The sequence below is a fragment of the Streptomyces sp. NPDC002092 genome (genome assembly GCF_053593775.1).
Window position 1 is genome coordinate 57672 of sequence record NZ_JBSFDG010000025.1, and the last position, 50424, is coordinate 108095.

The following is a 50424-nucleotide window of genomic DNA, read 5'->3' on the forward strand; positions in this document are numbered from 1 at the left end:
AGCAGCACACCGGCGAGGGCGGCGGAGGTCGCCGCTACCGTGGTCCGGCGGAGGGAACGGAGCTGGGGCTTTCTGCTGGACGACATGAGCGATCTCCTGGGTGTGGTGCCCGAGGGCAGGACGGAGTACGGGAGGTGCGGGGGGTGCAGGGAGGTGCGCCGGCACACGGGGGACCGGCGTGAAGAGGGTGAAGTCGGTGAACGGAGCGAGGGCGGGCGGGTACGCCGGCCCGGGTGAAGGGCGGGCGCTTCGTGCGCGAAGCGCTCAGAGGGTTGCCCGCCTACGGATGCCGGCGGGCGGACGTCGGTCGACGCGGGAGGGTGAGCGTGCGTGACGTCGGTGAGCAGGGAGAGAGGGCTCGGTGATCAGCGCGGCGGGCGCGCCGGGCAAGGCTCAGACCGCGGTGAGTAAAGAGTGATGCCCTGTCAGGACGGGTGCGGCTCCCGGCCCGTGAGAGGTTGCTGGTCCCACTGCGGCTCCTACTGTTCATCCCCGTGATCGCTCTCGGGGATCCGGTCCGTGGCGCGGCTCCGTCACGGTCCCTGGGTACTTGATCCGACCGGATCAAGCCCTTCTGCTACGCTCTGCAGCGCTGCAAAAGTGTTAACCGAGAAGTTGCCGCGCTGCAAGAGGCACAGGGGGCCTCTTCGAGAAAATTTCAGCGCTGAAACCGACATCCGGGATGAAGGTGGCATATGGCAAAGGGCGTCACACTCCGCGACGTCGCGGACCTCGCCGGCGTCTCCAGCCGGACCGTGTCCAACGTGGTCAACGGCTACGCGCCCGTCGCCGAGGCCACCCGCCTCCGGGTTCAGCAGGCCGTGGACAAGCTCGGCTACCGGCCCAACGTCCTGGCCCGCAACCTCGCCGCAGGCCGCTCGGGCCAGATCGCGGTGGTGGTGCCGTACCTGGACACCCCGTACTTCGCCGAACTGCTGCAGGGCATCATCCGTGCGGCCCGCGTCCAGGGCTACAACGTCCTGATCGACCAGACGGACGGCGACGCCGAGCACGAGAAGCTGTTCCTCAGCCGCGGCTCCCAGCACCTGCTCTTCGACGGCGTCATCTTCAGCCCCCTCGGCCTCGCCCAGTCCGACCTGACCGAACGCGACCCGAGCCTGCCGCTCGTCGTGCTCGGCGAGCGGGTGAGCGACGGCGGTTTCGACCACGTCGGGATCGACGACGTGGCTGCCTCCCTGGAGGCGACCGAGCATCTGCTCGGCCTCGGCCGGCGCCACGTCGCCGCGATCGGCGACCAGCCCTATCGCACCGGCGAGGCGGCCCAACTGCGCACCCGGGGCTACCGGTTGGCCCATGAGCGCGCCGGTCTTCCCGTCCGCGAGGAACTCGTCGTCTCCACCCCACGGTTCAACCGCGCCGACGGCGCGACGGCCATGGCCCACCTGCTCGACCTGGAGGAGCCGCCCGACGCGGTCTTCTGCTACAGCGACCTGGTCGCCCTGGGCGCCCTGCACACCCTGGCCTCCCGCGGACTGCGCGTCCCCGAGGACGTCGCCGTCGTCGGTTACGACGACATCGAGGACGGCCGCTACTCCAATCCGTCCGTCACCACGGTCTCCCCGGACAAGAAGGTGATCGCGGAGACGGCCGTGGAACGACTGCTCAAGCGGATCGGCAGCTCGACCCCCGTCCCGGGCATGGAGATCCGGGCGCCGCACCGGCTGATTCCCAGAGCCAGCACCATCGGGCGAAAGGCGGCGGCCACTGACGGGTCATGAGCATGGGGGCGGGTCCGGAGGCCGGTGCTTCGCGCGCCGGCCCCTCGTCGGAACGGGCCGTGACACCCCGCGCGTCAACCCGCTCGCTGGTGTGATCGTTCCTCCACGCCGCCGTTGTTGACCAGTGGTGGCCGGCCTGGCGGGGTGTCGTCGCGCATGCCCACCGCGGTGGCGGGTACGCCCGCTCCGTACGGAGCACCGCGGAAGCGGCCGGCGAGCGAGAGGTGTCGTAAGTGATTCGAAAGCTGCAGGCGGTCGCGCTGGACTGTGCCGATCCGGTACGGCTCGCGGAGTTCTACGCGGAGCTGCTCGGTGGCCGGGTGGTCACGGATCCGGGGGATCCCGGCTGGGTCGAGGTGCACGGGTTCGAGGGGACGCCGCTGGCCTGCCAGCGGGTGGACGGCTACCGGCCGCCCGAATGGCCCGGCCAGGAGCGTCCCCAGCAGCTCCACCTGGACTTCGACGTGGACGACCTCGACGGAGAGGAGAAGCGGGCGCTCGCCCTCGGCGCGACCGTCCTGGAGCGGACGGACCAGCTCCACCCGGCGGCCAACTGGCGGGTCTACGCGGACCCGGCCGGCCACCCGTTCTGCCTCTGTCTGCACTGAGCGGCATGACGGTCCTGCCAGACGTCCGGGTCCGCCCCGCAGGCCTGTGCGTACGCGCGCACCACGCGGCCACCGACGGCAGCCGTTCGCCGGCGGCCGCCCGCGACAGCGCGCCCACCCGACACCCGGGCCTGTCCGGACATCGTCCGGTACGACGGGGAGCCGGCCCGGGCCCGTAAGGACCGCAGGTCGTGAGCGAAGCGCTGCACCGGCCCGGCGTCGGGATCGAGCGGCCGCTCGGGACGTCCCCGATCACACACCGGATCGTGAGTAGGTCAGGACAGCTTGAGAGTTAAATGGGCTGAGCGGAATGGCCTGTTCCAGCCCCCGGGCAGAAGGGGCGGGCTCACCCCCCGGCGCCCGTCCCGCTCCCCGGCACGCCGCCGACGGTGAACCCGATCACCGCCCCGCCTCCCGCCCGCTGTGCCGCGAACGGCGCCCCGCCGTGCGCCAGGGCGACCTCCCGCACGATCGACAGGCCGAGCCCGGAACCGGGCAGGGACCGTGCGTCGGCCGCGCGGTAGAAGCGGTCGAAGATACGGATCAGGTCGCCGTCGGCGATCCCGGGGCCGCGGTCGAGGATCTCCACACGGACCGTGCCCGTGCGGGCGGGCCCGGAGACGGCGATCTCGATGGGCCCGGTGCCGTCGCGGTCGAACTTGGCCGCGTTCTCGACGAGATTGGAGATCGCCCGCTGCAGCATCCCCGGCCGGCCGTCGGTCGTCGTGTCACCGCTCACCCGGACCGTGATCTGCCGCCCGCTGCGCCGCCGCGCGAGCCCGGCCACGTCCTCCGCGATGTCCGCGAGGTCGACCCGCTGCGGCGGCTCGGTGTCGGACTGCCCGGCCGCCAGATCCACCAGCTCGTTGACCAGGTCGGTCAGTTCACGCGCCTCCTGGCCCAGGTCCGCGACCAGCTCGTCCCGGGTGGCCGGAGGCAGTTCGTCGATCCGGCGCAGCAGGGAGATGTTCGTACGGAGCGAGGTGAGCGGCGTACGCAGTTCGTGGCCCGCGTCCTGGACCAGGCGCCGCTGGTCCTCCTCCGACTGGGCGAGACGGCCCAGCATGCGGTCGAAGGCGCGGCCGAGGCGGCCCACCTCGTCGTAGCCGGTGACGGGCACCTCGATGCCGAGCCGCCGGGTGCGGGCGACGTCCTCCGCGGCCGAGGTCAGCAGGATCAGACGGTGGGTGATGCGCCGCGCCAGCCACCAGCCGAACAGGCCCGCGGCGATCACCACCGCGCACATCAGGATCAGCGTGCGCTGCTGCAGTGCCCGCAGCAGATCCTCGGTGTCGCTGAACTCCTGCGCGACCTGCACCGCGCCCCGCCCGGTGCCGAGCGAGACGGTCGCGATGCGGTAGACGTCCGTGTCGACGTCGACGTCCTTGTGCTCGACCAGCTTCCCGGCCTTCCGGGCAGCCGCGACCGACCGGTCGGCGGAAATCACCGGCAGCCCGGGGCTGCCCGGGTCGACGACCTTGCCGTCCGGCCCCAGCACCTGCACATCCGTACGGGCCGGCCGCACGATGTCGTGGCCCGGCGCCGAGGAGGAGAAGTCGTCCGTCGTCATCCGGTGCTGCCGCACCTCGTCCCGCAGGTCCTGCACGACCTGGGCGAACACCGACTCCTGGTCGACGCGGACCAGCCGGGCCGCGGCGCTGTACGACAGCACGCCCACCAGCACCGTGACGGCGGCGGTGACCGCCGCGAAGGACACCGCGAACGTCGTGCGCAGGGAGACCAGCCCCGGCCGCCTTCTCGCCAGCAGCCGCCTGATCCTGCCCACTAGTCTTCCCGCAGCACGTAACCCACACCGCGCACCGTGTGGATCAGCGCCGGCGCGCCCGGCTCGTCGAGCTTGCGGCGCAGATAGCCGACGTACACGGCGAGGTTCTTGGAACCGGGTCCGAAGTCGTAGCCCCAGATGCGGTCGTAGATGGTGGAGTGGTCGAGGACGATTCCGGCGTTGCGCACGAGCAGCTCCAGCAGCTCGAACTCGGTCCGCGTCAGCTCCAGCTCCCGCTCGCCGCGCCAGGCCCGCCGTGCCTGTACGTCCATGCGCAGCCCGGCGGCCTCGATCTGCCGGTCGGAGGCCGCGGGCAGCTCCTTCGGCACGTCGGCCAACGCCGCGGGGTCCGGGCTGGTCCGGCGCAGCAGCGCGCGCAGCCGCGCGAAGACCTCCTCGACGTCGAACGGCTTGACGACGTAGTCGTCGGCGCCCGCGTCCAGGCCCGCGATGCGGTCGGCGGTCTCGACGAGCGCGGTGAGCATGAGGATCGGCGTGCGGTCGCCCTCGGCCCGCAGCACCCGGCAGACCTGCAGCCCGTCGATGCCGGGCATCATGACGTCGAGCAGGAGCACGTCCGGCGGGGTCTTGTGGGCCTGCGCCAGCGCCTCGACGCCGTCGGCGACCGCGGTGACCTGATAGCCCTCCAGGCTCAGGGCGCGTTCCAGGGCATGACGGATGGCGCGGTCGTCTTCGGCGAGCAGCACAGTTTGGGGCACGTACCCATACTGCCAATTCATCTGGCGGTTCAGCGGAGGACGGCGGCCGTACGATCTGCCTTTTTACCGGCCTCTCACCGTCACACGAGCAACCCGACGGTCCCTCCTACCGTCCTCTCACTGAAGGGGCGGACAGTGCGGCCAGCTGCTCCGCGAACGGCACCACCGCGAAACCGCCCGCCCCGGCCGGGGCCTTCGCCGACAGGCCGCTCATCAGAACGGCCAGCTCCCCCGCCGCCCGTTCGATGCGCCCGTCCAGGCCCTCCGCGCCCCAGTCCTCCGACGCGGCGTACACCCCGGTGGGGACGACCACCGCGCGCAGGTAGGCGAAGAGCGGACGCAGCGCATGCTCCAGCACCAGGGAGTGCCGGGCCGTGCCGCCGGTCGCCGCGATCAGCACCGGCTTGCCCGCCAGGGCGTCCTTGTCGCTCACGCTCAGCACGTCGAAGAAGGACTTGAACAGTCCGCTGTACGAAGCCGAGAACACCGGGGTGACGACGATCAGCCCGTCCGCCTGCGTCACGGCGTCCAGCGCGGTTGCGAGTTTCCGCCCCGGGAAGCCGTTGGTGAAGTTGTGCGCGATCTCCACGGCGAGGTCGCGCAGCTCCACGACCTCGGTGTCGACCGGGGTCTGCCGGCCCACGGCGGCGGCCAGCCGGTCGCCCAGCAGCCGGGTGGACGAGGGGACGCTCAGCCCCGCCGAGACGACGACCAGCTTCATACGGCGGCCTCCTCCTTCTCCGCGGCGGCCAGCAGCGAGGCGTGCGTCGGCGCCTGAGGCACGCTCGCCGGGCGCCTGGCCGCGAACTCCTTGCGCAGCACCGGCACGACCTCCTCGCCCAGCAGGTCGATCTGCTCCAGCACGCTCTTCAGCGGCAGCCCGGCGTGGTCCACCAGGAACAGCTGGCGCTGGTAGTCACCGGCGTACTCCCGGAAGGCGAGGGTCTTCTCGATCACCTGCTGCGGGGAGCCGACGGTGAGCGGGGTCTGGTCGGTGAAGTCCTCCAGGGAGGGCCCGTGGCCGTAGACCGGCGCGTTGTCGAAGTACGGCCGGAACTCCCGCACCGCGTCCTGCGAGTTGTGCCGCATGAACACCTGCCCGCCCAGGCCCACGATCGCCTGCTCGGGCGTGCCGTGCCCGTAGTGCGCGTAGCGGGACCGGTACAGCTCGACCATCCGCTTGGTGTGGTCGGCCGGCCAGAAGATGTTGTTGTGGAAGAAGCCGTCGCCGTAGTACGCGGCCTGCTCGGCGATCTCCGGCGAGCGGATCGAGCCGTGCCAGACGAACGGCGGGACACCGTCCAGCGGGCGGGGCGTGGAGGTGAAGCCCTGCAGCGGGGTGCGGAACTTGCCCTCCCAGTTCACGACGTCCTCGCGCCACAGCCGGCGCAGCAGGGCGTAGTTCTCGATGGCGAGATTGATGCCCTCGCGGATGTCCTGGCCGAACCACGGATAGACCGGCCCGGTGTTGCCGCGGCCCATCATCAGGTCCACCCGGCCGTCGGCCAGGTGCTGGAGCATCGCGAAGTCCTCGGCGATCTTCACCGGGTCGTTGGTGGTGATGAGGGTCGTGGAGGTGGACAGGATCAGCTTCTCGGTCCGCGCGGCGACATAGCCGAGCATCGTGGTCGGCGACGAGGGGACGAACGGCGGGTTGTGGTGCTCACCGGTCGCGAAGACGTCGAGGCCGACCTCCTCGGCCTTCAGCGCGATGGCGACCATGGCCTTGATGCGCTCGCGCTCGGTCGGCGTACGCCCGGTGGTCGGGTCCGGCGTGACGTCGCCGACGCTGAAGATCCCGAACTGCATGGTCGCTCAACCTCCAAGTTGTTGACCGTTCAACTATAGCCACACAACGGTCTCCCCCACCCCCTTATTCCGCCGATTGTCAGTGCCCCGTCCTACGATCCCGACATGGCCGCCCCACGCCGTGACACCCGAGGCATCGTCGGCGCCGCGGACTTCCTCGCACGCGTGGACTTCCGCCGCCCGGACCCCGCCGAGCCGCTGCGCCGCCATGTCGAGCACTACTGGCTGATCGACTGGGACCTGGACGAGCCGTACGTCTCGCACGTGGTCCCGCACCCCGCGGTCCACATCGTGTTCCAGCAGTTCGCGGACCAGGAGCCGTTCGTCGAGGTCGCCGGCGTCCAGCAGGGGCTCTTCGCGCAGAAGCTGGAGGGGCGCGGCCGGGTGTGCGGCATCAAGTTCCGGCCCGGCGGCTTCCGCCCCTTCGCACCCGGGCAGGCCGTGAGCGAGTGGACGGGCCGGCGGGTCCGCTCCCCCGAGGCCTTCCCCACGGCGGATCTCGCGGCCGTCCTCACCCCGCCCGACGAGACCGCCCGGATCGCCGCCCTCGACACCTTCCTGCTCTCCCTCTCCCCCCGCCCCGACCCCCAGGCCGACCTCGCGATGACGCTGGTCGAGCGCATCCGCACCGACCGCACCATCCGCCGCGTCGCCCACTTCGCCCGCGCCGAGGGAATGTCCGTACGGCTGCTGCAGCGGCTGTTCGCCGGGTACGTCGGCGTGGGCCCGAAGTGGGTCATCCTGCGCTACCGCATCCACGAGGCCCTGGAGCACGCGGAAACGGACCGCGAGATCGACTGGGCGACTCTGGCGGCCGACCTCGGCTACGCCGACCAGGCCCATCTGGTACGGGACTTCACGACGACGGTCGGGGTCCCGCCGACCGCCTACGCGGCCAGAACCTCCGGCTAGCGCAATCCCCGTGCGTGCCAGACGCCGCCCGGCAGGCGGGAATGTGACGACAGGGCCTAGACCTCGCCCGCCCGCAGCCGTGCGACCTGCTGGGCGCTGAACTCCACCGTGCGCCGCATGTGCCCGATGACCACGGCGAGTTCGGCGTCGTCCAGTTCCCCGAAGAGGGCGGACCAGCCGCCGCCCAGCCGGTCCCACATCCGCCCGAACTCGGCGATCCGCTCCGGCACGGTCGCCACCAGCACCCGCCGCCGGTCCTGCGCGTCCCGCTCCCGTACGACGTAGCCCGCCTTCTCCAGCCGGTCCACCAGCCGCGTCGCGGAGCCGGTCGTCAGCCCCGTCATCTCGGCGATCCGGCCGCTGGTCACCGGCCCGCCCTCCAGCGTCAGCAGGTTAAGACACTGCAGATCCGTGGGGTGCAGCCCCAGCCGGTCGGCCACGGCCTGGTTGAAGAGGGCGTACGAGGCCATGTAGCGGCGCGAGACACCGGCCAGCTCGTCGAGCAGCCGCTCCCGCACGTCCTGGGCCATGCCCCGCTCCTCCCTGGAAGACGCAGCCTCCCTAGAAGGAGTACTCGTCCCCGGTGGCCAGCACCAGCACCCGCTGCCGGTCGTTGTGCCGGTGGCGGTCGACGGCGCCCCCGTTCCACGCCGTGTCGATCTCCACCCGCACCTCGGACGGCGCACCCCGCAGCCGTACCCGCAACCGGATCTGCCGGGCCACCGCTTTCGCGGCCAGCGCCCCCACCCGGCACAGCATCACCCGCGCCCCCGACCGCACACACCCGCCCGGCAGCGCCTGCTTGTTCACGGGCGCCACCGACCAGCGCAGCCGCACCGTCGCGTCCGGCACGGCCGACGGCCCGTAATTGCGCGGCGTGAGCCGTAGATCCACCCGGCCGCCGGCCATGGAGACGACACCGTGATACGCCAGATCGGCCTCCGGAGCACCGACGGCGCTGCCCGGCAGAGCAGCCGCCATCACCAGGGCGGCAGCCCCGATCACAGGAACCCGCATCCTCCGCATCCCACCACTCCTCACTCCACGCAGTCGTACGGATGTATCCCACGCGGAGCACGCGGCAGGCGCCGTCCAACAGGTGACAGCACACCTGCCGGTGGCGGCAGACATGCCAAGCTGCAGACATGCTCGTCGCCCGCTCCGCCGCCCTCTTCGTCGTCGCCGCCCTCTTCGAGATCGGCGGCGCCTGGCTGGTCTGGCAGGGCGTGCGGGAACACCGCGGCTGGCTGTGGATCACCGGCGGCATCCTCGCCCTCGGCGCCTACGGCTTCGTCGCCACCTTCCAGCCCGACGCCCACTTCGGCCGCATCCTCGCCGCGTACGGCGGCATCTTCGTGGCCGGCTCGATCCTGTGGGGCATGGTCGCCGACGGCTACCGCCCCGACCGCTGGGACATCACGGGCGCCCTGGTGTGCCTGGCCGGCATGGCTCTCATCATGTGGGCGCCGCGGAACGGCGGCTGAGCCTCACCTACGCTGGACGGAACCGACCTCGACCCCACACCAGGAGCACCGCATGGCACCCGCACCGTCCGCCGCCTCCCGCATCGCCGTCGTGACGGGTGCGAGCAGCGGAATCGGCGCCGCCACCGCCCGGCAGCTCGCCGCAGCCGGCTACCGGGTCGTCCTCACCGCCCGCCGCAAGGACCGCATCGAAGCGCTGGCGGAGGAGATCAACGCGGCGGGCCACCAGGCCACGGCGTACCAGCTCGACGTCACCGACCGTACGGCCGTGGACGAGTTCGCCACCGCCTTCAGGACGATCGGCGTCCTGGTCAACAACGCGGGCGGCGCACTCGGCGCCGACCCGGTCGCCACCGGCGACCCGGCCGACTGGCGCGCGATGTACGAGACGAACGTCATCGGCACCCTGAACGTCACCCAGGCCCTCCTGCCCAAGCTGGTGGCGAGCGGCGACGGCACGGTCGTGATCCTCTCCTCCACCGCGGGCCTCGGCACCTACGAGGGCGGCGCGGGCTATGTCGCCGCCAAGCACGGCGAGCACGTCCTCGCCGAGACCCTCCGCCTGGAGATCGTCGGGCAGCCCGTCCGCGTCATCGAGATCGCCCCCGGCATGGTCAAGACCGACGAGTTCGCCCTCACCCGCTTCGGCGGCGACCAGGACAAGGCCTCGAAGGTCTACGAGGGCGTGGCCGAACCCCTCACGGCCGACGACGTCGCGGACACCATCACCTGGGCCGTCACCCGCCCCCACCACGTCAACGTCGACCTCCTGGTCCTGCGGCCGCGTGCGCAGGCGTCGAACACGAAGGTCCACAGGGAACTGTGATGACGGAGGACGCCGAGCGGGAGGCGGAGCAGCAGCGCCTGCGGCTGGAGAAGAAACGCGAACGCTACGTCTGGTACTACCTCGCCTACTTCCTCTTCGGCATCCACATCGTGGCCTTCGTGATGATCTACGCGGTACTGCACGCGAAGTAGGCATAGGGTCACGGTCTGTGGACCGACACATAGCTTTCGACGCGCTGCACAACTTCCGCGACCTGGGCGGCTACACGACGCCGGACGGCCACCGCATCCGCCCCGGCCGCCTCTACCGCGCGGACTCCCCGGGCAAGCTGACCGAGGGCACCGAGGACTGGGACCGCTTCCTCTCCCTCGGCATCCGCACGGTCATCGACCTGCGCCACCCCTGGGAGGCCGAGGCGCGCGGACGCATCCCGTCCCACCCGTCCTTCGCGTACCACAACCTCAGCATCGAGCACCGCGCCTACGAGCAGGCGGTCCAGGCCCCCGACGTCGACCCCGGCCCGTATCTGGCGGAGCGCTACATGGAGGTGGCGCAGGACGGGGTGAAGGAGATCCGCCGGGCCCTGGAACTGGTGGCGGAGGCAGCGGAGTCCGCGGAACCCCTCGTCTTCCACTGCGCCTCGGGCAAGGACCGCACGGGGCAACTGGCCGCGCTCGTCCTGACGTTGCTGGGCATCCCGGAAACCACCGTCATCGAGGACTACAGCCTCACCGAACTGGCCACACCCGGCATCCTGGCCTCCTGGAAGTCGAGAAACAACGGCCGCGAACCGACCTGGCCGGGCTTCGGCCGGGCCCCGCAGCAGGTGATGCGCACCTTCCTGGCCGCCATGAAGCAGCGCTACGGCTCGCTCGAGGACTACATCACACGGGAACTGTCCCTGGACGCAGGCGCCTTGGCGACAACCCTCCGCACAGCCCTCCTGGAACCCCAGCCCACGGACTGGCCGCCCCTCACCCACCGCAAAGCGACCCCGCCCGACGCCCGCACCCTCGTACGCCTCCGCGACTCGGCCGCGCTCTGGCAACTGGCCCGGGGAATCGACCAGTGGAAGCCGGGCGAAAAGGACGAGACCCACTTCCGCACCCGCATGGAACAGGGCGAGGTCTGGCTCGCCCACGCGGGCCCCCACCTGGCCGGCGCCTGGGAACTCTGGTGGGAGGACCCGGCGGCCTGGGGCCCGCGCCCCGCGGACGCGGGCTACATCCACCGCCTGATGACGACCCCGCACACGGCCCCACCGGGAACGGGCCGCAAGCTGCTGGCAGAGGCAGAGTCCCGCATCGCAGCAACGGGCCGACCGTACGCCCGCCTGGACTGCCTGGCCTCCAACCCCCGGCTGCGCGCGTACTACGAGTCGGCGGGTTACAGGGTCGTAGGCGAACAGCTGGCAAAGGACGGCGGGTCGGGCAGCCCGTATGCGGTGACGCTGCTGGAGAAGCGGCTCCCTTGACGGAATGGGGGCCCGAGCCGGATGGCTCGGGCCCCCAGGACGCGTACGGCAGTCAGCCCTTCACGCAAACAACCTGCTTCAGCTTCGCCACGACCTCGACCAGGTCCCGCTGCTGGTCGATGACCTGCTCGATCGGCTTGTACGCCCCCGGAATTTCGTCCACGACACCGGAGTCCTTACGGCACTCCACGCCCCGCGTCTGCTCCTCCAGGTCCTTCGTCGAGAACCGCCGCTTGGCCGCGTTGCGGCTCATACGCCGCCCCGCGCCGTGCGAGGCCGAGTTGAAGGACTTCTCGTTGCCGAGGCCTTTCACGATGTACGAGCCCGTGCCCATGGAGCCGGGAATGATCCCGTAGTCACCGGAACCCGCACGGATCGCTCCCTTACGCGTCACGAGCAGGTCCATACCCTCGTACCGCTCCTCGCTCACATAGTTATGGTGGCAGGAGATCTCGGGCTCGAAGGTCGGTTTCGCCTTCTTGAACTCCTTGCGGATTACGTCTTTGAAGAGCGCCATCATGATGGTGCGGTTGTTCTTCGCGTATTCCTGCGCCCAGTACAGGTCGTTGCGGTAAGCCCCCATCTGCGGAGTGTCCGCCACGAACACCGCAAGGTCACGGTCCACGAGCCCCTGGTTATGCGGCAGCTTCTGGGCCACGCCGATGTGATGCTCAGCCAGTTCCTTGCCGATGTTCCGAGATCCGGAGTGGAGCATCAGCCACACAGCGCCATGCATATCTATGCAGAGCTCTGCAAAATGATTCCCCGAGCCGAGGGTCCCCATCTGCAAAGCCGCCCGCTCCCGCCGGAACTTCACCGCCTCCGCAACCCCGTCGAACCGCCCCCAAAAGTCATCCCACCCCGCAGTGGCGAGCCCATGGAACCGCCCCGGCTCCACAGGACTGTCATGCATCCCCCGCCCCACCGGAATGGCCTGCTCGATCTTCGACCGCAGCCGCGACAGATCCCCCGGCAGGTCATTTGCGGTGAGCGACGTCTTGACGGCAGACATCCCACACCCGATGTCCACCCCCACCGCCGCAGGACAAACAGCCCCCTGCATGGCGATGACGGACCCGACCGTCGCCCCCTTCCCGTAATGCACGTCCGGCATCACGGCCAGGCCCTTGATCCACGGCAGTGTCGCGACATTGCGGAGCTGCTGCAGGGCCACGTCCTCGACCGTCGCCGGGTCGGTCCACATGCGGATCGGGACCTTCGCGCCCGGCATCTCTACGTACGACATATCGTCCTCATTCCCCCGAAAACATGACAGAAGTCTTAGATCGCAAAACCGGCGCCAAGGTCAGTGAAATAGGACAGCGGACCGGCGTCCACGGCAGTACGTGCGATAGACATTGTCTCCAGGGGACGCCCCCGCGCGGCAAGCGATTAACCAGCGGGGACACTGGAGCAACGGCACAGAGCCACCGTCGAGAGGAGCCCGACCGTGCAGCGGAAGGCGTACGTATCCGGCGTCGCCGCGCTCCTCGTGGCGCTGCTGGCAGGCTGCACAGGCGGTTCGGGCGGTGGCGGCGCGACGGATGACGCGAATCCCGGTGGTGTCGGTACGGCGAGTGCCGTGGCGCAGCCGGGCAAGTACCGCACGCTGCCGGGGCCGTGCACTGCGGTGAGTCATGACACGCTGGACTCGCTGCTGCCGGGCATCAAGCAGATCGCGGACGCGGACCAGCAGGAGAAGGCGTACGAGGGTGAGGCCACGCTCGCGTACGACAACGACCGCAAGGCGGGTTGCCGCTGGAAGGTCGACTCGGCGACCGCGACCGACCGGCTGCTGGTCGATTTCGAGCGGGTGGTCTCCTATGACAACTCGGTGAGCGACGACACCCAGGCGCAGGACTTGTTCGCGGGGAAGGAGACGGCGGCGGACCTGCCCGAGCCGACGAGTTCGGGCAGTGGTTCCGGCTCCGCCTCCGCTCCGAGTGCCAGTTCCAGCCCCAGTGCCGATGCCAGTTCCTCGGCCTCGGCTTCGGTCTCCCCTTCCGACTCCGGCTCCGGGTCCGCCTCTTCGTCCGCCACGCCGTCGAGTCTTCAGCCCCGTACTCTCGACGATCTCGGTGACGAGGCGTTCCTGGACGACGCGCTGAGCGGCTCGGGTTCGACGGCCCGGCAGCGCACGGTGACTGTGGTGTTCCGCACGTCCAATGTCATCGTGACCATCGAGTACGAGGAGCAGCCGGCGGCTGTCGGTGCCGTGCCCGACAGCAAGGAAATGCAGGACAGGGCGCGGAATCTGGCTGCGCAGCTGGCGGACACGCTGGGTGGTTAGGGGTCGTTCGGGTGCCTCGGGCGCCCCTTCGTAAAGCTGAAGAAGCGGAAGCACACAGTTTCCTCACCGCGTACGGTGGCTCCTCGGACCCGATCCGCCGACCTCAGGAACCACAGCGTCATGAGTGAAGGAACCATGCAGCGACCAGCAGAGCGAGACCAGCGCAACCGGCGAGAGAAGCCAGCCAGGCGGTCAGGCCGTCTGCTTGCGGGCGCGGTCGCAGTCCCCGTGATGGTCTTCGCCGTGGGCTGCTCCTCGGACTCCGGCTCCGGTGACGGGGGGAGCAAGGGCGCGAGCGCCGGTGACACGGCGGCGGCGACGGCGAGTACGGCGCCGACGGTGCAGGCGGCGGCGTACAAGAAGTTGCCGGATTCGTGTGGGGTGCTGTCGGACAAGACGCTGGGCTCGCTCGTACCGAAGGGTGTCAAGTCCGGCAAGGCGGGCAAGTCCGGTGATACGGCGACGCGGGCGAGCTGCTCGTGGAGCAGTCTGGACAACAAGGGTGTGAAGGGCTCGCAGTTCCGCTGGCTCAATGTGTCGCTGCTGCGCTTCGAGTCGGATGCGGCGCGTGGTGAGGGCGACCAGTTGGCGCATGCGTACTTCGAGAAGCAGGTGAAGGACGCCCAGGGCTCTCAGGGTGCGCAGAACCTGAAGTCGGAGCCGGTTGCAGGGACGGGCGCCGAGGCGATGCTGGTGCGCTACGACCTGAAGAAGAAGGAAGGCGCCTTCAGGCAGCAGACGGTGGTGACGCGCGTCGAGAATGTCGTGATCACGCTGGACTACAACGGCGCGGGCCTGGCCGGTGAGAAGACCCCGGACGGGGATGCGCTGGTGAAGCTGGCGGAGGCGGCGGCCAAGGAGGCGGTGGCCTCGGTGGCGGCGGCGAACGGCGGCGGCACTGGTAGCGGTGGTGCGGGCACGGCGAAGCCCTCGCCGTCCGGGTCGGCGTCGAAGTCGGCGTCCCCGTCTCCTTCGAAGTCCGCTTCGGCCTCTCCGTCCTCCTCAGCGTCGAAGAAGAGCTGACTGTCACATCTGGGCCGCGTGTGGACGCCAACTCGCAGCTCAGCACCGTTTTTTGAGGGAGCCCGGTCCCCTGCGGGGATCGGGCTCCACCCGTTCCGTTACCTCGTTCGGCGTACACATGTGCCACTCTGTTGCGCGCAACAGCACGCAATGGGAGGGGAGTACGGGTGGCCGCGCCACTGCAGCTGACTCGGATGCACCGCGTTCTCATCGGCGTGGTCGTTTCCGGCGCCGTGATCATCGCCGGCATCGGCTTCGCCGGTTCGTATGCGGCGGTCCGTGAGTTGGCCATCAAGAAGGGTTTCGGGAACTTCTCGTATGTCTTCCCGATCGGCATCGACGCGGGTATCTGTGTCCTGCTGGCCCTGGATCTTCTGCTGACGTGGATCCGCATCCCCTTCCCGCTGCTGCGTCAGACGGCGTGGCTGCTGACGGCGGCGACGATCGCGTTCAACGGTGCGGCGGCCTGGCCGGACCCGCTCGGTGTGGGGATGCACGCCGTCATCCCGGTGTTGTTCGTGGTGGCGGTCGAGGCCGCCCGCCATGCCATCGGCCGTATCGCGGACATCACGGCGGACAAGCACATGGAGGGTGTCCGTCTGACGCGATGGATGCTCTCGCCGGTTCCGACGTTCCTGCTGTGGCGTCGGATGAAGCTGTGGGAGCTGCGCTCCTACGAGCAGGTGATCAAGCTGGAGCAGGAGCGGCTCGTCTATCAGGCCCGGTTGCGTTCGCGCTTCGGCCGGGCGTGGCGGCGGAAGGCTCCGGTGGAGTCCCTGATGCCGCTCAGGCTGGCGCGGTACGGCGTTCCGCTGGCGCAGACGGCCCCGGAGGGGCTGGCGGCGGCGGGCATCGAGCCGGCCCTGCTGCCGCCGGCGCCGGAGATCGCCCGGCCGGTGGAGAGCCGCCCCGCGGTGGCGGCGCCCGCTCCGCAGCCGGTGGAGCAGCTGCGGCAGGTTCCGGAGCCGCAGCTGCCGGAGGTGAGCCAGTGGCTGCATGCCCGGCACCCCCAGCAGGTCGAGTACCACGGCGACTACGACCCGACGTACGACCCGGAGCAGTACGCCCAGTGGTTCGCGGAGCAGCAGCAGGCCGAGCAGTATCAGCAGGAGCAGTTCCGGCAGGAGGAGTTCCGGCAGGAGCAGTTCCCGGAGCAGCCGGTGTACGAGGAGCCGTCCCCGGAGGAGACGGGCAGCTTCCCGATCCCGGCCGGCCCGGGTCGCACGCGTGAGCTGGGCGAGGGCGGTGGCCCGCCGGAGCCGGACGAGGACGCGTACTACCAGGTCTTCCGTGAGTCGATAAAGAGCGGGAACGGGGCGCCGACCCCCCGCGGGTTCATCGCCGACGTGGAGGCGACGTACAACGTCACGCTCCCGCAGCGTGAGGCCGAGCAGATGGTGAATCGCTTCTCCAACCGGCTCAACGCGGAGCTGGCGGAAGAGCACATCGCATAGGCGTGTCGCATGAGAAAGCGCCCGGTGCCGTGCGGCACCGGGCGCTTTCTCATGGCGTCACTCCCCGAGCAGGGCCCGCACCCGCTCCTGCCCCACCGCCAGCAGCAGCGTGGGCAGTCGCGGACCCGTGTCGCGGCCGACCAGCAGGTGGTACAGCAGGGCGAAGAAGGTCCGCTGGGCGGTCTTGATCTCCGGCGGGAGTTCCTTGGGCGTGGCGTCCGCGGGGAATCCGGCCTGCACCTTCGGTACGCCGTAGACGAGGTGGGTGAGCCCGTCGAGCGACCAGTGGTCGGCGAGGCCGTCGGTCAGCAGCCGCAGGGACTGCTGGGAGGCCTCGTCGAGGGACTTGAGCAGTTCGGCGTCGGGTTCGTCGCGCACGATGGTCCGCTGATCGGCGGGTACGTGCGTGTTGATCCAGGCCTCGGCCTTGTCGTAGCGCGGGCGGGCCTCGTCGAGGGAGCCGAGCGGGTTGGCGGGGTCCAGTTCGCTCAGGATCCGCAGGGCCTGGTCCTCGTGTCCGGCGGTGATGTCGGCGACGGAGGCCAGGGTGCGGTACGGCAGCGGGCGCGGGGTCCTGGGCAGTTCGCCGCCCGCGGTGCGCACGGCGCGCGAGTGGGCCGCGACGTCCGCCGGGAGGGCGGAGCCGTCGGCGACCTTCGCGTCGAGCTTGTCCCACTCGTCGTAGAGGCGCTGGATCTCCTGGTCGAAGGCGATCTTGAAGGACTGGTTGGGCCGGCGGCGGGCGTACAGCCAGCGCAGCAGCTGCGGTTCCATGATCTTCAGGGCGTCGCCGGGGGTGGGCACGCCGCCGCGCGAGGAGGACATCTTGGCCATGCCGCTGATGCCGACGAAGGCGTACATCGGCCCGATGGGCTGCTTGCCGCCGAAGATCCCGACGATCTGCCCGCCGACCTGGAAGCTCGATCCCGGGGAGGAGTGGTCGACGCCGCTCGGCTCGAAGATCACGCCCTCGTATGCCCAGCGCATGGGCCAGTCGACCTTCCAGACGAGCTTGCCGCGGTTGAACTCGTTCAGCCGGACGGTCTCGGAGAAGCCGCAGGCGGTGCAGGCGTAGGTCAGCTCGGTCGTCTCGTCGTCGTACGAGGTGACCGTCGTCAGGTCCTTCTCGCAGTTGCCGCAGTAGGGCTTGTACGGGAAGTAGCCGGCGGAGCCGGACGAGCCGTCGTCCTCGCTCGCGGCTCCGGAGCCCTCCTCGGCCTCCAGTTCGGCCTCGTCGACGGGCTTCTGCTGCTGCTTGGGCTTGGCCGGGGCCTTCTTGGTGCGGTACTGGTCGAGGATCGCGTCGATCTCCGCGCGGTGTGCGACGGCGTGCAGGATCTGCTCGCGGTACACGCCGGAGGTGTACTGCGCGGTCTGGCTGATCCCGTCGAACTCGACGCCCAGCTCGGTGAGCGACTCGATCATGGCGGCCTTGAAGTGCTCGGCCCAGTTGGGGTGCGTGGACCCCTTGGGCGCGGGCACGGACGTCAGCGGCTTGCCGATGTGCTCGGCCCAGGTCTCGTCGACGCCGGCAACACCGGCCGGCACCTTGCGGTAGCGGTCGTAGTCGTCCCAGGAGATGAGGTGGCGGACCTGGTGTCCGCGGCGCCGGATCTCGTCGGCGACGAGGTGCGGGGTCATGACCTCGCGGAGGTTGCCGAGGTGGATCGGGCCGGAGGGGGACAGCCCGGACGCGACGACGACAGGTTTGCCGGGGGCCCGGCGCTCCGACTCCTCGATGACGTCATCCGCGAAACGGGAGACCCAGTCGGCGGTCTCGGTGCTCTGAGCCACGATCGGCACGTCCTTCTTTCTGTTTGTTCTGCTACGCCGTTCAGACACGTCCTCGGGGCCGTGCCGGTGCGCCTGCGCCGACGGGACCCGCCCCCATTGTCACCCGCGCCTGTCCCTGCCGGAAACGGATTGGGTCGCCGCACAACCCCAGAGGCCCCACGGTGGTCCTCTTTTCGTGATCACAGACAGATTCCGGGCCGGGCTGCGCGTGGGGGCGGCCGGACTCGCGATGACCTTGCCGACGGCCTGCGTCCTCCTCGCGGCGCCCGCCGCCGAGGCGGCCACGACCTGCGGCGACACCACGTTCAAGCGCACCTTCTACACGAACACCTCGTTCTCCGGCACGCCGAAGAAGACGGACTGCGACACCACGATCGACCAGTCCTGGTCGGGCGCTCCGTTCTCCGGGATGCCCACGAACCGTTTCGGTGTCCGCTGGTCGCTGACCCGCGACTTCGGTTCGGGCGGTTGTTTCACCTACCGTCTGTCCGGCACGGACGGCCTGCGGCTGTACGTGGACGGGGTGCGGAAGGTGAACAAGTGGACCGACACCGGTGACTCCGGCAACAGCGTCCCGGGCACGTTCTGCATCGGCTCGGGCAGCCACACCGTGCGCGTCGACCACGTGAACTGGACGGGCCTGTCCCGGGTGAGGTTCACCTGGCCCGCCTCCTCCGACAGCAAGCCGCCGCTGGCCCCGACGGGCATCACCACCACGTACGACGCGGCGACCGGCAAGGCGAGCGCCGGCTGGAAGAAGAACCGGGAGCTGGACATATCCCAGTACCGGGTGCGGGTGGAGACCCCCGCGTCCGGCGTGGCCTCCTGGACGACCACCGGCACCACCGCCGCGTACACCCCGCCGAAGGACGGCCAGAAGTACCGGTTCTGCGTCCAGGCCGTCGACAAGTGGACGAACTACGGCGCCACCGCGTGCGGCCCGTACGTCAGCACTCCGGACCGGACGGCACCGGCGGTCCCGGACGTGCGCGCCTCCGACGTCTCGGTGTCGGTGACCGGCAGCCACGAAGGCGGCGAGGGCACGCCGATCCCGCGCGTGAACGTCTGGCTGGGCCAGGTACAGCCGTCCGACGGCCCCGTCTTCACGCTGTGGCGCGCCACGGCGGCGGCGGGCCCTTTCACCAAGGTCGCCGCCATGGACCTGCGGCAGACGCCGGATGAGCAGTACCTGTTCGACGAGACAGCCGCCGAGAAGCGGACGTACTACTACGCGGCCACGGCCACCGACGCCGCGGGGAACACCTCGGCGCGCTCCACGCCGGTCGCGGTGACCACGCCGGACGTGTCGGCGCCGGGCGCGGTGCGGGGGCTCGCGGCGAAGGCGGACACCGACAAGGTCGCGCTGACCTGGACCGCGCCGGCGGACGACGCCGTGCGCTGGCAGGTCTACGGCGCGGACGGCGGCGCGGAGCCGGTCCTCCTGGGCACCGCCGCGGCCGCCGCGTACGACGACACGACGGCGCGGCCGGGCGTCACCCGCACCTACACGGTGTACGCCGTCGACGCGGCCGGTCACCGCTCCGCACCGGTGACGATCGCCTCCCGGCGCCAGGTGGCGCCCGCCCTGCCCGTCCATCTGGGGCCGGACGCGAACGGCCGGCCGGAGCTGCGCTTCCGGGTCGCGGCGGACAACGACCACAGCGGCGGCTTCCGGGTCTACTCCGGCAGCAGCGCCTCCACGGTCCGCACCACCCTGCGCGCCTGCGCACCGGAGGAGATCTTCCGTACCGATCTGTACGTCGAGTACCGCTGCGTCCTCACCGACTTCGGCGGCTCGACCGACCGGTACATCACGGCGCTCGCCGTGGCCGCGAACGGCGTGACCTCGACCGACTTCAAGGCCGTGCAGTACGTGGACACCGTGGCGCCGCCCGTGCCGTCCGGTTTCACCGCCACGCCGCAGCCGTGGGGCACGACCCTGCGGTGGGACGCCTCGACCGCCGCCGACGTGCGGGCCTACTGGCTGCGCACGGGCACTCCCGAGACGGTCGACGGGGTGCGCACCTGCGGGGGCGGCACCACGCTGTCCGCGGGCGGGGCCACGTCCTTCGAGGACACCTCGGGGCTGCCGGACGGCGAGGAGCGCTGCTGGGAGCTGCGCGCGGTGGACGGCTCGAACAATTACACGGAGGCCGTCACCGTCTTCGCGACCGAGCAGGACACCCGGCCCGCCGAGCCGACCGCGCCGGGCTCCCCGGTGACCGGCCTGGACGTGGTGGAGAACGCCGGTGACGCCGTCCTGAACTGGGACTCCGTCGACGGTGCCACCGGCTACCGGGTCTACCGCTGGGACCGCGCCACGGGCTCCTACGAGCGGATCGCCGAGGGGACGCTGCCGAACCCGAACTCGGACGCGTACCACACGTACCGCGACGAGAGCCCGCCGTCCGGCACCGCCGCCTACTACCGCGTGACCGCCGTGTACGCGGACGGCACCGAGTCCGCCCCGGCCCTCGCGGCCGTGGCGCTGGCGCCCACGGCCTGACGCGCCGCCCGGGGGCGGGCGGTAAATGCGGGCGACCGCCCGTCCGCCCCCGTGGGACACTGGAGGCGTTTTCGTACTCCTACGAGCGGAACGGCATCCACTCCATGGCCTCGGTCACGTCCCTCACGTCCTCCGTCCACCAGCATCTCGCCGACGCCCTGGTCACCGCCCTCCCCGAGGCCGGTGCGGGCGCGGACCCGCTGCTGCGACGCAGTGACCGGGCCGACTTCCAGGCCAACGGCATCCTGGCGCTGGCGAAGAAGGCGAAGGCGAACCCGCGGGAGCTGGCGACGCAGGTCGTCTCCCACGTCGTCACCGGTGAGGGGCTGATCAAGGACGTCGAGGTCTCCGGGCCCGGCTTCCTCAACATCACGATCTCGGACCGGGCGATCACCGAGACGCTCGCGGCGCGTGCCGCCGACGGCGACCGGCTCGGTGTGCCGCTGAAGGAGCACCCGGGCGTCACGGTCGTCGACTACGCGCAGCCGAACGTGGCGAAGGAGATGCACGTCGGCCATCTGCGCTCGGCGGTCATCGGTGCCGCGCTGCGCGGCATGCTCGACTTCACCGGCGAGCGGACGATCGGCCGGCACCACATCGGCGACTGGGGCACCCAGTTCGGCATGCTCATCCAGTACCTGTTCGAGCACCCTGGCGAGCTGGCCCCGGCCGAGGACGTCGACGGCGAGCAGGCCATGTCGAACCTGAACCGGGTGTACAAGGCCTCGCGCGCGGTCTTCGACGCGGACGAGGAGTTCAAGGAGCGCGCCCGGAAGCGGGTCGTGGCCCTGCAGTCCGGTGACAAGGAGACCCTCGAGCTCTGGCAGCAGTTCGTGGACGAGTCGAAGGTCTACTTCTACTCGGTCTTCGAGAAGCTGGACATGGTGATCCGTGACGAGGAGATCGTCGGTGAGTCCGCGTACAACGAGGGCATGCCCGAGACGGCCCGCCTCCTGGAGGAGATGGGCGTCGCGGTGCGTTCCGAGGGCGCGCTCGTCGTGTTCTTCGACGAGATCCGGGGCAAGGACGACAAGCCGGTCCCGCTGATCGTGCAGAAGGCCGACGGCGGTTTCGGCTACGCGGCCTCCGACCTGACGGCGATCCGCAACCGCGTCCAGGACCTGCACGCGACGACGCTGCTGTACGTCGTGGACGTGCGCCAGTCGCTGCACTTCAAGATGGTCTTCGAGACGGCCCGGCGGGCCGGCTGGCTGAACGACGGCGTCACCGCGCACAACATGGGCTACGGCACGGTGCTGGGCGCGGACGGCAAGCCGTTCAAGACGCGTGAGGGCGAGACCGTACGGCTCGAGGACCTGCTGGACGAGGCGGTGCAGCGGGCCGCCGAGGTGGTCCGGGAGAAGGCGCAGGACCTCACCGAGGACGAGATCCAGGAGCGAGCCGCGCAGGTGGGCATCGGCGCGGTGAAGTACGCCGACCTGTCCACTTCCCCCAACCGGGACTACAAGTTCGACCTGGACCAGATGGTGTCGCTGAACGGCGACACGTCGGTGTATCTGCAGTACGCGTACGCCCGTATCCAGTCGATCCTGCGCAAGGCCGGCGAGACGAAGCCGGCCGCGCACCCGGAACTGGAGCTCGCCGCGGCGGAGCGGGCGCTCGGTCTGCACCTGGACGCGTTCGGGGACACGGTCTTCGAGGCGGCCGCGGAGTACGCGCCGCACAAGCTGGCCGCGTACCTGTACCAGCTGGCCTCGCTGTACACGTCGTTCTACGACAAGTGCCCGGTGCTGAAGGCCGAGACGCCGGAGCAGGTGGAGAACCGTCTGTTCCTGTGCGACCTGACGGCCCGCACCCTGCACCAGGGCATGGCGCTGCTGGGGATCAGGACGCCCGAGCGGCTCTGAGGCACTGCCGGACAGGCGCACGGCCCGTCCTCCCGCGCCGGGAGGACGGGCCGTGGCGCGTTCGGGCGGCCGGTCAGCTGCAGTTGGTCCACTTGTTGGACTTGATGTAGTGGTGGCCGCTGTCGTACGTCTTGTATCCCCTCGGGATGACGCCGCTGGATCCGCCGTAGTTCGTCGCCGAGTACCACACGAAGTCACAGGAGCTGCCGTGGTTGTACCAGGACTGGAAGTCCTGGAAGACCGAGTACTGGGTCAGGGACGCGTTCGTCCCCGCGACCTTCTGCATGTGGCCGGTGTAGTTCTGCCCGGACCAGACGCAGAACCAGCCCGACGGGCAGTCCGACGCCGCCTGCGGCGCGGCCTGGGTCGCACTGGCGGCCCCCGCGCCGCCGACCAGCAGGCCACCGGTCAGCACGATGCCACCGGCCACGGCCGCGAACTTCCTGGTCAAGCGCATGCTGTCATCCCCTCGTAGACGGGCCGACCGCACCGGCCGGCTCGACGACGAGACTGCTGGGCGGGAGCGGGGACAGCCACACGTGCCGCGGAACTGACGCCCTCGCGGGACGTCCCATGCGTTGACCTGCGGGGACGTACGGTGGGGCGACGGCGCGGCGGGACGGCTGTCGGCAGGCTGCCGGCGGCCCGCTAGTGGCCGATTGCGTATGGGTGCAGGGCGCAGGTTCCGGTGCGGTCCCGGGGTTGCTGGTGCACAATGCGGCACGGGGTACAGGGGCCACTGACCACGGCCGCTGTTCATGAACGCGTGGGGGGACCACACCATGTCGCGTTGGAAAGCGCTGCCCGCAGAACTCGATCCGCGTGTACGGCAGTTACTGGTGCGTCTACGCCGGCTGAAGGACCACAGCGGGCTGAGCGTGCGTCAGCTGGCTGCGCGGACGGGGTACAGCCCGAAGTCGTGGGAGCGGTATCTGGGCGGCCGTTCGCTGCCGCCGCGGGAGGCCGTGGAGGCGCTGGCCCGGATCGGCGGCGACGACCCGACCCGGCTGCTCGCCCTGCACGAAGTCGCCGCCGAGGCCTGGGGGAACCCGCCCGGCGGAACTGCCGTACCGGAGACGGCAGTCGGTGAGACCGCCGGACCGGAGCCGGAGATCCTGTCGGCGGGGCCCGGCGGCGGGGGCCCGCGGTCGTTGCGCGTCGCGCTCGTCGCGGGGGTCGTGGCCCTGGTGCTGGCCGTGTCGTCGGCGGTGCTGGTGACCATGCGGCTGACGGGCCACGGCGGCGGCGCGACGGAGCGGACGACGACCACGGTCACCTTGACCGCGGGGGTGTCGGCACCGTCGTACATCTGCCGTGTGAAGCAGGTCGACGGCCGCTGGTACGCGGGCAACAGCCGTACGGGGAACGCCACGGTGGGGTACGGCGACTCCGGGCCGGCCGTGGCCGAGGTGCAGTGTCTGCTGCGCCGGGCGGGTATCTCGCCGGGCGGTATCGACGGCATGTTCGGCCCGCTGACGCAGGGCGCGGTGAAGGCATTCCAGAAGCAGGCGCGGCTCGACGTGGACGGTGTCGTCGGCCCGCACACCTGGAAGGCCCTGCGGGGATGAACCCGGAACTGGTCCGGCTGGCCGCCGCGCTGCGGGAGTTGAGAGCCCGTACGGGTCTGAGCCTGGCGGCTCTCGCGGCGAAGACGGCGTTCAGCAAGTCGTCCTGGGAGCGCTACCTCAACGGCAGGACACTGCCGCCGCGCACGGCGGTGCAGGAACTGTGCCGGCTGGCCGGGGAACCGGACGGCCGGTGTCTGGCGCTGTGGGAGATCGCGGAGTCGCAGTGGAGCGGGCGGGCGACGCAGGCGGCGCGAGCGTCGTCGCCGGTCGCGGATCCCGTGCCGCCTCCGGATCCGGTGGAGGCGGCGAAGGGCGGCGGTCACCGGCGGGCGGCAACCGTGGCGGTGCTCGCGTCGGTGTGTGCGATGGCCGTCGGCGGCGTGGCGGTCGCGCTGCTCCTGCTGCCCCGCCAGGGCCACGAACCCCGGCCGACCGCCGCGACCACCTCCACTCCCGGTCCGCACTGCCGGGCTTCGTCCTGCGAGGGCAAGAACCCGATGGCCATGTTCTGCGCCGCCAGACCGGACACCCTCGCCACACGTCACACGGCCACCGGGGCCTGGCTGGAAGTGCGCTCCAGCAAGGAGTGCGGGACGAGCTGGGCCCGGATGTGGGGCACCCGGATCGGCGACCGCCTCGAGGTGACAGCGGGCGGCCGGGTCCGCGGCGCCGAGGTCGAGAACACCGTCGACGCGGACAGCTTCGTCTACACGCCGATGACGGTGACCCGTCCGGGAACCGTGCTCCGTACCTGTTTCCGTCCGGCGACGGGCCGTGGGGAGGAGTGCTTCACCTCCGTTTCGCGGTGATGGCCTTCGTCCCCACGGGCGTCGGCGTGTGACCTTCCGGATCACGGCACGGCTGACCGTAGCGGCAAAGCGAACTCGCACCACACGATCTTGCCTGGTTCGCGCGCTTCCACACCCCACTTGTCACTGAGCGCAGTGAGGGCGGCCAGTGCGTCGAAGTCGCCCCCTGCCCCCACGCCATCCACGTCCGTGACTCCAAGAACTCCGAAGGCCCCACCGTCCAACTCGGCACCGCAGCTTGGTCCGCCTTCCTCGCCGCCGCCGTCTGACCGGCGTTGTCAGTGGCTGGCCCTACAGTCACTGGCATGGCGACTCTTCCCAACCCGCTCCCCCGTCTGTCCGCCCTCGGCCTGGGCCTCCCGCCTGGTCGGCTGGTAGACGAGACCGTCGAGGGACCTTGGCACGAACCCCTTCTCTGGGTCGCGGACGAGCAGCCCGCGCCCGGCGCCTGGGACGCGCTGCAGCGCACCGCACCGGGGGCCGGTCTGCTTCCCCTGCTCGTCGAGGTCGGCGGTGACTTCGGGGGGCCGGAGCAGTGGGAGCTGGCGCCCGGCGAGATGTCGTACCCCGGGGACCACGACCCGGAGGACGTGCTCGCGGAGTACTGGGAGGAGTGCGCGGCGGACGGCGACGAGTGGCCCGGACTCGCGCCCGCCTTGAGCACCACCGCCGACCCCGACGCCGCCGCCTCCACCCTCGTGGACGCCGTCCTCGCAGGCAGCGGCGGCCCCCTCAAGGACCCCCGCCTCGCCCTGGTCCCCGCCCGCCGCAGCGCCGACATACCCGCGGCGATCGGCTGGATGGGTCCCGCGAACCACGAGAACGACGTGGCCCGGCTCTGCGCGGTACTGCGCTCCTGGGAGGACCGCTTCGGCATACGGGTCGTGGCGCTCGGGTTCGATCAGCTGACGGTGTCCGTGGCCGCGCCGCCCGCCACCCTCGCCGAGGCGGAGGCCGTCGCCGCCGAGCACTTCGCGTTCTGCCCGGACAACCTGCTGCAGGGCGCGGACACCACCCTGGCCGCGTACGCCGAACACCAGCTCCTCGACCAGCCGGTGTGGCACTTCTGGTGGGACTGACGGTCCGCCGCGGCCGGCCCGGTGGTGGGCGCACCGGTCTCGGCCGCGGCGCAGTGGCTGTCTTCAGACGCCGAGAGCGTGGTGAAGGAGGAGAGCCGCACCGGTGAGCAGAGCAGCGAGAACCATGGGAGACCTCCGTGTACGAAATGTGACGTTTCTACCGTTCTCAATAACGTCACATTCCCGCCCGCGTTACGGGCGTGATCCAAACGGGAGGCCCTGGCCCCGCAGCCCCTCCCCCAGCCTTCTGAGCCCCTCGCGGATCTCTTCCGGCGTCTGGGTCACAAAGCACAGCCGCAGGGTCGAGCGGTCGGGGTCGCCGGCGTAGAAGGGTGCGCCGGGGACGTACGCCACGTTGTGCCGCACCACCTGCGGCAGCAGCGCGGTGGTGTCGTACGGCTCGGGGAGGCGGGCCCACAGGAACATGCCGCCCTCGGGCCGGGCCCAGACCGAGCCCTCGGGAAGCGCCTCGGCCAGTCCGGCGAGCATGGCGTCCCGGCGCTCGCGGTAGACGGCCGCGACCCGCGCCACATGGGCGTCCAGGTCACGGTCCGCCAGGTACCGTGCCGCCGCGAGCTGGTTGAGGGTCGGGGTGTGCAGGTCGGCGGCCTGCTTGGCGACGACACAGGCGCGCCGCAGCTCCCTGGGCGCCCGCAGCCAGCCGAGCCTGAGGCCCGGGGCCATGACCTTGGAGAAGGAGCCGAGCAGCACGGTCCGGTCCGCCGCCTCCTCGTAGGAGGCGATCCACGGCACCCGCTCGCCCTCGAAGCGGAGTTCGCCGTAGGGGTCGTCCTCGACGATCCACAGCCCGCGGCGGGCGGCCACGGCCGCGACGGCGGCCCGGCGGTCGGCCGGCACGGTGCGGCCGGTCGGGTTCTGGAACGTCGGCACGGTGTACAGCAGCTTGGGCCGCTCCCGCACCACCAGTTCCTCCAGGGCGTCGGTGTCGACGCCGTCGCCGTCTCCGGGCACGGCCACCACCCGCGCGCCCGCGAACGCGAAGACCTGAAGTGCCGCGAGATAACAGGGGCTTTCGACGAGGACGACGTCCCCGGGCTCCAGCAGCGCCGTGGCCAGCAGGGACAGCGCCTGCTGCGAGCCCGTGGTGACGAGGATGTCGTCGGCGTCCGTGGGCAGCCCACGGGCCGCCGTCCGAGCGGCGAGCGCGCCCCGCAGCGCCGGTTCGCCCTCGGTCGTGGAGTACTGCAGGGCCTGCGCGGACGCCCCGGCGAGCACCGAACCGAAGGCCTCCGCGACCCCCTGCGCGTCGAACAGTTCCGGCGCCGGCAGCCCGCCCGCGAAGTTGATCACCTCGGGGCGGGCCGTGACGGCGAGGATGTCCCGTACCGGCGAACCGCCGATCGACCGGGCCCGCGCGGCGAGCGGCGGGACGGGGGCAAAGGCGGGTGCGACGGTCATGGCGCGGCTCCTTCGGCTGCGGTGACGGCGGCTCGTGACCGCAGCCTAGGGATGTACGTGCTGTCTACAAGCAGGTTTCCGCGATACGGACGGACCGCCCCTTCGGCCTTCGACCGTCCCCTCAGGCCTTGTCGCCGATCGCCGCGTACACGTTGATGTCGGCGTCCGTGACGTCGTTGATGTCGGCGTACCGCACCTTCTCGATGTCGTCGAGCGCCGCCAGGTAGGAGGCCTCCGGCTGCTCCGGGACCGGAGCGGCGTGGTCGGCGCGCCAGTGGTGCACGGGGACCACGCCCGGGTCCGCCGGCTGCAGTGCGCTCTGTGTGAAGAAGCGCTCGACCTCCGCCCGGGAGCGCAGCACGAAGGTGAAGCCCCGCTCGGTGTAGGTCCGCTGGACCGCGCGGATGTTCTCGGGATTGAGGTCCTCGGTGAGATGGCTGAGCACGAGCCGGCTGCCGGACGGCAGCGCGTCGACGAGTTCACGCACGATCGGATACGCCTCCTCGTCCTCGACGAAGTGCAGGAGCGCGACCAGGCACAGCGCGACCGGCCGGTCGAAGTCGAGGGTCTTCGCGGCCTGCTCCAGGATCTGCGCCGGGTTCCTGAAGTCGGCGTCGATGTAGTCGGTACGGCCGTCGGGCCCGCTGGTGAGCAGGGCACGCGCGTGGGCCAGCACCACGGGGTCGTTGTCGACGTACACGACCCGCGCGTCGGGGATGATCCGCTGCGCGATCTGGTGGACGTTGTCCGCGGTGGGCAGACCGGTGCCGATGTCGAGGAACTGGCTGATGCCGTCCTGACCCGCCAGCGTGCTCACCGCGCGGCGCAGGAAGTCGCGGTTGTGCCGTACGTCGAGGTAGCCGCGCGGGTTGGCGGTGAGCGCGGCGGCGGCCGCCGCCCGGTCCACCGGGTAGTTGTCCTTGCCGCCCAGGAAGACGTCGTAGACGCGGGCCGGGTGTGCCTTGGTGGTGTCGATCCTCCTTCTCAGCTCGGCGGGATCCTGGCTGAGGGCGTCACCGGGCATGGGCGTCTCCCTGGAGAGTCGGGGCGGTCGTTCAAGAGACAAGGACCGGACGCCAACAACCTAGCCGTCGACGGCACTTGCCGTGGGCCGCACCGTGATCTCACAGGTCCCACGCCCCGGAAGCGTCCCGTACCGAACCCTTGGGACGCGACATCCCCGCAGGTCAGAGGCCATCCCCTGGCTTCGGCGTCCCGAATCGTCCACAGACTGTGGCGCGCAAAGCCGATCACCGCTCAGGCTGGAACCCCCCAGCCCCACCGTCCACGGAAGGCACGTACCACCATGCCCGCCCGAGCCCGTCGCACCTGCCTTTTCGCCGTCACCGCCCTGGTACTCGCCGTGTTCGCGCTGACGGGGTGCAGGGACGGGAAGGGCCTCAAGGACGAGGGCCCGGCAACGAACCACTCCCTGCACGCTCCCGCCGGGCACACTCCCGCCGTACGGAACGCGAAGAGGCCGCACGGTCGTGGACCGGGCGGCCTCCATGCTCAGAGGATCAGGCGTGGGCCAGAACCGCTTCCTTCGGGTTCGGGCCGTACTTGTTCACGCCCGGCTGGCTGTCGGAGCAGCTGAAGACCAGCAGGGTGATACCGCCGACGAGCGGGACGATCCCGAACAGGAGCCACCAGCCGGAGCGGCCCGTGTCGTGCAGACGGCGGACGCCGACGGCCAGGCTGGGCAGCAGGATCGCGACGTAGAAGACGATCGCGATGATCGGCGCCTTGATCGCGAGGCCGATGCCGAGCAGCACGGCGTAGATGATCGCCGTGAACAGCACGAACATCCAGTACTCCTTGCGCCGCGCGCGACCGCTGAACACCGCGTACTTCTTCAGCGCCTCGATGAACCAGCTCATGTGTGTCCCCCCAGGGATCGACGTTCGGACCATCCGGAACGGATCAGGCCAGGCGAGAACGTATGGACACTGACGAGAACTCGTCAATTCGGTGTGTACAGCGCAAGGGTTGAGCGCTTTTCGGACAGATCCACCGCGAATCGGCCCCGGACCCGCCGCTGATCACAGGGAACGGCTGGCAACCGCGGGGCGGGGGGCCTCAGTTCCCGGATCCGAGTCGCTTCCGTTGCCGAACCGAGTGCATTCCGATGCTGGTCAGTGGCCGATTCGAGGCCTGACGTATCCCCATCCGTAGTGCGAATCAGCGCAACTTTTCCGCCACTTCGGTCGCCCAGTACGTGAGGATGTTCTGCGCGCCCGCCCGCTTGATCCCGGTCAGCGCCTCCACGATCGCCTGGTCGCGGTCGATCCAGCCCTTCTCGGCGGCGGCCTCGATCATCGAGTACTCGCCGGAGATCTGGTAGGCGGCGACCGGCACGTCCACCGCGTCCGCGACCCGCGCGAGGATGTCCAGATACGGTCCCGCCGGCTTCACCATCACCATGTCGGCGCCCTCTTCGAGGTCGAGCGCCAGCTCCCGCAGCGACTCACGCGCATTGGCGGGATCCTGCTGGTAGGTCTTCCGGTCCCCCTTCAGGGACGAGCCGACGGCCTCCCGGAACGGCCCGAAGAACGCGGACGCGTACTTCACCGTGTACGCGAGGATCGCCACGTCCTCCCGCCCGATCTGGTCGAGCGCGTCACGGATGACCCCGATCTGGCCGTCCATCATCCCGCTGGGCCCCACCACATGGGCGCCCGCGTCGGCCTGGACCTGCGCCATCTCGGCGTACCGCTCGAGCGTGGCGTCGTTGTCGACGCGCCCCTGCGCGTCCAGCACCCCGCAGTGACCGTGATCGGTCGTCTCGTCGAGACAGAGATCCGACATGACCAGGAGGTCGTCCCCGACCTCGGCCCGCACATCACGGATCGCGAGCTGCAGAATCCCGTCCGGGTCGGTCCCCGGCGTCCCGAGGGCGTCCTTCTTCTCCTCCTCCGGCACGCCGAACAGCATGATCCCGGAGACCCCGGCGGCCACCGCCTCGGCGGCCGCCTTCTTCAGGCTGTCGCGCGTGTGCTGGACGACACCGGGCATCGCGGAGATCGGCACGGGCTCGGAGACGCCCTCGCGCACGAAGGCGGGAAGGATGAAGTCCGCCGGGTGCAGCCGGGTCTCGGCGACCATGCGCCGCATGACGGGGGTGGTCCGCAGCCGCCGCGGCCGCGTGCCGGGGAAGGATCCGTACTTCGTCATGCACCTACGCTACGCCCGGCCCACAAGCACCTTTGCCGACGGTATGTCGGGCCTGAGCAGCCGCTCGTCCCCCGCGATGCGGCCCGCACTCACGGGGTCCATCCTGAAAATACAGCCAGGAGCAAGGACCAGGCCCCCGTCCCCTCGCCGCGCACGGCTGCTGCCTGCGCGAAGGAGGAGGACGCGATGACCGCCACCCACCACACCCCGCATCAGGCCCCGGACCTGTTCGCCCTGTCCGAGATCCACGGCCCGGTCCTGCGCCCCGGTGACGACGCCTATGTGGCCGAGGTCACCGGCTTCAATCTGTCGGCCATCCACAACCCGGACATCGTGGTCGGAGCGGCGGGCGTCGACGACATCGTGACGGCGATGCGCTGGGCCGCGGCCACTAAGACGCCGGTGGCGGTCCAGGCCACCGGTCACGGCGCGAACTTCCCGATCGACGGCGGCCTGCTCATCAGCACCACCCGCATGACCGAAGTGACGATCGACCCGGCCGAACGCACCGCGACGGTCGCCGCGGGGGCGAGGTGGCGCGACGTCCTGGAGGCGGCCGCCCCGTACGGCCTCGCCCCGCTCAACGGGTCGTCCTCGGACGCGGGCGTCGTCGGCTACACCCTGGGCGGCGGTCTGCCCGTCCTCGGCCGGGCCTACGGCTACGCGGCCGACCGGGTCCGCTCCGTCCAGGTCGTCACCCCGGACGCAACCCTGCGCACGGTGACCGCCGACACCGAACCGGACCTCTTCTGGGCCCTGCGCGGCGGCAAGGGCAACGTGGGCGTGGTCACCGAGCTGACCTTCGAACTGCTCCCGCTGCCCTCGGTCCTCGGCGGCGGCGTCTACTTCTCCGGCGAACACGCGGAGGCGGTCCTGCGCACCTGGACCGACTGGACGACCACCCTGCCCACCGAGATGTGCAGCGCGTACACGATCCTGCGCCTGCCGCCGATCCCGCAGATCCCCGAGCCCCTGCGCGGCGGCTTCTGGGCCCGCGTCGCCCTCGCCTGGACCGGCGACCCGAAGGAGGGCGAGAGCCTCCTGACCCCTGTCCGGACGGCCGCGCCCGTCGTCATCGACACGGTGGAGGACATGCCGTACGGCGCCATGGACCGCATCTACCTGGACCCGCACGACCCGCTCCCCGCCCGCGAGGCCTGCACCCTGCTCAGGGCGCTGCCCCCGGACGCGCAGAGAGCGTTCCTGGCCCAGGCGGGCCCGGCCGTCCCGGACCTCCCACTGCTGCTGATCGAACTCCGCCACATGGGCGGCGAACTCTCCCGCCCGGCCCCCGTCGAGGACGCCATCTGCGCCCGCGACGCCGGCTACCTCCTGGAAACGGTCGGCGTCCTGCCCGACCCTGGCACCGCAGCGGCCGTGGAATCAGCCACCACGGCCCTCCACGACGCCGTGTCCCCGTGGAGCACCGGCCACACCCTGGTGAACCTCCACGGCCGCCCAGGCGACGAAAAGGACGTGGCCCGTGCCTGGACGGACGAGGTCTACACCCGCCTGAGCAGAACGAAGGCGCACTACGACCCGGACAACCTGCTGCGCTATGGGCATACGGTGACGGCAACCTCCAGCCCGTCCGGCGTTTGAGGACGAGGCCCTTGGGCCGATGGGGGTCTGGGTGCGCAGCCCCCAGGGCCGCGCACCCCCACGCACCTCAGGTCGTACGCCGCCGCCTGGCCCCCGGCCGCCGCTCACTCGGCCGAGTGACAGGATCCCCGGCATCCAGGGCGGCAGCCCTACGCCGCAGCCCGAAATCGGCAAGCGCCTCAGCCAACTTGTGCACGGACGGCTCCGGAGCCATCACATCCACCCGCAGCCCATGCTCCTCAGCGGTCTTGGCGGTGGCCGGACCGATACACGCGATCACCGTCACGTTGTGCGGCTTCCCGGCAATGCCCACCAGGTTCCGCACAGTCGACGAGGACGTGAAGAGAACGGCGTCGAAGCCGCCGCCCTTGATCGCCTCCCGCGTCTCCGCCGGCGGCGGCGACGCCCGCACGGTCCGATAGGCCGTGACGTCGTCGACCTCCCAGCCGAGCTCGATCAGCCCGGCGACCAGGGTCTCCGTGGCGATGTCCGCCCGCGGCAGGAACACCCGGTCGATCGGGTCGAACACCGGGTCGTACGGCGGCCAGTCCTCAAGGAGCCCCGCAGCCGACTGCTCCCCGCTCGGCACCAGATCCGGCTTCACCCCGAAGGCGACCAGCGCCTTCGCGGTCTGCTCCCCCACCGCGGCGACCTTGATCCCCGCGAACGCCCGGGCATCGAGCCCGTACTCCTCGAACTTCTCCCGGACCGCCTTCACGGCATTGACCGAGGTGAACGCGATCCACTCGTACCGCCCGGTGACGAGCCCCTTCACGGCCCGCTCCATCTGCTGGGGCGTGCGCGGCGGCTCGACGGCGATGGTCGGCACCTCGTGCGGTACGGCCCCGTAGGACCGCAGTTGGTCGGAGAGCGAAGCCGCCTGCTCCTTCGTACGCGGCACGAGCACCTTCCAGCCGAACAGCGGCTTGGACTCGAACCACGACAGCCGGTCGCGCTGGGCGGCGGCGGAACGCTCACCGACCACGGCTATCACCGGCCGCGCGCCCTCGGGTGAGGGCAGCACCTTGGCCTGCTTCAGCGTCTGGGCGATGCTCCCCAGCGTCGCCGTCCAGGTCCGCTGACGCGTGGTCGTACCGGCCACCGTCACGGTGATCGGCGTGTCCGGCTTACGGCCGGCCGACACCAGTTCACCCGCGGCCGCGCCCACGGAGTCGAGGGTCGTCGACACGACCACCGTCCCGTCGGAGACGCCCACCTCCGTCCAGCACCGGTCCGAGGCGGTACGGGCGTCCACGAACCGCACGTCCGCGCCCTCGGCGTCGCGCAGCGGAACACCGGCGTACGCGGGCACGCCGACGGCCGCGGCGACACCGGGCACGACCTCGAAGGGCACGCCCGCGGCGGCGCAGGCGAGCATCTCCTCGGCGGCGTACGCATCGAGTCCGGGGTCCCCGGACACCGCACGGACGACCCGCCTGCCGCCCCGCGTGGCCTCCATGACAAGATGTGCGGCATCCCGTACCGCGGGGACCCCAGCGGTTGTTGACGAGCTGTCAACAACCGCGAGCTGAGGTGTGCCCGTGCCCGGAAGCGGGTCCGACGAAGGACCCCCGTCCGTGTGCACCTCGGCGACGCCTTGTCTGGCGTGCTGACGCACCACGTCGAGCACGTCGTGCTCGGCGACGAGGACGTCCGCGTTCGCCAGCGCCTCCACGGCGCGCAGAGTCAGCAGTCCCGGATCCCCGGGTCCGGCACCGAGGAAGGTGACGTGCCCGTGTTCAAGGCCGGCGGGAAGAGTGGTGGGGCTCAATGTGCTCGCTCCCCCATCAGACCGGCCGCGCCCTGGGCAAGCATCTCGGCAGCGAGTTCACGGCCGAGCGCCATTGCTTGGTCGTACGTCTCGGGCACGGGACCGGTGGTGGACAGCTGCACCGTGCGGGAGCCGTCGGTGGTACCGACGACGCCCCGCAGGCGCATTTCCTTGACAACCTGCCCGTCGGCCAGAAGGTCGGCCAGTGCGCCCACAGGGGCGCTGCAGCCGGCCTCCAGGGCGGCGAGCAGTGACCGCTCGGCGGTCACGGCGACCCGGGTGAACGGGTCGTCGAGCTCTCCGAGCGCGGCGATCAGGTCCGCGTTGTCCGCGGCACACTCAATCGCCAGTGCCCCCTGGCCGGGGGCGGGCAGAACGGTGTCGACCGACAGGAAGTCGGTCACTTCACCGCTGCGGCCTATCCGGTTGAGTCCGGCGGCGGCGAGGACCACGGCGTCCAGCTCACCGTCCCGCACGTACCCGATCCGGGTATCCACGTTCCCCCGTATCGGGACCGTGTCGATGTCCAGCCCGTGGCTGCGCGCGTACGCGTTCAGCTGCGCCATGCGGCGCGGCGAACCCGTACCGATGCGCGCCCCGCGCGGCAGGTCGGTGAACTTCAGCGCGTCCCGGGCGACGATCACGTCACGCGGGTCCTCACGCAGCGGGACGGCGGCGAGCGCCAGCTCCTCGGGCTGCGCGGTGGGCAGGTCCTTGAGCGAATGAACCGCGAAGTCGACCTCACCCCGCAGCAGTGCGTCGCGCAGCGCCGTGACGAACACACCCGTGCCGCCGATCTGCGCGAGGTGCTCGCGGGAGGTGTCGCCGTAGGTGGTGATCTCGACGAGCTCGACGGGCCGTCCGGTCACCTGGCTCACGGCGTCCGCCACCTGCCCGGACTGGGCCATGGCGAGTCTGCTTCGCCTCGTCCCAAGTCTCAATGCCTTGCTACTCATGCCGGCCCTCGGTTCTTGCTGTTCTCAGATTCATCTTCGGCGCCCTCGGCCCGGGAGACGGCGGCCACCGCTTCCTGGTCGAGGTCGAACAGGGTCCTCAGGGCATCTGCGTACCCTGCCCCGCCCGGTTCGGCCGCGAGCTGCTTGACTCGTACGGTCGGCGCGTGCAGCAGCTTGTCGACGACGCGCTTGACGGTCTGGGTGATCTCGCTGCGGTGCTTGTCGTCTAGCCCGGGCAGCCGGCCCTCGAGCCGCGCGATCTCATTGGCGACGACATCGGCGGCCATGGTGCGCAGGGCCACCACGGTGGGGGTGATGTGCGCGGCCCTGAGCGCCGCCCCGAAGGCCGCGACCTCGTCCGCGACGATACGGCGGACCTGGTCGACGTCGGCCGCCATCGGAGCGTCCGCGGAGGCCTCGGCGAGCGACTCGATGTCGACGAGCCGCACCCCGGCCAGCCGGTGGACGGCAGCGTCGATGTCGCGGGGCATCGCCAGGTCCAGGAGGAACAGCACGGGCGCGGGCCGCGGAGCCTCGACGACCGGCTCGGCCTTACGGCGCTCCGGAATCCGCCCGACCGTGGCCACGGTGGCGGCGAGCGCGGTGATCAGCTCGGCATCGGCCTCGGGCGCCCGCCGGGCCGCCTCACGCCGGTCGACGTCCCCGTTGTCCACCCAGACGGCATGCTGCTCCAGGGTCGCCGCATCCATCCCGGCAACGGCAGCTTCCCCCATGACGGAGAACCCCTGCTGCACAGCAGGAAGATCAAGCGGACAGTTCTCTTCATCCGCGGAGCCTGCGGGCAGTCGTGCCGCTGGGGCGGCACGGGTGGGCGCGGGCGGCACCCCGTTCCCGCCGGGCTGCGCAACCGCCCCGGCGCCCGCACGAGCCTCCGGCGCCCCGTCAACCACACGGCCCTGCACCGCCGTAGCAACCGCGCCGGCAGACAGCACAAGCCCAGTGGCCCCGGTACAAGACACCACAACATCGGCACGTGTCAGCTCACCCGACACCGCATCCATCGGCACCGCGCGGGCCAGCACGCCCTGGTCGGAGCCCTCGTTCAAGATCTCGGCAAGCCGCTCGGCCCGCTCCCCCGTACGGTTGGCGATCACGATCTCGCCGACCCCGGCCCGCGCCAGCGTCGCAGCGGCCAGCGAGGACATCGACCCCGCCCCGATGACCAGCGCCTTCTTCCCCCGGGCCCACCCCTGCACATCCGCCCCGGACGCCAGCTGCTCCAGCCCGAAGGTGACCAGCGACTGCCCGGCCCGGTCGATCCCGGTCTCGGAGTGCGCACGCTTGCCCACCCGCAGCGCCTGCTGGAACAAGTCGTTCAGCAGCCGCCCGGCACTGTGCAGATCCTGCGCCTTGGCCAGCGAGTCCTTGATCTGCCCGAGGATCTGCCCTTCCCCCACGACCATGGAGTCGAGCCCGCAAGCCACCGAGAACAGATGGTGGACGGCCCGGTCCTCGTAGTGGACGTACAGATAGGGCGTGAGCTCGTCCAGCCCCACCCCGCTGTGCTGGGCGAGCAGCGTGGACAGCTCGGCGACACCGGCGTGGAACTTGTCGACGTCGGCGTACAGCTCGATGCGGTTGCAGGTCGCGAGCACCGCGGCCTCGGTGGCGGGCTCCGCGGCAATCGTGTCCTGCACCAGCTTGACCTGGGCGTCCGCGCTCAGCGCGGCCCGCTCCAGGACGCTGACCGGGGCGCTGCGGTGGCTCAGCCCGACGACGAGGAGACTCATGCCGGCATCACGGCGGGTACGTCCCCGTCGGGCCCCTGCTCGGCGGACTCCTGGCGGGCCGCGGCGACGGGCCCCGAGCCGTCGGGACCCGCGGCCTCGGCCTCCTCGCCGGCCTTGCGCTGCTCGTGGAAGGCGAGGATCTGCAGCTCGATCGACAGATCCACCTTGCGTACGTCCACGCCGTCCGGGACGGACAGCACGGTCGGCGCGAAGTTCAGGATGGAGGTGACCCCGGCGGCCACGAGCCGGTCGCAGACCTGCTGGGCGGCGCCGGCGGGGGTGGCGATGACGCCGATGGACACCCCGTTGTCATCGATGATCTTTTCCAGCTCATCGGTGTGCTGCACGGGAATCCCCGCGACGGGCTTGCCCGCCATCGCCGGATCGGCGTCTATGAGGGCGGCGACCCGGAAACCACGCGAGGCGAACCCGCCGTAGTTGGCAAGGGCGGCGCCGAGGTTACCGATACCGACGATCACAACCGGCCAGTCCTGGGTGAGCCCCAGCTCACGCGAGATCTGGTAGACGAGATACTCGACGTCGTAGCCGACACCGCGCGTTCCGTACGAACCCAGGTAGGAGAAGTCCTTGCGCAGCTTGGCGGAGTTGACCCCCGCCGCGGCCGCGAGCTCCTCGGAGGAGACCGTGGGTACCGAGCGCTCCGACAGTGCGGTCAGGGCGCGGAGGTACAGCGGAAGCCTGGCGACGGTGGCCTCGGGAATCCCTCGGCTACGGGTCGCCGGTCGGTGAGTTCGGCCAGTTGCCACGGTGCTCCTGCGGGTAGAGCGGGGCTGCAGGCGGTCACACGTACCCAGACCGCCCCGTCGACAGCAGGCTATGTCTTTGTGAACGCGTGCACAAAGATGGTGTCCGATTTGCCCGGCCAACGTGACCGGGGTCACGCGCCCCCGGCGCACTGATGCGGAACCGGCGCACAAGCACCACCGCTTCTCATCTCGTGGGGGCAAAACCGCACACTCTCCTCTTACGATCCCCGCCCCCGAGACCAGTCGCCGTCGATCCTAAGCGAGGTTCCGGACGACTTGGACTACTCAGTCAGTGCCTTGCGCAACCGCTGCTCGTCCACGCGCCAGAAGGTGTGCTGCCGGCCGTCGACGAGAACCACGGGAATCTGCTCCCAATACTGGTCGTGAAGCTGCTGATCCAGGGAGATGTCCTTCGCCTCCCACGCCACCCCCACCTCCGCGCACACCTTCTCCACCACAAGCTGTGCGTCATCACACAGATGACACCCGGGCTTACGGATGAGAGTGACGCTCCGGCTCTGGGCGTCCTGGGCCTTACGACGGAAGAGGGGACTCATGTCAGCCATTCTCGCGCGAGCGCAGGGCGGCGGCACACCCGCGAAAACACCATGGAAGCGGTGGATCAGGTCAGTTCTTTAACGACACGGTCGCGGAGAGTTCACAACGTTCAAACCTCTCGCGTCTGGAGGCACCGAACAAACTGGCTATGCTCACGGGCATGGCCGCTCTCGGATGGCTCACTCCCCGTAGGCGCTCCGCCACGGCGCGGAGCGTGTTGGCAGGCGAGGCCTCGGCAGAGGCAGCGCGCAAGTCCTCGCAGGACGTCCCCCCGGAGGAACCGGAGTTCCCGGTGCTCGGCGACGACAAGGCCGCAGCCTTCTTCGACCTCGACAACACCGTGATGCAAGGTGCTGCCCTCTTCCACTTCGGGCGGGGCCTGTACAAGCGCAAGTTCTTCGAGACCCGCGACCTCGCCAAGTTCGCCTGGCAGCAGGCGTGGTTCCGGCTGGCCGGCGTCGAGGACCCGGAACACATGCAGGAGGCCCGCGACTCGGCCCTCTCCATCGTGAAGGGCCACCGCGTCGCGGAGCTCCAGTCCATCGGCGAGGAGATCTACGACGAGTACATGGCCGAGCGCATCTGGCCGGGCACGCGCGCGCTCGCCCAGGCGCACCTGGACGCGGGCCAGAAGGTGTGGCTGGTCACGGCGGCCCCGGTCGAGATCGCCACGGTGATCGCCCGCCGCCTCGGCCTCACCGGCGCGCTGGGCACAGTGGCCGAGTCCGTCGACGGCGTCTACACCGGCAAGCTGGTCGGCGAACCCCTCCACGGCCCCGCGAAGGCGGAAGCGGTCCGCGCCCTCGCCTCCGCCGAAGGCCTCGACCTCTCTCGCTGCGCCGCGTACAGCGACTCCCACAACGACATCCCCATGCTGTCGCTGGTCGGCCACCCCTACGCGATCAACCCCGACACCAAACTCCGCAAACACGCCCGCAAGCTCGACTGGCGCCTGCGCGACTACCGCACCGGCCGCAAGGCAGCCAAGGTGGGCATCCCCGCAGCAGCAGGCGTAGGCGCGGTAGCAGGCGGCACAGCGGCAGCGATCGCCCTCCACAAACGCCGCCGCTGACCCGAATCGCGTCATCGCGCGCCCAAGCCGCCCCGAGGGCGGACCGCCGGTGCCCAACGGCGAGCAACCAAACACCCTGCGCAGAAAGCCAGTTGCCGAGCAGGCAAACACCGCTACGCAGGCCCCTCCAGCGCCAAGCCGACGAATCCGCGCACCTTCCGGCCGGTCCGGCGCGTGAGGACGCGCCCCTTCAGGTGGACCGGGTCCGGGGCGGAGCCCCGGAACGGGGTACGGGGGCGGGAAGACATCGACACCCGCACCACTCCTGATCACACCGCAACCGGTCCCGCCTCGAACACGCCAATCCCCACGACCTACCCCCACACCCCCTGTCCAGTCCCATTGGCTGCACACGGCCACAACACGCCCCGTTCCCACTCGAAACACGCCCCATACCGATCAACAATCGGTCACGCTACGGCACTTGATAGGCCACCAATCGGTTACAGAAGCGACGTAATCGATGATTTGAGCAACTGGGTGTAGCAGCGCCTGTACGAAGCGTTATTCTCCTCAGACGCAAACCGGTACCCCTCCGTCGCTACGACGGGTGAAAGGTCCCGCACTGCACGTGATGGAAGCTCTGCCTCTGGGAGTCCCGTGTACCCACACGTCGGGGTTGACGCCTCGGGCCTGGCTACGCTGCGCGCAACGGTCCAAAGCCTGTTGCGCGGCTTCGTCCCCACCGCGTACGCCGTCCCCGCCCTAGCCGTAGCCAGCACCCCCGTCGGCCCGTGCTACGCCCTCGCCGACGGCAGTACCGCCGCCGTCGGCAGACGCAGCCGCGCCGCCGGTGCCACCACCACCCGCCGCCCGGCCGCGGACAGCGACAGCGCCCGGATGATGGACCTCGTCGAACGCGCCCAGGCCGGCGAGGCCGACGCCTTCGGCCGCCTCTACGACCAGTACAGCGACACCGTGTACCGGTACATCTACTACCGCGTCGGCGGCAAAGCCACCGCCGAGGACCTCACCAGCGAGACGTTCCTGCGCGCCCTGCGCCGCATCGGCACCTTCACCTGGCAGGGCCGCGACTTCGGCGCCTGGCTGGTCACCATCGCCCGCAACCTCGTCGCCGACCACTTCAAGTCGAGCCGCTTCCGCCTCGAGGTGACCACCGGCGAGATGCTCGACGCCAACGAGGTCGAGCGCTCCCCCGAGGACTCCGTCCTGGAGTCCCTCTCCAACGCCGCCCTGCTCGACGCCGTACGACGTCTCAACCCCCAGCAGCAGGAGTGCGTCACGCTCCGCTTCCTCCAGGGTCTCTCCGTCGCCGAGACCGCCCGCGTGATGGGCAAGAACGAGGGCGCCATCAAGACCCTCCAGTACCGAGCCGTACGCACCCTGGCCCGCCTCCTCCCGGACGACGCCCGCTGACGGGACGCCCTACGCGGGACCTGACAGAACACACCGGTACACGCTCAGTGATGCCCAACTAGCTGTCAGTGAAAGTCCGTTGACTTCCCGATCCGATCATCCGTCGTCCGTAACCCAAGTGCCGAGACACTCGTTGTGCGGGATGCAGGCTCCCTGTGGTCACTCCCTGGCCGTCTCCGATCACCCGATCGTGTGGATGTGGTCAGAGCGTGCAACCCTCAGGACCCCCTGGGGAGTCGACCGTCATCACGAGAGGAGGTGCCGCCAGTGATCGCGAACGTATCGGCACACCGGCGGGCGAACGCCTTCGCCCAGGCCCTGGAGGAGCAGCCGGACCAGGGCACGGCGGCCGAGCAGTCCGAAGGACCGGCCCCGGCCCCGGCTGCTGCGGAACAGACCGAGCAGGGCCGTCTGTTGGCCCTCACGGAGTGTCTCGGCGAGTTGCCCAGACCGGAGCTGGACCCCGAGGTCAAGGTCGTCCAACGAGCACAACTGGTGGCCGCGTTCGAGGCCATGGTGCAGGAGGGCGCCGGCGGCGAGGCGGCGGACACCGCGGTACCCGAACAGCGTTCCCGCGGCGCGCACCGGGCGAGCCCACTGGGCAAGCTGCGACCGCGGTCGCGGCTGACCAAGGGCCTGGCCGCGGGCGGGCTCAGCGTCGGAGTCGCGGCGGGCGCCTTCGGCGGAGTCGCCGCCGCCAGCTCGGACGCCCTGCCCGGCGACTCGCTCTACGGGCTCAAACGCGGCATCGAGGACTTCAAGCTCAACTACCTGTCCGACGGGGACGACGAGCGCGGAGTGGCCTACCTCGATCAGGCCTCCACCCGGCTGGCCGAGGCCCGCCGCCTGATGGAGCGCGGCCGCGGCGGCGGCCACCTCGATCACGAGTCCGTCGGCGAGATCCGCCGCACCCTGTCGGGCATGACGCGGGACGCGTCCGAGGGCCACCGGCTGCTGCACGAGGCGTACGAGCGGGACCCCGGGTCCCTCGGCCCCATCCAGGCCCTGTCCGCCTTCTCCCGCTCGCACCGCGAGGTCTGGGGCGCCCTCCGCCAGAAACTCCCGGTGCAGCTCGGGGACGTCAGCAACCAGGTGTCGTCGGTGTTCGCCGCCATAGACGAAGAGGTCGCCCCGCTGCAGTCCCTGCTGCCCCCGTCCGCGGCCCACGGCGGCGGCCACGGCAAGCACCACGGCTCGGGTCCGGCGTCCAAGGGCACACCCGGCTCCGGCAGGGGATCCGCGACATCCGGGAGCGGCAGCGGCTCCTCCAAGCACAGCCACTCCAGCAGCCCCAGCCAGTCGACCGGCCCCACCGGCGAGGGCCTGCTCGGAGGCAGCACCGGCGGCCTGCTCGAGCCCCCCAAGGACACCGCCGGCACCTCCCCGTCCTCCACCAAGTCCCCGCCCACCGAGCCGGACGTGACGATCCCGCCCCTACTCCCGGGCCTGCTCCCCGGCCTAGGCATCGAAGGCAACGAAACAAGCCAGTAGCCCGTACGGCAACGGGGGCGCCCCTCTCCATGGGGGCGCCCCCGTTGCCGTACGAAAGCCTCAGAAGAACACAGACCGCCGCTGCACCAACAACTTGGCCCCTCCTGTCTGCCGCCCTCGCACCGCTGCGCGGGCTTCGCACGGCTGCGCCGGACTCCGTCCGCCGACTCCTCAGTCGCCGACCTCGCCTCAGAAGAACACAGACCGCCGCTGCACCAACAACTTGTACAGCGTGTGCTGGATCTGCTCCCTCACCTGGTCCGTCAGGTTGAACATCAGCATCGGGTCCTCCGCCGCCTCCGGCGGATAGCCGTCCGTCGGGATCGGCTCGCCGAACTGGATCGTCCACTTCGTCGGAAGCGGCACCGCACCCAGCGGACCGAGCCACGGAAACGTCGGCGTCAGCGGGAAGTAAGGGAAGCCGAGCAGGCGGGCCAGGGTCTTCGCGTTGCCGATCATCGGGTAGATCTCCTCCGCCCCGACGATCGAGCACGGGATGATCGGCGTGCCGTGGCGCAGCGCGGTGGAGACGAAGCCGCCGCGGCCGAAGCGCTGGAGCTTGTAGCGCTCGCTGAAGGGCTTGCCGATGCCCTTGAAGCCCTCCGGCATGACCCCGACCAGCTCGCCCTGCCCCAGCAGCCGCTCGGCGTCCTCCGCGCAGGCCAGGGTGTGGCCGAGCTTGCGGGCCAGTTCGTTGACCACCGGCAGCATGAAGACGAGATCCGCCGCGAGCAGGCGCAGATGACGGTCTGCGGGATGGTTGTCGTGGACGGCGACCTGCATCATCAGGCCGTCCAGCGGAAGCGTCCCGGAGTGGTTGGCGACGATCAGCGCGCCGCCCTCCGACGGGATGTTCTCGATGCCCTTCACCTCGACCCGGAAGTACTTCTCGTACACCGGCCGCAGCAGGGACATCAGGACCTGGTCGGTCAACTCCTCGTCGTACCCGAAGTCGTCGACCTCGTAGTCGCCCGTGAGGCGGCGGCGCAGGAAGCTCAGGCCGCTCGCGACGCGCCGTTCCAGGCCGCCGTCGTTCTGCGGCCGCTGGGGCGGCTGTTCCTCATGCGTCACAGGAACATCATCCTGCGTGCGCGACCTGCTGGGCAGGGGCTGGACGTCGCCGACCAGCGCGGGTTCCCCGGTCTTGCGTCGGCTCCCCGCGCCCCGACGCCGCGGCGGCCGCTGTACGGCACTCCCACGGGACCGGTCGTCGTCGAACGGAATGACCTTGGCATCCGCCATCGTTGATGCGCTCCTCAGTTGGCGCTCTGCGTCGGGGGGTGGCCGCTGCCCGGCAGGGGCAGCGCGGCGATCCGGTCGACGGCCCCCGCAAGGGCCTCCGGCGGCAGGAGACCGGGTCCGTGACTGCGCGCGAAGTCCGCGAACGTCTCCGCGGTCGTGTACTTCGGCTTGAATCCGAGCGTCTCACGCATCTGGTCCGTCGCCACGACCCGGCCGTGGGTCAGCAGCCGGATCTGTTCGGGCGAGAAGTCCGTCATGCCCAGCGTACGCACCAGGGAGCCCGCCCAGGTGACCGCGGGCAGCAGCAGCGGCACCGTGGGCCGGCCGAGCCGCCTGGAGCACTGGGAGAGCAGCAGGACGCCGTCGCCGGCGATGTTGAACGTGCCGCTGTTGAGGGTGCCCCGCTCGGGCTCGTGCGAGGCGATCCGCAGCACCTCGATCACGTCGTCCTCGTGCACGAACTGCAGCCGTGGGTCGTAGCCGAACACGGTCGGCAGGACCGGCAGCGCGAAATAGGAGGCGAGCGGCGTGTCGGCCGTGGGCCCCAGGATGTTCGCGAACCGCAGCACACACACGGCCACATCCGGCCGCCGGCGCGCGAAGCCCCGTACATACCCCTCGACCTCGACGGTGTCCTTGGCGAAGCCGCCGCTCGGCAGGGACTTGGGCGGGGTCGTCTCGGTGAACACCGCGGGATCACGGGGCGCGGACCCGTACACGTTCGTACTGGACTTCACGACGAGCCGTTTCACGGTCGGCGACTTCTGGCAGGCGCCGAGCAGCTGCATCGTGCCGATGACGTTGGTTTCCTTGATCGCGGTCCGGCTGCCGCTGCCGAGCCCGGTCGCGCTCACATCCATGTGGACGACCGTGTCGGCGCCCGTCTCGGCCAGCACGCGCGCGATGGTGGGCTGCCGGATGTCGGCCTGGATGAAGTCGGCACCGCCCAGGTGGTGCTCGGGTGGGACCGCATCCACGGCGACGACCCGGTCCACCTGCGGGTCACGCTGGATCCGTCGTACGAACCGGCCCCCAAGCCTGCGGGCCACTCCGGTCACGAGCACGACCTTGCCCAAGATCTGCGCCTTCCTTCCAGCCCATCCGGTACTCGTAGCCTGCCGCGTTCCCCGTGTGCGGCCAACTTAGCGGGTCGATGTTGCGCTGTGATGACCACCCAATGCACGAAGTGACGACATCCACAGACATACGAACAGACCAAGCCATGTGAAACACGTGCGTACGCACAGGCCTTGCGCGAGGTCCCGTGCGCTTCTGGGAGCTTCTGTGAACTCCAAACGCGTGTGGCCCCCCACCGGTTGCGGTGGGGGGCCACAGAACACGCTCCTGGAGCGTCGCTTACTTCTTGTTGCGACGCTGAACGCGCGTGCGCTTGAGCAGCTTGCGGTGCTTCTTCTTGGCCATCCGCTTGCGCCGCTTCTTGATAACAGAGCCCACGACTACCCTCGCTCACTTCTCATCACTCGGTGCTGGGCGCCATGGGCCCATACGACCTACGAGGGGTCAGCCTACCCGCCCGAGCGCTGAGGTCGTAATCGAGGGCGCCGGGGGAGATCCCGAAGTGCCCTGAGGATCCCCCCGGAGCGAACGTCGTCAGGCGGTTTCCACCCCCACGTAGCTCTCGCGGAGGTACTCGTGAACCGCGTTCTCGGGGACGCGGAAGGACCGCCCCACCCTGATCGCGGGCAGATGACCGCTGTGCACCAAGCGGTACACGGTCATCTTCGACACTCGCATCACCGAGGCGACCTCCGCCACGGTAAGGAACTGAACCTCGCTCAGAGGCCTCTGCTCAGCAGCCATGACACACCTGAACCTTCCGCACTCGACGGCCACCGGCTTCCCCTTCCGGTGACTCTTCGTCGCTGCGTGCTCACTCCCCAATGTAGGGGCGGGTGATGCGAGTGGGGAAGAGGTGCACCCATCGCATGCCCATCACTGGCCTACTGTGACAGACACGCTCGATTGAGTACGTAGCGGGTAAGCGGCCGGTAGTAATCAGACCGCACAGCGTCATCAAGTGGAACGACGACGGACACGGACCCCTCGGCCTCTCCCACGAAGAGCGCGGGGTCGTCCGTATCGGCCAGCCCAATGGCCTCGAACCCCAGCTGACCTGCCCCGCAGACCCAGCCGTGGTCCCCGACGACCAACTCGGGAAGCGGCCCGCCGGCCTCGGCCGCCGCGGCCAGCGCGGTACGAACCGGGAGCGGTGAATGCGTGTGCGCGCCGGTCGCACAACCGGGGCGGGACGTGCCGGGTTCCCGCACCAGCGCGACTCCTTGTACGTAGTCAAGGTTGTACGTGCGTAGACCGAACCGGGTCGTTATGTCGACACAGTGACCATGCGCCGGTGTGAGGACGGTACATCCCGCCGCCGACAGCGCGTCCGCCAAGGCGGCGTAGAAGCCGAGCAGCCGGTGCGGGTGACCGGTGCCGAGGAGCACAGCGGCGCCGCGCTGCGCGGCTGCGGCCAGACGGTCCGCGAAGGCATCCAGAGCGGTCAGAGTTCGCTCCGGATCGATCACGTCATGGCCGGAGACATGCCTCGGATCGGCCGAAACGCCACACTTGTCCGCCATCAACTCGATCAGATCCCGCTGCGCCCATGTCCATTCGGGATCCAGCCCGATCAGCACGCGGGGGTCGCCGGCAGCGAACAGCCGATAGCTGCGCAGGCTCTCCTCCCGGGAGGTGGCCACGGGCCCGGCGAGACGGGCGGCCAGGAGATGGGCCCGCAGGGCTCCGGTGCTCAACACACCTCGATGGTGTCGGACGGGAACGGGGAGGGGCATACGAACGCGCAAACACCGCACAGTTGGCGTAACAGCTCCCGTGACACTGGTGACAGAACAGGGACACAACGGCCCACAACCGTCGTGGGGGCTCCCTGGTCTCACCATGCGTGGACGGCAACGACCAACCGTCCCCACCGAATCGACCAACACATCACCAGGGGGAACACCATGAACCTGTCCCGTCGCGCCACGACCGCCGCCGCACTCACCGTGCTGGCGCTCGGCGGCACCGTCGCCGCCACCGCTCCGGCCTCGGCGGCCACCACCACCAGGGCGGCAGCCGCGTCGTACAACGGTGCCTGCGGCACCGGCTACAAGGTCATCGACTCCACCCCGGTCGCCCGGGTGGGCACGGTCTACCTGACCTGGAACGAGTCGAAGGGCAAGAACTGCGCCGTGACCGTCCGCAACACCACGGGGGCCAGGATCCACATGGAGGTCGCCCTGGCAGCTCTCGACAGCGGCCAGAACGCCGCCAAGGACTCCGGCCAGTACACGAGCTACGCCGGCCCGGTCTACGTCAACGGCCGTGGCCACTGCGTCGCGTGGACCGGCACCATCGGCACCGCGTCGGCCGGCGACTCGGGCCACTGCAGCTGACACACCAGGGGGGCGCCGCTGCACCCGTCGTAGCTGCGGGCAATCGTGCCGCTAAGGGCGGCACCCGTCCCAAAGACAGCGGCACCCCGCAAGCGCGGGGAAGCGGCACCCCTACGCCAGCAACCCCCGCAGCGGAAACACAGCCCGCCGAGTAGCCAGCACAGCCTGATCCAACCGGTCCGCCGGGTCGTACCCCGCCTCCCAGGAGGGGTACGACACCGGCCACCGCCCATCGGTCATCCGCGCCGGCGCCAACTGCCGCGTCCGCGCGAACACTTCCTGCCGCCACCCCTCCGGGATCACGGCCTCCGGGGCGATCTCCCGCCCCGCCGCGATCCCCACAAGATGCGTCCACGACCGCGGCACGACCTCGACCACCGCGTAACCACCACCACCCAGCGCAACCCACTTCCCGTCGGCGTACTCGTGCGCAAGCGAATGGCAGGCGACCTGCACGGCCCGCTGCGCGTCCAGCGACACCGCCAGATGCGCCAGCGGATCCTCGAAGTGCGTGTCGGCCCCGTGCTGCGTCACCAGCACCTGCGGCCGGAAATCCGCGATCAGTTCCGGTACGACGGCATGGAAGGCCCGCAGCCACCCGGCATCCCCGGTCCCGGCCGGCAGCGCCACATTGACGGCCGAGCCCTCCGCCGAGTCGGCCCCCGTCTCCTCCGGCCACCCGGTCTGCGGAAACAACGTCCGCGGATGCTCGTGCAGCGAGATCGTCAGCACCCGCGGGTCCTCCCAGAAGGCCGCCTGCACACCGTCCCCGTGATGCACGTCCACATCGACGTACGCGACCCGCTCGGCGCCCAGCTCCAGCAACCGGGCGATCGCCAGCGAGGCGTCGTTGTAGATGCAGAACCCCGAGGCACTCCCCGGCATCGCATGATGCAGCCCGCCCGCGAAGTTCACCGCGTGCAGCGCGTCCCCGCGCCACACCGCCTCCGCGGCCCCCACCGACTGCCCCGCGATCAGCGCGGACACCTCGTGCATACCGGCGAAGGCGGGATCGTCCATCGTCCCCAGCCCGTACGCCCCGTCCGCCGCCTCCGGATCCGCCGAAGCCGCCTTCACCGCGTCGACGTAGTCCTCCCGGTGGACGAGCCGCAGCGTCGACTCCCCGGCGGGCTTCGCCGCCACCACCCCGACCTCCTTGTCGAGCCCGAAGGCATCGACAAGGCGCCTGGTCAGGGCGAGCCGGACCGGATCCATCGGGTGGTCCGGACCGAAGTCATAGCCCGTTACTGCCTCGTCCCACATCAGCTGTGCGCGGCCGCTCATGCCCGCCACCGTATCGGTCCGGTTGAGGAGCGAACGACCTGGCGTAGACCACGGTCACCAGCACCAACACCATCGGGACGGCCATGGCCCCGCGGTAGCTCCACGCATCCCCCAGCGCACCCACCAGCGGCGAGCCGATCAGAAAGCCGACGTAGTTGAACACATTCAGCCGCGCGACGGCCGCATCGGAGGCATGCGGGAACAGCCGCCCGGCCGCCGCAAAGGTCTGCGGCACCAGCACACACAGCCCCAACCCGAGCAGCGTGAACCCGAGCATCCCCACCCACGCCCCCGGCGCCAGGGCCACCACCGCGAACCCCAGCGCCGCCACCAGCGCCCCCAGCCGCACGACCGCCACCGCCCCGAACCGCCGTACCCCCAGGTCCCCGAGCGACCGCCCCAGCAGCGTGGTCACCATGTACACGTTGTACGGCACGGTCGACAGCTGCTCCGAACTCCCGAGGACGTCCTTCAGATACTTGGCACTCCAGTTGGAGACGGTCGAGTCCCCGATGTACGCGAAGGTCATCACCAGACACAGCGGCAGCAGCAGCTTGAAGACGACGGACTGCCCCGGCGCCTGGCCCTCCCCCTCCTCCGCCACGCCGACGGAGGCACCAGAGTCGACGTACCACCGGCTCCCGACCAGCGTGGCCGGCAACAGCACCGCGACGACCGGCAGATACGACACCCACAGCGCCAGATGCCAGTGCGCCCCCACCCAGGCGAGCGAGGCCCCCACGATCCCGCCCAGGCTGAACGCCGCATGGAAGCTGAGCATGATGCTGCGCCCGTACGCCCGCTGCAGGCTCACCCCGAGCATGTTCATCGAGGCGTCGAGCCCGCCCACCGCCAGCCCGAAGGCCCCCAGCGCGATCCCCAGCTCGGCCAGCTGATCCCCGGACCCGACACCGAGGAGCGCCAGGAGCACCACGGGCTGCAGGCACCGCAGCAGCAGACCGGGCCGTATCCGCTTCACCAGCTGCTCGGTCGTCACACTCCCGACGCCGGCCAGGATCGGCACGGCGGCCAGGAAGGCGGGCAGCAGCGCGTCGGAGACCCCGTACCGGTCCTGAATGGCCGGGATACGGGTCACCAGAAGGGCGAAGGTGGCGCCCTGGGCAAGGAAACTGAACGCCAAAGAGGCCCTACCGCGCCGCAGCACATCTGTCATGGCGGCGAGCGTAGGGCCCCGGGCTACCTGTGGGTAGATCAAGCCAAAGTTGAATTTCCCTCAGCTTTACTTTCTCTGTCAGGCGGCGACGGCGATGGCGTACCGAGCGGCTGCTTCTTCGGCCTCTGCCTCGGCGCGGAGCATCTCCTCCATCGGCCCGGCGGCCAGCCCACCGCTGACGAGGAAGGTCAGCACCATCACACCGGCCATCACGACGCCTCCGAGCCAGACCATGGTGTCCACGGGGACGGTGTACGCCCCCACGATCCGCGCCACACACTCGGCGAGCAGCGCCACGCCCCAGACCACGGAGAACGTCCGCTCCTTGCGCAGGAAGTCGACCGAGGCGGCCGCCCGGCCCGAGGCCAGTCGCTGCCACGCGGCCTCCTTCTTGGGGTCGCCCTTCACCAGGAAGGGCTTCATCCCGGCGGTCATCATCGGCCGGCCGAGAGCCACCGAGACCAGGATGCCGATACCGACCGTGCTGCTGACCGCGCTGTCCTTGGCGAGCATCAGCCGCGGGTCACCGGAGACGAAGCTCAGCAGCAGGGAGACCACGTTCACTACGAGGATCAGCCCCGCCAGCCCATTCGTCCTGCGCTCCTTCACCACGCTCCAGACGGTCCGCACCGCGGGGACGACGCTGCTCCAGGCGAGCGCCGCGAAGGTGCTCATCCCGAAGGCGTCCTTGAACAGGTAGTACGAACCGAGCGGGACCGCCACATCCACGATCAGCGGGCGGAAGTTGTCGAGCGCGCTGGGAGTCTGGTTGCTGCTCTGGCCCTGGGTCACCGTGTTCGTCGTCATGCCCTCAGCTTCGCGTCCGGCACCCGGTCTCCAGTAGAAACGATCGTCCGGAGCTCGGCATGACAAATGTCAGCCGCCCACCGATGCCGACGTCATACGAGCAGGTCAGCCAACTCCCCGAGATCACTGAAGAGTTGCGTTGCCCCGACGAGCCGCTCGGCCGGCGTCATGGCGGTGAACCCGTACACATCCATCCCGGCCGCCACGGCCGCCTGCACCCCCAGCGGACTGTCCTCGACGACCACACAACGCTCCGGTGCGACCCCCATCCGCTCGGCCGCGTAGAGGAACAGGTCCGGCGCCGGCTTCCCCCGCCCCACATCCTGCGAACTGAAGATCCGCCCGTCATCGAACCACCGATCCAGCCCGGTCTTCCGATGCCCCACCCGGATCCGCTCATGACTCCCGGAGGACGCGACACAGTACGGCACCCCGTCAGCGGCCAGCTTCTCCACGACACCGACGGCCCCGGCAACGGGCTCCAACTCCCGCTCGAACGCCGCAAAGACCCGCGCATGGAAGACGTCGTCGAAGTCCTCCGGAAGCCGCTGCCCGGTCCGCTCCTCGATCAGGTCATGGATCCGGTGCATGGCAGAGCCCATGTAGTCCCGAAGCGACTCCTCGTAGGTGGTGGGGTGCCCCAACTCGGTGAGGTAGGCGGCCAGGAGCCGGTTGGAGATGGGCTCGCTGTCGACGAGGACACCGTCATTGTCGAAGATCACTAGGTCATAGCGCATAACCCGAGCCTAAACGCAGAAGACCCCCGCACCGAATGGTGCGGGGGTTTTCTCAACAATTGTTCGGCGGCGTCCTACTCTCCCACAGGGTCCCCCCTGCAGTACCATCGGCGCTGT

General features: G+C 70.3%; 49 protein-coding genes (1 of these 49 cut by a window edge). 21 read left to right on the forward strand and 28 right to left on the reverse strand.

The window, feature by feature from the left end:
* Positions 1-86 carry the beginning of an ABC transporter substrate-binding protein gene (locus ACWCRD_RS39700; protein WP_450970536.1) on the reverse strand. 1267 nt of this gene lie to the left of the window's left edge, so 86 of the gene's 1353 nt are visible here — the first part of the coding sequence; it begins with the start codon at positions 84-86; its stop codon lies beyond the left edge, outside the window.
* Between the two features lie 609 nt (positions 87-695).
* Between ACWCRD_RS39700 and ACWCRD_RS39705 the strand changes: the two genes are divergently transcribed.
* Complete coding sequence (locus ACWCRD_RS39705; RefSeq protein WP_450970537.1) at positions 696-1739, forward strand: LacI family DNA-binding transcriptional regulator; 1044 nt, start codon at positions 696-698, stop codon at positions 1737-1739.
* Positions 1740-1972: 233 nt separating this feature from the next.
* Positions 1973-2347 (forward strand): VOC family protein, encoded by a 375-nt coding sequence (locus ACWCRD_RS39710; protein WP_450970538.1) that lies wholly within the window; start codon positions 1973-1975, stop codon positions 2345-2347.
* Positions 2348-2693: 346 nt separating this feature from the next.
* Here the strand turns inward: ACWCRD_RS39710 and ACWCRD_RS39715 are convergent, their stop codons facing one another.
* The 4 genes from ACWCRD_RS39715 to ACWCRD_RS39730 form a co-directional block, all read right to left on the reverse strand.
* The gene (locus ACWCRD_RS39715) at positions 2694-4133 is read right to left on the reverse strand and encodes a HAMP domain-containing sensor histidine kinase (protein WP_450970539.1); all 1440 of its coding nucleotides are present in this window, start codon (positions 4131-4133) and stop codon (positions 2694-2696) included.
* Positions 4133-4840, reverse strand: a complete 708-nt coding sequence (locus tag ACWCRD_RS39720) for a response regulator transcription factor (protein ID WP_115906609.1) — start codon at positions 4838-4840, stop codon at positions 4133-4135. Before ACWCRD_RS39720 ends, ACWCRD_RS39715 begins: the two co-directional genes overlap by 1 nt.
* Before the next feature lie 118 nt (positions 4841-4958).
* Positions 4959-5573, reverse strand: a complete 615-nt coding sequence (locus tag ACWCRD_RS39725; protein WP_450970540.1) for an FMN reductase — start codon at positions 5571-5573, stop codon at positions 4959-4961.
* Positions 5570-6661, reverse strand: coding sequence for an LLM class flavin-dependent oxidoreductase (locus tag ACWCRD_RS39730; protein WP_450970541.1), 1092 nt, complete (start codon positions 6659-6661; stop codon positions 5570-5572). The genes ACWCRD_RS39725 and ACWCRD_RS39730 overlap by 4 nt, the downstream gene beginning before the upstream one ends.
* A 105-nt stretch (positions 6662-6766) precedes the next feature.
* On the opposite strand from ACWCRD_RS39730, the gene ACWCRD_RS39735 reads away from it, so the two are divergent.
* Positions 6767-7573 carry an AraC family transcriptional regulator gene (locus ACWCRD_RS39735; protein WP_450970542.1) on the forward strand — a complete coding sequence of 269 codons (807 nt, stop codon included), beginning with the start codon at positions 6767-6769 and terminating at the stop codon, positions 7571-7573.
* A 56-nt stretch (positions 7574-7629) separates the two neighbouring features.
* Here the strand turns inward: ACWCRD_RS39735 and ACWCRD_RS39740 are convergent, their stop codons facing one another.
* Both ACWCRD_RS39740 and ACWCRD_RS39745 read right to left on the reverse strand, forming a co-directional pair.
* Positions 7630-8103 carry a MarR family winged helix-turn-helix transcriptional regulator gene (locus tag ACWCRD_RS39740; RefSeq protein WP_450970543.1) on the reverse strand — a complete coding sequence of 158 codons (474 nt, stop codon included), beginning with the start codon at positions 8101-8103 and terminating at the stop codon, positions 7630-7632.
* Positions 8104-8134: 31 nt separating this feature from the next.
* A complete protein-coding gene (locus ACWCRD_RS39745; protein WP_450970544.1) occupies positions 8135-8599 on the reverse strand; it encodes a hypothetical protein in 465 nt (154 codons plus the stop codon).
* Between the two features lie 119 nt (positions 8600-8718).
* On the opposite strand from ACWCRD_RS39745, the gene ACWCRD_RS39750 reads away from it, so the two are divergent.
* Genes ACWCRD_RS39750 through ACWCRD_RS39765 form a run of 4 tightly spaced genes read left to right on the forward strand, consistent with a single transcriptional unit; the run spans position 8719 to position 11318 of the window.
* On the forward strand, positions 8719-9057 hold the full coding sequence (locus ACWCRD_RS39750; protein WP_099930644.1) for a YnfA family protein: 339 nt from the start codon (positions 8719-8721) through the stop codon (positions 9055-9057).
* Positions 9058-9109: 52 nt separating this feature from the next.
* On the forward strand, positions 9110-9883 hold the full coding sequence (locus ACWCRD_RS39755) for an SDR family NAD(P)-dependent oxidoreductase (RefSeq protein WP_115906616.1): 774 nt from the start codon (positions 9110-9112) through the stop codon (positions 9881-9883).
* On the forward strand, positions 9883-10035 hold the full coding sequence (locus ACWCRD_RS39760) for a hypothetical protein (protein ID WP_180292214.1): 153 nt from the start codon (positions 9883-9885) through the stop codon (positions 10033-10035). Before ACWCRD_RS39755 ends, ACWCRD_RS39760 begins: the two co-directional genes overlap by 1 nt.
* 17 nt (positions 10036-10052) lie before the next feature.
* Complete coding sequence (locus tag ACWCRD_RS39765; protein ID WP_450970545.1) at positions 10053-11318, forward strand: GNAT family N-acetyltransferase; 1266 nt, start codon at positions 10053-10055, stop codon at positions 11316-11318.
* Between the two features lie 52 nt (positions 11319-11370).
* Here the strand turns inward: ACWCRD_RS39765 and ACWCRD_RS39770 are convergent, their stop codons facing one another.
* Positions 11371-12564, reverse strand: a complete 1194-nt coding sequence (locus tag ACWCRD_RS39770; RefSeq protein ID WP_450970546.1) for an RtcB family protein — start codon at positions 12562-12564, stop codon at positions 11371-11373.
* Positions 12565-12768: 204 nt separating this feature from the next.
* On the opposite strand from ACWCRD_RS39770, the gene ACWCRD_RS39775 reads away from it, so the two are divergent.
* The 3 genes from ACWCRD_RS39775 to ACWCRD_RS39785 all read left to right on the forward strand — a co-directional run bounded on the left by ACWCRD_RS39775 (position 12769) and on the right by ACWCRD_RS39785 (position 16085).
* On the forward strand, positions 12769-13608 hold the full coding sequence (locus ACWCRD_RS39775; protein WP_450970547.1) for a DUF3558 domain-containing protein: 840 nt from the start codon (positions 12769-12771) through the stop codon (positions 13606-13608).
* A gap of 135 nt (positions 13609-13743) precedes the next feature.
* Complete coding sequence (locus ACWCRD_RS39780) at positions 13744-14631, forward strand: DUF3558 family protein (RefSeq protein WP_450970548.1); 888 nt, start codon at positions 13744-13746, stop codon at positions 14629-14631.
* A 167-nt stretch (positions 14632-14798) separates the two neighbouring features.
* The gene (locus tag ACWCRD_RS39785) at positions 14799-16085 is read left to right on the forward strand and encodes a DUF2637 domain-containing protein (RefSeq protein ID WP_450970549.1); all 1287 of its coding nucleotides are present in this window, start codon (positions 14799-14801) and stop codon (positions 16083-16085) included.
* A gap of 57 nt (positions 16086-16142) precedes the next feature.
* Here the strand turns inward: ACWCRD_RS39785 and lysS are convergent, their stop codons facing one another.
* The gene (lysS, locus tag ACWCRD_RS39790) at positions 16143-17888 is read right to left on the reverse strand and encodes a lysine--tRNA ligase (RefSeq protein ID WP_450970550.1); all 1746 of its coding nucleotides are present in this window, start codon (positions 17886-17888) and stop codon (positions 16143-16145) included.
* A gap of 166 nt (positions 17889-18054) precedes the next feature.
* On the opposite strand from lysS, the gene ACWCRD_RS39795 reads away from it, so the two are divergent.
* Complete coding sequence (locus tag ACWCRD_RS39795; RefSeq protein ID WP_450970551.1) at positions 18055-20385, forward strand: hypothetical protein; 2331 nt, start codon at positions 18055-18057, stop codon at positions 20383-20385.
* Between the two features lie 104 nt (positions 20386-20489).
* Positions 20490-22253, forward strand: a complete 1764-nt coding sequence (gene argS, locus ACWCRD_RS39800) for an arginine--tRNA ligase (protein WP_450970552.1) — start codon at positions 20490-20492, stop codon at positions 22251-22253.
* Between the two features lie 73 nt (positions 22254-22326).
* Here argS and ACWCRD_RS39805 read toward each other — a convergent pair whose 3' ends face one another.
* Entirely contained in the window at positions 22327-22710 is a 384-nt protein-coding gene (locus ACWCRD_RS39805; RefSeq protein ID WP_450970553.1) for a peptidase inhibitor family I36 protein, read from the reverse strand.
* A 325-nt stretch (positions 22711-23035) separates the two neighbouring features.
* Between ACWCRD_RS39805 and ACWCRD_RS39810 the strand changes: the two genes are divergently transcribed.
* From ACWCRD_RS39810 to ACWCRD_RS39825, 4 genes are all read left to right on the forward strand, one after another.
* Positions 23036-23821: a peptidoglycan-binding protein gene (locus ACWCRD_RS39810; protein ID WP_450970554.1), complete on the forward strand. Its 786-nt coding sequence runs from the start codon at positions 23036-23038 to the stop codon at positions 23819-23821.
* Complete coding sequence (locus tag ACWCRD_RS39815; RefSeq protein ID WP_450970555.1) at positions 23818-24630, forward strand: helix-turn-helix domain-containing protein; 813 nt, start codon at positions 23818-23820, stop codon at positions 24628-24630. The genes ACWCRD_RS39810 and ACWCRD_RS39815 overlap by 4 nt, the downstream gene beginning before the upstream one ends.
* Before the next feature lie 179 nt (positions 24631-24809).
* Positions 24810-24899: a DUF397 domain-containing protein gene (locus ACWCRD_RS39820; protein ID WP_450970581.1), complete on the forward strand. Its 90-nt coding sequence runs from the start codon at positions 24810-24812 to the stop codon at positions 24897-24899.
* 36 nt (positions 24900-24935) lie between these two features.
* Positions 24936-25709 (forward strand): DUF4253 domain-containing protein, encoded by a 774-nt coding sequence (locus tag ACWCRD_RS39825; RefSeq protein ID WP_450970556.1) that lies wholly within the window; start codon positions 24936-24938, stop codon positions 25707-25709.
* A gap of 192 nt (positions 25710-25901) precedes the next feature.
* Here ACWCRD_RS39825 and ACWCRD_RS39830 read toward each other — a convergent pair whose 3' ends face one another.
* From ACWCRD_RS39830 to hemB, 4 genes are all read right to left on the reverse strand, one after another.
* Positions 25902-27128: an aminotransferase-like domain-containing protein gene (locus tag ACWCRD_RS39830; protein ID WP_450970557.1), complete on the reverse strand. Its 1227-nt coding sequence runs from the start codon at positions 27126-27128 to the stop codon at positions 25902-25904.
* Between the two features lie 121 nt (positions 27129-27249).
* A complete protein-coding gene (locus ACWCRD_RS39835) occupies positions 27250-28152 on the reverse strand; it encodes an SAM-dependent methyltransferase (protein ID WP_450970558.1) in 903 nt (300 codons plus the stop codon).
* 496 nt (positions 28153-28648) lie between these two features.
* On the reverse strand, positions 28649-29008 hold the full coding sequence (locus ACWCRD_RS39840; RefSeq protein WP_450970559.1) for a DUF805 domain-containing protein: 360 nt from the start codon (positions 29006-29008) through the stop codon (positions 28649-28651).
* A 301-nt stretch (positions 29009-29309) separates the two neighbouring features.
* Positions 29310-30302, reverse strand: a complete 993-nt coding sequence (hemB, locus tag ACWCRD_RS39845; RefSeq protein WP_450970560.1) for a porphobilinogen synthase — start codon at positions 30300-30302, stop codon at positions 29310-29312.
* A gap of 186 nt (positions 30303-30488) precedes the next feature.
* Between hemB and ACWCRD_RS39850 the strand changes: the two genes are divergently transcribed.
* Complete coding sequence (locus tag ACWCRD_RS39850) at positions 30489-31904, forward strand: FAD-binding oxidoreductase (RefSeq protein WP_450970561.1); 1416 nt, start codon at positions 30489-30491, stop codon at positions 31902-31904.
* Positions 31905-31971: 67 nt separating this feature from the next.
* On the opposite strand, the gene ACWCRD_RS39855 is transcribed toward ACWCRD_RS39850, so the two are convergent.
* From ACWCRD_RS39855 to ACWCRD_RS39875, 5 genes are all read right to left on the reverse strand, one after another.
* On the reverse strand, positions 31972-33675 hold the full coding sequence (locus ACWCRD_RS39855; protein WP_450970562.1) for a uroporphyrinogen-III synthase: 1704 nt from the start codon (positions 33673-33675) through the stop codon (positions 31972-31974).
* Entirely contained in the window at positions 33672-34631 is a 960-nt protein-coding gene (hemC, locus tag ACWCRD_RS39860; RefSeq protein WP_450970563.1) for a hydroxymethylbilane synthase, read from the reverse strand. The genes ACWCRD_RS39855 and hemC overlap by 4 nt, the downstream gene beginning before the upstream one ends.
* Positions 34628-36382 (reverse strand): glutamyl-tRNA reductase, encoded by a 1755-nt coding sequence (locus ACWCRD_RS39865; protein WP_450970564.1) that lies wholly within the window; start codon positions 36380-36382, stop codon positions 34628-34630. The genes hemC and ACWCRD_RS39865 overlap by 4 nt, the downstream gene beginning before the upstream one ends.
* Entirely contained in the window at positions 36379-37149 is a 771-nt protein-coding gene (locus ACWCRD_RS39870; RefSeq protein WP_450970565.1) for a redox-sensing transcriptional repressor Rex, read from the reverse strand. The genes ACWCRD_RS39865 and ACWCRD_RS39870 overlap by 4 nt, the downstream gene beginning before the upstream one ends.
* Positions 37150-37430: 281 nt before the next feature.
* Positions 37431-37706 (reverse strand): glutaredoxin family protein, encoded by a 276-nt coding sequence (locus tag ACWCRD_RS39875; protein ID WP_389088845.1) that lies wholly within the window; start codon positions 37704-37706, stop codon positions 37431-37433.
* 161 nt (positions 37707-37867) lie between these two features.
* Between ACWCRD_RS39875 and ACWCRD_RS39880 the strand changes: the two genes are divergently transcribed.
* The 3 genes from ACWCRD_RS39880 (at position 37868) to ACWCRD_RS39890 (ending at position 41647) form a co-directional block, all read left to right on the forward strand.
* Positions 37868-38779: an HAD family hydrolase gene (locus ACWCRD_RS39880; RefSeq protein WP_123966748.1), complete on the forward strand. Its 912-nt coding sequence runs from the start codon at positions 37868-37870 to the stop codon at positions 38777-38779.
* A 600-nt stretch (positions 38780-39379) separates the two neighbouring features.
* Positions 39380-40156, forward strand: a complete 777-nt coding sequence (locus tag ACWCRD_RS39885) for an ECF subfamily RNA polymerase sigma factor, BldN family (RefSeq protein WP_365833660.1) — start codon at positions 39380-39382, stop codon at positions 40154-40156.
* A gap of 267 nt (positions 40157-40423) precedes the next feature.
* Positions 40424-41647 (forward strand): DUF5667 domain-containing protein, encoded by a 1224-nt coding sequence (locus tag ACWCRD_RS39890; protein ID WP_450970566.1) that lies wholly within the window; start codon positions 40424-40426, stop codon positions 41645-41647.
* Positions 41648-41836: 189 nt separating this feature from the next.
* On the opposite strand, the gene ACWCRD_RS39895 is transcribed toward ACWCRD_RS39890, so the two are convergent.
* From ACWCRD_RS39895 to ACWCRD_RS39915, 5 genes are all read right to left on the reverse strand, one after another.
* A complete protein-coding gene (locus ACWCRD_RS39895) occupies positions 41837-42889 on the reverse strand; it encodes a lysophospholipid acyltransferase family protein (RefSeq protein WP_450970567.1) in 1053 nt (350 codons plus the stop codon).
* Positions 42890-42903: 14 nt separating this feature from the next.
* On the reverse strand, positions 42904-43965 hold the full coding sequence (locus ACWCRD_RS39900) for an NAD-dependent epimerase/dehydratase family protein (RefSeq protein WP_115906640.1): 1062 nt from the start codon (positions 43963-43965) through the stop codon (positions 42904-42906).
* 280 nt (positions 43966-44245) lie between these two features.
* Positions 44246-44344 (reverse strand): 30S ribosomal protein bS22, encoded by a 99-nt coding sequence (locus ACWCRD_RS39905; protein WP_003948845.1) that lies wholly within the window; start codon positions 44342-44344, stop codon positions 44246-44248.
* 156 nt (positions 44345-44500) lie between these two features.
* Positions 44501-44710, reverse strand: coding sequence for a helix-turn-helix domain-containing protein (locus ACWCRD_RS39910; RefSeq protein WP_016437488.1), 210 nt, complete (start codon positions 44708-44710; stop codon positions 44501-44503).
* A gap of 140 nt (positions 44711-44850) precedes the next feature.
* Positions 44851-45666 carry a phosphatase gene (locus ACWCRD_RS39915; RefSeq protein ID WP_450970568.1) on the reverse strand — a complete coding sequence of 272 codons (816 nt, stop codon included), beginning with the start codon at positions 45664-45666 and terminating at the stop codon, positions 44851-44853.
* A gap of 207 nt (positions 45667-45873) precedes the next feature.
* Between ACWCRD_RS39915 and ACWCRD_RS39920 the strand changes: the two genes are divergently transcribed.
* Positions 45874-46305, forward strand: a complete 432-nt coding sequence (locus tag ACWCRD_RS39920; RefSeq protein ID WP_450970569.1) for a spore-associated protein A — start codon at positions 45874-45876, stop codon at positions 46303-46305.
* A 111-nt stretch (positions 46306-46416) separates the two neighbouring features.
* Here ACWCRD_RS39920 and ACWCRD_RS39925 read toward each other — a convergent pair whose 3' ends face one another.
* The 4 genes from ACWCRD_RS39925 to ACWCRD_RS39940 all read right to left on the reverse strand — a co-directional run bounded on the left by ACWCRD_RS39925 (position 46417) and on the right by ACWCRD_RS39940 (position 50307).
* A complete protein-coding gene (locus tag ACWCRD_RS39925) occupies positions 46417-47589 on the reverse strand; it encodes an acetoin utilization protein AcuC (protein ID WP_450970570.1) in 1173 nt (390 codons plus the stop codon).
* Positions 47540-48763 carry an MFS transporter gene (locus tag ACWCRD_RS39930; RefSeq protein WP_450970571.1) on the reverse strand — a complete coding sequence of 408 codons (1224 nt, stop codon included), beginning with the start codon at positions 48761-48763 and terminating at the stop codon, positions 47540-47542. The genes ACWCRD_RS39925 and ACWCRD_RS39930 overlap by 50 nt, the downstream gene beginning before the upstream one ends.
* Before the next feature lie 78 nt (positions 48764-48841).
* Entirely contained in the window at positions 48842-49570 is a 729-nt protein-coding gene (locus ACWCRD_RS39935; RefSeq protein ID WP_450970572.1) for a VC0807 family protein, read from the reverse strand.
* 92 nt (positions 49571-49662) lie between these two features.
* Positions 49663-50307: an HAD family hydrolase gene (locus ACWCRD_RS39940; RefSeq protein ID WP_450970573.1), complete on the reverse strand. Its 645-nt coding sequence runs from the start codon at positions 50305-50307 to the stop codon at positions 49663-49665.
* Positions 50308-50424 lie beyond the last annotated feature (117 nt).

Excerpts from the sequence above, each read along its gene's own strand:
- ACWCRD_RS39780 (WP_450970548.1), top strand. The coding sequence starts at position 13,744 with ATGCAGCGACCAGCAGAGCGAGACCAGCGCAACCGGCGAGAGAAGCCA.
- ACWCRD_RS39770 (WP_450970546.1), bottom strand. The coding sequence starts at position 12,564 with ATGTCGTACGTAGAGATGCCGGGCGCGAAGGTCCCGATCCGCATGTGG.
- ACWCRD_RS39725 (WP_450970540.1), bottom strand. The coding sequence starts at position 5,573 with ATGAAGCTGGTCGTCGTCTCGGCGGGGCTGAGCGTCCCCTCGTCCACC.
- ACWCRD_RS39805 (WP_450970553.1), bottom strand. The coding sequence starts at position 22,710 with ATGCGCTTGACCAGGAAGTTCGCGGCCGTGGCCGGTGGCATCGTGCTG.
- ACWCRD_RS39740 (WP_450970543.1), bottom strand. The coding sequence starts at position 8,103 with ATGGCCCAGGACGTGCGGGAGCGGCTGCTCGACGAGCTGGCCGGTGTC.
- ACWCRD_RS39840 (WP_450970559.1), bottom strand. The coding sequence starts at position 29,008 with ATGAGCTGGTTCATCGAGGCGCTGAAGAAGTACGCGGTGTTCAGCGGT.
- ACWCRD_RS39925 (WP_450970570.1), bottom strand. The coding sequence starts at position 47,589 with ATGAGCGGCCGCGCACAGCTGATGTGGGACGAGGCAGTAACGGGCTAT.
- ACWCRD_RS39830 (WP_450970557.1), bottom strand. The coding sequence starts at position 27,128 with ATGACCGTCGCACCCGCCTTTGCCCCCGTCCCGCCGCTCGCCGCGCGG.
- ACWCRD_RS39875 (WP_389088845.1), bottom strand. The coding sequence starts at position 37,706 with ATGAGTCCCCTCTTCCGTCGTAAGGCCCAGGACGCCCAGAGCCGGAGC.
- ACWCRD_RS39755 (WP_115906616.1), top strand. The coding sequence starts at position 9,110 with ATGGCACCCGCACCGTCCGCCGCCTCCCGCATCGCCGTCGTGACGGGT.
- ACWCRD_RS39815 (WP_450970555.1), top strand. The coding sequence starts at position 23,818 with ATGAACCCGGAACTGGTCCGGCTGGCCGCCGCGCTGCGGGAGTTGAGA.
- ACWCRD_RS39930 (WP_450970571.1), bottom strand. The coding sequence starts at position 48,763 with ATGACAGATGTGCTGCGGCGCGGTAGGGCCTCTTTGGCGTTCAGTTTC.
- ACWCRD_RS39825 (WP_450970556.1), top strand. The coding sequence starts at position 24,936 with ATGGCGACTCTTCCCAACCCGCTCCCCCGTCTGTCCGCCCTCGGCCTG.
- ACWCRD_RS39705 (WP_450970537.1), top strand. The coding sequence starts at position 696 with ATGGCAAAGGGCGTCACACTCCGCGACGTCGCGGACCTCGCCGGCGTC.
- ACWCRD_RS39835 (WP_450970558.1), bottom strand. The coding sequence starts at position 28,152 with ATGCCCGGTGACGCCCTCAGCCAGGATCCCGCCGAGCTGAGAAGGAGG.
- hemB (WP_450970560.1), bottom strand. The coding sequence starts at position 30,302 with ATGACGAAGTACGGATCCTTCCCCGGCACGCGGCCGCGGCGGCTGCGG.
- ACWCRD_RS39730 (WP_450970541.1), bottom strand. The coding sequence starts at position 6,661 with ATGCAGTTCGGGATCTTCAGCGTCGGCGACGTCACGCCGGACCCGACC.
- ACWCRD_RS39745 (WP_450970544.1), bottom strand. The coding sequence starts at position 8,599 with ATGCGGAGGATGCGGGTTCCTGTGATCGGGGCTGCCGCCCTGGTGATG.
- ACWCRD_RS39940 (WP_450970573.1), bottom strand. The coding sequence starts at position 50,307 with ATGCGCTATGACCTAGTGATCTTCGACAATGACGGTGTCCTCGTCGAC.
- ACWCRD_RS39760 (WP_180292214.1), top strand. The coding sequence starts at position 9,883 with ATGACGGAGGACGCCGAGCGGGAGGCGGAGCAGCAGCGCCTGCGGCTG.
- hemC (WP_450970563.1), bottom strand. The coding sequence starts at position 34,631 with ATGAGTAGCAAGGCATTGAGACTTGGGACGAGGCGAAGCAGACTCGCC.
- ACWCRD_RS39735 (WP_450970542.1), top strand. The coding sequence starts at position 6,767 with ATGGCCGCCCCACGCCGTGACACCCGAGGCATCGTCGGCGCCGCGGAC.
- ACWCRD_RS39865 (WP_450970564.1), bottom strand. The coding sequence starts at position 36,382 with ATGAGTCTCCTCGTCGTCGGGCTGAGCCACCGCAGCGCCCCGGTCAGC.
- ACWCRD_RS39910 (WP_016437488.1), bottom strand. The coding sequence starts at position 44,710 with ATGGCTGCTGAGCAGAGGCCTCTGAGCGAGGTTCAGTTCCTTACCGTG.
- ACWCRD_RS39750 (WP_099930644.1), top strand. The coding sequence starts at position 8,719 with ATGCTCGTCGCCCGCTCCGCCGCCCTCTTCGTCGTCGCCGCCCTCTTC.
- argS (WP_450970552.1), top strand. The coding sequence starts at position 20,490 with ATGGCCTCGGTCACGTCCCTCACGTCCTCCGTCCACCAGCATCTCGCC.
- ACWCRD_RS39880 (WP_123966748.1), top strand. The coding sequence starts at position 37,868 with ATGGCCGCTCTCGGATGGCTCACTCCCCGTAGGCGCTCCGCCACGGCG.
- ACWCRD_RS39810 (WP_450970554.1), top strand. The coding sequence starts at position 23,036 with ATGTCGCGTTGGAAAGCGCTGCCCGCAGAACTCGATCCGCGTGTACGG.
- ACWCRD_RS39850 (WP_450970561.1), top strand. The coding sequence starts at position 30,489 with ATGACCGCCACCCACCACACCCCGCATCAGGCCCCGGACCTGTTCGCC.
- ACWCRD_RS39935 (WP_450970572.1), bottom strand. The coding sequence starts at position 49,570 with ATGACGACGAACACGGTGACCCAGGGCCAGAGCAGCAACCAGACTCCC.
- ACWCRD_RS39920 (WP_450970569.1), top strand. The coding sequence starts at position 45,874 with ATGAACCTGTCCCGTCGCGCCACGACCGCCGCCGCACTCACCGTGCTG.
- ACWCRD_RS39895 (WP_450970567.1), bottom strand. The coding sequence starts at position 42,889 with ATGGCGGATGCCAAGGTCATTCCGTTCGACGACGACCGGTCCCGTGGG.